The sequence below is a fragment of the Bradyrhizobium acaciae genome (genome assembly GCF_020889785.1).
Classification (GTDB): domain Bacteria; phylum Pseudomonadota; class Alphaproteobacteria; order Rhizobiales; family Xanthobacteraceae; genus Bradyrhizobium; species Bradyrhizobium acaciae.
In genome coordinates, this window is the sequence record NZ_JACMYK010000045.1 from 1 (window position 1) to 49,844 (window position 49,844).

Here is a 49,844-nt window from a genome sequence, read left to right on the forward strand (position 1 = left end):
CTGCTGGCCAAGGCCAAGGCGCCGGACGGCCGGCCGGGCTTCGTCTTCAGCCTGACGCCGGAAGGCGGCGTGCATGACCCGCTGCGCGACACCTACGGCCACGCCTTCGTACTGCTCGCGCTGGCGACCGTCTACAGCCTCGACCGGGACGCCCAAGTCCGCGCCGAGATCGACGCGCTGCTGTCGTTCCTCGACAGCCAGTTGCGTTCCCCCCATGGCGGCTTCCAGGAGGGCCTGCCGCCGTCGATGCCGCGCAGGCAGAACCCGCAAATGCATCTGTTCGAGGCGATGATCGCCTGCTTCGACGCGACCCACGATTTGTCGTTCCAGAACCGCGCCGGCGATTTCTTCGCGCTGTTCCTGGCCAATCTCTACGACAAGCAGACGCGAGTGCTCGGCGAATATTTCGAGGAGGACTGGTCGAGGATCCCGCCGGTCAGCGTCGAGCCTGGACACCTTGCGGAATGGGTCTGGCTGTTGAAGGGATTTGAGCGGATCACCGGCTGTCCCACCGGGCGCCCGCGCGGCGAGCTGCTGGCCTCCGCGCTGCGCTATCGCGACGCCACCGGCTGCCTGATCGACGAGGGCGATGCCGAGGGCAACATCCGCCGCCACTCCAGGCGGCTGTGGCCGCAGAGCGAGCTGGCGAAGGCCTGGATCGCGCAGGCCGAGTCGGGCGAAGCCGGTGCTGCGGACGAGGCGCGCGCGGCGCTGGTGCTGCTCGAACGGCACTATCTTAGCCATCCCGTGGCCGGCGGCTGGTACGACCAGTTCGACCGCGAGGGCAGGTCGCTGGTCGCCACGATCCCGGCGTCGTCGTTCTACCATGTGCTCTGCGCGGTCACCGAAGCCGAGCAGGTGCTCGCCTAGAACCGTCTGTATGGCTGGAAGCGCTTTCTGCACGCGAACTGGTCCTCAACTCCGCGCTAAATCGCGCCACGGCCTCACAGCCAGCGCTTGCGCCGCTTGAAGCTCTTCAAATTCTTGAAGCTCTTGCGCTGGTCGCCGGCGCCGCCGAGGTAGAATTCCTTGACGTCCTCGTTGTCGCGCAATTCGTCGGCGGAGCCGTCGAGAACCACCTTGCCCTGTTCCATAATGTAGCCGTGGCTCGCGACGGAAAGCGCGGCACGGGCGTTCTGCTCGACCAGCAGGATCGTGACGCCGAGATCGCGGTTGATCTCCTTGATGATCGCGAACACTTCCTTGACCAGCAGGGGCGACAACCCCATCGACGGCTCGTCCATCAGGATCATCTTCGGGCGCGCCATCAGCGCCCGGCCGATCGCGAGCATCTGCTGCTCGCCACCGGAGAGATAGCCGGCGAGGCCGGTGCGCTCCTTCAGGCGTGGGAAATACTTGTACACCATGTCGATATCGGCTGAGACCTCGCCGTCGCGCCGGGTGAAGGCGCCAAGCCGCAAATTCTCCAGCGACGTCATGTCGGCGACGATGCGGCGGCCCTCCATCACCTGGAAGATGCCGCGGCGGACGATCTTGTCCGGATCGATGCCGTTGATGCGCTGGCCCTCGAACAGGATCTCGCCGCGGGTGACTTCGCCGTCCTCGGTCTTGAGCAGGCCGGAGATCGCCTTCAGCGTCGTCGACTTGCCGGCGCCGTTGGCGCCGAGCAGCGCCACGATCGCGCCCTTCGGCACCTCGAGGCTGAGGCCGCGCAGCACCAGGATGACGTCGTCATAGACGACCTCGATGTTGTTGACGCTTAGCAGCGGCGGCGGCGGGACTGCCGTCGGCACCGGGCGGGTGGCTTCGAGGGTTTCGTTCATGGCTCTGGTTCACCCTTCGATGTCATTGCCGGGCCTGACCCGGCAATCCATCGATCGGAAGACGCTTGTCTTGATGGATGCGCGGGTCGAGCCCGCGCATGACGACTCGTGTGCGAGGTCTGTTACGACCTCACCAGCCAAACCATTCCGGCTTGCGCGGCAGTTCGACGGTCTTCACCTTCTCGAGCTTGATCGTGCCCTTGCCCATCAGGTCGTTGATGTCGCCATCGGTCGCACCGGAAACCTTGGCGCGATAGAGATCGACCTTCGTCGTCGGGCGATGATCCTTCTCGGTCCAGGACGAGGGATTGCAGACGCCCTCCATGCCTGCCGGCACCCAGTCCTTCTTCTGGTAGAAGCCCTTGGCGACGTTCTCGCCGGTGGCGCCGCCGTTCTTGGCGGCCCAGTCCAGCGCTTCCTTCATGTAGAGTGCGCTGCAGACCGCGGCGATGTAATGCACCGGGCGATAGACCTTGCCCGACGGATCGGACATCTTCGAAATCTCCATCACCGTCTTCATGCCGGGCGCGTTGCCGCCCCAGCCGACTGCCGTGCGCAGTGGGAAGATCACGCCGTCGGCGGCATCGCCCGCGGTCTTGGCGGCGTTCTCATCCATGCCCCAGACGTTGCTGAGGAACTGGACGTCGACGCCGGCGGTCTTGCAGGCCTTCATGACCGAGATGTTCGAGGCCGCAGTGTTGCCGAGATAGGCGTAGTTGGCGCCGGAACTCTTCAGGCTCAGGCACTGCGCCGAGTAGTCGCCGGGCGATAGCGCGAACACCAGCGGCGGCAGCACCTCGAAGCCGAGCTCGGTCGCGAGCGCTTCGCCGGCAGCCTTCGGCGCATTCGGATAGGGATGGTTGGCGCCCATGTGGACGAATTTGGGCTTGCCAGGCTTGCCCTTGGCCTTCCAGTCCTCGGCGGCCCAGGTCAGCTCCGCGCGCAGCGCGTCCGAGTAGCTCGGGCCGTAGAAGAAGTTGTACGGCGCGGGCTTGGCCTTGCCGCTGGTGCCTTCGGGATCGGTCAGCGCGGCAGCATACGAGCCCGACATGTCGGGGATCTTGTCCTGCGCGAGGAAGCCGGTCAGCGCCTCGGTGTCCGCGGTGCCCCAGCCCATGATCGCGGCGACCTTGGCGTCGGGCGCCGACCACTTCTTGTACAGCGCGATCGCGCGCGGCACCTGGTAGCCATAATCGTTGCTGTCGACGCTGAGCTGCTTGCCGCCGACGCCGCCGTTCTTGTTGACCCAGGCGAAGGTGTCGGCGACGCCCTGGCCATAGGGGGTGCCGACGTCCGAGGTGCCGCCCGAGAGGTCCTGCAGATGGCCGATGGCGATCTGCGCCTGCGCGGTGCCGGCGGCGCTGCTGATCAGCAGCGCGAGGGAGACCGAGCTCAAAAGGGATCTAATCGTCATTGTTGTTTCCTCCTGCTTATTCGTTGAACCGAATTTGAGTTGCGTTTCGTGCCCTGCGTCAATGCGAGAATGGATAGAGCTTCCAGTAGGCCTTGATCTGCCGCCAGCGATGCGCGAGGCCATCAGGCTCGAACATCAAAAAGCCGATGATGATCAGGCCGATCGCGATCTCGCGCAGGAAGGTGATGTTGTTGTTGAGCTGCAGCGCCTTGTCGATGGCGCCGCCCTTCAGCCAGGCGCTCAGCCATTCCATCGATTCCGGCAGCAGCACCACGAAGGCCGTACCCATCAGCGTGCCCATCACCGAGCCGGTGCCGCCGATGATGACCATCGCGAGGAACAGCACCGAGCGCTCGATGCCGAAGCCTTCCTGGGACACCACGAGCTGGTAATGCGCATAGAGCGCGCCCGCGATGCCTGCAAAGAAGGCAGCCAGTCCGAACGACAGCGTCCGGTACTTGGTCAGGTTGATGCCCATGATCTCGGCGGAGAGATAGTGGTCGCGGATCGCGACCAGCGCGCGGCCGTCGCGGGTGCGCATCAGGTTGGTGACGAGCAGATAGCTGATCACCATGTAGGCGAGCACGACGTAGAAATACTGCCGGTCGCCGCGCAGGGTGTAGCCGAAGATCGAGAACGGGTTGGCGCTGGCCGGCACCGAGCCGCCCGAGAACCATTCGGCGCGCGAGAAGAAATCGAGCAGGATGTACTGCGCGGCGAGCGTCGCGATGACGAGATAGAGCCCCTTCAGCCGCGCCGCCGGCACACCGAAGATCAGGCCGACCAGCGCCGTGATCACGCCGGCGAGAGGAATGGCGAAGAACACCGGGATCGGCGCGTTGTTGGAGATGTAGGCCGAGGTAAACGCGCCGAACAGGAAGAACGCGGCGTGGCCGATCGAGATCTGGCCGGTGAAGCCGACCAGGACGTTGAGGCCCAGCGCCGCGATCGCGAAGATGCCGATCTGGATCGCGATCGAGAGCAGGTAGTTGGACAGCAGCAGCGGCGCGCAGCAGGCGAGCGCGATGCCGAGAATCGCGAAATTGCGGCTGGTCGCGGTCGGGAAGATCGTGGTGTCGGCCGCGTAGCTGGTGCGGAAATCGCCGGAGGGAATGAGTGTGCTTGTCGCCATTGATCAGACCCGCTCAATGTCCTTGGTGCCGAACAGGCCGTACGGCTTGATCATCAGGATGATGATCAAGACGTAGAACGGCGCGATTTCGTAGAGATTGCCCCAGTGCAGGTACTCGCTGTCGACATACTGGGCGACGTTTTCCAGTAGCCCGATGATGATGCCGCCGAGCACGGCGCCGCCGACCGAGTCGAGGCCGCCGAGGATCGCGGCCGGGAACACCTTGATGCCGTAGGCAGAGAGGCCGGACGAGACGCCGTTGACGACCGCAACCACGACGCCGGCAACCGCCGAGACCGTGGCCGAGATCGCCCAGGCCATCGCGAACACGCTCTTCACGGAGATGCCGAGCGACTGCGCGACCTGCTGGTTGAAGGCGGTGGCGCGCATTGCGAGGCCGTATTTGGAAGCGCGGAAGAACCAGGCCATGCCGACCATCATGGCGAGCGAGACCACGAGGCTCATCACATAGACGGTCTGGATTTGCAGCCCGAACAGGCTGACCGCCTGGCTCTGGAACACGCGCGGGAACGGCTGCGGGTTGACGCCGAAGATCCACTTCAGTGCGGCCTGAAACACGGTCGAGAGGCCGATCGTCACCATGATCACCGAGATGATCGGTTCGCCGATCATCGGCCGCAGGATCACGACCTGGATCGCGATGCCGAAGATGAACATGAAGACCAGCGTGATCGGCATGCCGATCCAGAACGGCACCTGGTACTTCGTCAGCAGCGCCCAGCACACCCAGGCGCCGACCAGCAGCAATTCGCCCTGCGCGAAGTTCACGACCTGCGTCGCCTTGTAGATCAGCACGAACGACATCGCGACCACGCCATAGAGCGTGCCGACGACGAGGCCGTTGACGATCAGCTGGATCAGGAACTGGATGTTCATGTGTTATGCTGAGCTGTTCGCCTCGCCCCGCTTGCGGGGAGAGGCCGGCGCGCGCCGAGCGATGCGAAGCATCGTCCGAAGCGCGACGGGTGAGGGGGAGCCTCCGCATGCGCGGTGCTGATGAGTCCAAAATCAAACGGGCGAGAAATTTGCGAAGCGCCTCGACGGATGCTGAAGGAACGCTCTGGTATCGCCTTCGTGCTCGCAGGCTGAAAGGCTGCAAGTTCGTGAGGCAGGAGCCGATTGGGCCTTATACCGTCGATTTCATCTGTCGCGAGCAGCGTCTCGTGATCGAAGTGGACGGCGGGCAACACGTCGACAGTCAACGCGATGCTATTCGCGACAAATGGCTTGTCGACCACAATTACCGTGTTCTGCGGTTTTGGAACAACGAGGTCTCCGGCAATTTGGCGGGTGTTCTCGAGTCCATTCTCACCGCGCTCGCGGAGGCTCCCCCTCACCCGGATCGCTAACGCGATCCGACCTCTCCCCGCAAGCGGGGCGAGGTGAAGGTCAGTGCCCGTCAAGGAGAACGTCATTCCGCGGCCTCCGCGATCGCGGCGCGGCCGAGATCGACGACCTCGAGCGTGGTGCGGACGCGCTGCGTCGTGCCGTCCTGGAAGCGGATCACGGTGTCGACGGGGATGCTGGCCTTGCCGCGGTAGATCGCCTCGATGATATCGGCGTATTTCTCGTTGATGACGCTGCGACGGACCTTTCGGGTCCGCGTCAGCTCGCCGTCGTCGGCATCGAGTTCCTTGTAGAGCAGCAGGAAGCGCGAGATGCGCTGTGCCGGCGGCAAGGTGGCGTTGACCGTCTCGACCTCTTTCTTCAAGAGCGCATAGACCTCGGGACGCGAGGACAGGTCGGTATAGGTGGTGAACGAGATCCGGTTCTTCTCGGCCCATTTCGAGATGATCGAGTAGCGGATGCAGATCATCGCGGCCAGTGCGTCGCGGCCAGCACCGAGCACGACCGCCTCGGCGACATAGGGCGAGAATTTCAGCTTGTTCTCGATATATTGCGGCGAGAAGCGTTCGCCGCGCGAGGTCTCGGCGAGATCCTTGATGCGGTCGATCACCACGAGCTGGCGGTTATCGTTGTAGTAGCCGGCGTCGCCCGAATGCATCCAGCCGTCCTTGATATCGGCGACCGAGGCTTCCGGGTTCTTGTAGTAGCCGTGAAACATGTTGGGATGCCGCACCACGATCTCGCCGACACCGTTGACGTCGGCATTGTCGATGCGGATCTCGATGTTGTCGGCCATCGGCACGCCTGTCGTGTCGGGATCGACCTTGCCTTCGGGGTGCAGCGTGTAGGCGCCGAGCAGCTCGGTCTGGCCGTACAGTGTGCGCAGCGGGACGCCCATCGCCTGGAAGAACTTGAACGTATCCGGTCCGAGCGCCGCGCCGCCGGTCGCCGCCGAACGCAGCCGCGTGAAGCCCAGCCGGTCGCGTAGCGCGCGGAACAGGAGCTGGTCGGCCAAGACAGAGCGCTTGCCCTCGGCGAGCGCCGCAAGCCCGGTCTTCATGCCGAGATCGTAGAGCCGTTGCTTGAACGGCGAGGCGTCCATCACGCCGGCGCGGACGTCGGCCGCAATCGATTCCCAGACCCGTGGCGCGAACAGCACGAAGGTCGGTGCGATCTCGCGGAAGTCGTGCATCATCGTGTCGGGCTCTTCGACGAAGTTGACCTTCATCCGGGAGAGCAGCGCTTTGCCCAGCGCGTAGATTTGTTCCATGATCCAGGGCAGCGGCAGCACCGAGACGTATTCGTCGTCCGGTCCCTTCGGATCGAAGGTGAGATAGGTCGCGCAGTGCCGCAGCACGCGTCCGGCCGAGAGCATCGCGAGCTTCGGATTGGCCGTCGTGCCCGAGGTCGTGCAGAGGATCGCGACGTCTTCGCCGCGTGTGGCATCGACCAGCTGATCGTACAGGCCGGGCTCGCGCGCGGCACGGTCGCGCCCCAGTGCGACGAGCTTGCTCGCCTCCATCAGCCGCGGATCGTCGTATTTCCGCATGCCGCGTGGGTCGGAATAGACGACGTGCTTGAGATTGGGCACGCGATCGGCAAGGCCGAGCAGCTTGTCGACCTGTTCCTCGTCCTCGGCAAAGACCAGCCTGGCCTCACCGTAGGTCAGGAGATAGAAAGCCTCCTCGTCCAGCACGTCGCGGTAGAGGCCGAGGCTCATCGCGCCGATCGCGTGGCTGGCGATCTCGGCAGCGACCCAGTCCGGCCGGTTGTCGCCGATGATGCCGACCACGTCGCCGCGCCCGAGGCCGAGCTCGATCATGCCGAGCGCGAAATCATGGGTTCGGGCCTGGTAGTCGTTCCAGGTGAATTCGCGCCACAGCCCGAAATCCTTCTCGCGCAGCGCGATCTCCTTGCCGTGCTCCCTGGCGTTGAGGCGCAGTATCTTGGGAAAGGTGTCGGCCTGCGCGGCGCGACCGGCATAGTCGATCATGCCGCGCTCTCCCGCACCGCCGGCTTGTCGTCGGGATCGACCAGCACCTCGTCTTCTTCGCCGAGATAGGCTCGCTTGACGTGGGGATCGGCGAGCACGGTCGCCGGATCGCCCTCGGCGATCTTGCGGCCGAAGTCGAGCACCATGACGCGGTGCGAGATGTCCATCACGACGCCCATGTCGTGCTCGATCATCATGACCGTCATGCCGAACTCTTCGTTGAGATCGACGATATAGCGCGCCATGTCCTCCTTCTCTTCGAAGTTCATGCCGGCCATCGGCTCGTCGAGCAGGATCAGTTGCGGCTCCAGCGCCATCGCGCGGGCGAGCTCGACGCGCTTGCGCAGCCCGTAGGGCAGGGTGCCGGCGGTTGCCTTGCGCACCGACTGCAGATCGAGGAAGTCGATGATCTCCTCGACCTTGCGGCGGTGCTCCAGCTCCTCGCGGCGCGCGCCGGTTAGCCAGTACAGCGATCCCGTGATGAAGTTGTTCTTCAGGAGGTGATGGCGGCCGACCATGATGTTGTCGAGCACGCTCATATGGTGGAACAGCGCGAGGTTCTGGAAGGTGCGGCCGATGCCGAGGCGGGGCCGCGCGTTCGGGGTGAGCCCGGTGATGTCCTGGCCGCGATAGAACAGCTGGCCTTCGGTAGGCCGGTAGCGGCCGGAGATGCAGTTGACGATCGAGGTCTTGCCGGCGCCGTTAGGGCCGATGATGGAGAACAGCTCGCCCTCGTTGACGCCGAAGCTCACTTCGGTCAGCGCGCGGACGCCGCCAAAGCGCAATGAGACTCCGCGCACCTCGAGACTGTTAGCCACCCTGTTCCCTCCAGATATGGGCGCTTTGGCGCGCTCTTTATCTTCGCTTCGATCTTGTTTCGATCTTATACGGGCTGCCGAAGGGAGACCATCCGACTATTGGTGCCGACGTTCCGGAGCATCGCTCGCCCCCGATCGCCTGCATCATGCGCGGTAACGCCGCACCCCGTCTGCATGCCCGGCCTCGCGTCATCCGCCTCAGCGCTCCATGAAGGCGCAGCGCGGCGTTTCGCGAGGTGGCTCTGAATACGAGAAAGCGATAGGTTGAATTGTCATGTGCCCGACAATTGGTCAGGAATTTTCGCTGGCATTCCAGGAGGCGGGCTCCTGGCTTTGCGCACGGCATTGCTGCGGTGCAATATCGTGTCCGTGTCTTTGGGGTGGGATGCCGTCGCCAGAATGATCGCTGCTGATTACCTCAAGCGCATCGCGGCCTGGTCGCGCGAACTGAGCGAGCAAGAAATCGAAATCGCGCGCGCCGGCATTTCCGAGAAATCTTATCGCGCCAACGAATTCATCTTCATGCGCGGCGACAATTTCCAGTACTGGACCGGCATCGTCACCGGGCTGGCGCGGATGGGTATCGTGTCGCGCGGCGGCAAGGCGGCGAGCTTCGCGGGCCTCACTGCCGGCGCGTGGTTCGGCGAGGGGACCGTGCTCAAGAACGAACTGCGGCGTTACGACGTGGTCGCGCTGCGCGACACGCGGCTGGCGATGATGGATCGCCGGACGTTCGTGTGGCTGTTCGAGAACAGCGTCGGCTTCAACCGCTTCCTGGTGGGACAGCTCAACGAGCGGCTCGGCCAGTTCATCGCGCTGCTCGAATATGGCCGGACGCTGGATGCGACGGCGCGGCTGGCGCGCTCGATCGCCTCGCTGTTCAATCCGATTCTCTACCCCGAGCTCACCTTGCACCTTGAAATCACCCAGGAGGAGATCGGGGCGCTGTCGGGAATCTCCCGGCAGAACGCCAATCAATGCCTGAAGCGGCTCGAGCGCGAGGGGCTGCTGCGGCTCGAATATGGCGGGGTGACGATCATCGAGCTCGACCGGCTGCGCCACTACGGGGAGTAACCGGCCCCTGGGCTGGATTTGCCATTTTCGGACGCTCTAAAGTCCTGATTTCAAACGATTATGCCATTAGACTTGGGGGAGGCCGGATGCTACAGACCGGCCTCGTCGGGATCGCGCGGTCTCGCGCTCTCTGGAGATGATATGACGGTTCAGGACTCAAAGCGGCGCGTTGCGCTGATCACCGGCGTCACCGGGCAGGATGGCGCGTATCTCGCCGAATATCTGCTTGGGCTCGGCTATACCGTGCACGGGATCAAGCGCCGGTCGTCCTCGTTCAACACCGCGCGTGTCGACCATCTCTACCAGGACCCGCATGCCGGCAACGTGCCGTTCCTGATGCACTACGGAGACATGACGGATTCGACCAATCTGATCCGGCTGGTGCAGCAGATCCGGCCGACCGAGATCTACAATCTGGCCGCCCAGAGCCACGTCCAGGTCAGTTTCGAGAGCCCGGAATACACCGCCAATGCCGATGCCATCGGCGTGCTGCGCCTTCTGGAGGCGATCCGCATCCTCGGCATGGAAAAGGAGACCCGGTTCTACCAGGCCTCGACCTCGGAGCTGTACGGGCTCGTGCAGGAGGTGCCGCAGAAGGAGACGACGCCGTTCTATCCGCGCTCGCCCTACGGCGTCGCCAAGCTCTACGGCTACTGGATCACGGTGAACTACCGCGAAGCCTATGGCATGTTCGCCAGCAACGGCATCCTGTTCAACCATGAGAGCCCGATCCGCGGCGAGACCTTCGTCACGCGCAAGATCACGCGCGCCGTCGCCCGCATCGAGGCCGGCCTGGAGAACAAGCTCTATCTCGGCAATCTCGATGCCAAGCGCGACTGGGGCCACGCTCGCGACTATGTCGAGGGTATGTACAGGATACTGCAGGCGGACGAGCCTGGCGACTTCGTGCTCGCGACCGGCGAGACGCGGTCGGTCCGCGAATTCGTCGAGCTGGCATTTGCCGAGGTCGGCCGCAGCATCGAATGGCGCGGCAAGGGCGTCGAGGAGGTCGGCATCGACAAGACGTCCGGCAGCACCCTGGTGCAGATCGACCCGACCTATTTCCGGCCGACCGAGGTCGATCTTCTGATCGGTGATGCCAGCAAGGCACGCGCCAAGCTCGGCTGGGCGCCGAAGACGCCGTTCGCGCAACTGGTGAAGGAAATGGTCGCCAGCGATCTCGTCGAGGCCAGGCAGGATGCAGCCAATGGCAAGCACGGCGTTTGAACTGAAGGACAGGACGGTTTTCGTTGCCGGCCATCGCGGCATGGTCGGCTCGGCGCTGATGCGCCGGTTGGCGCGCGAACAGGCTAATCTGCTGACGGTGTCGCGCAGCGAGGTCGACCTGCGCGACCAGGCCGCGGTCAACGCCTGGTTTGCCGCGAAGCGGCCGCAGGCCGTGTTCCTCGCTGCGGCCAAGGTCGGCGGCATCATCGCCAACAACACGCTGCGGGCGGAATTCCTCTACGACAATCTGGCGATCTCGACCAATGTGATCCAGGCGGCGCACGCCAATGGTTGCGAGAAGCTGATGTTCTTCGGCTCGTCCTGCATCTATCCGCGCCTGGCGCCGCAGCCGCTGCGCGAGGATTCGATGCTGACCGGCCCGCTGGAGCCGACCAACGAGCCCTATGCCCTCGCCAAGATCGCCGGCATCAAGATGGCCGAGGCCTATCGCAGCCAGTACGGCGCCGATTTCATCAGCGTGATGCCGACCAATCTTTATGGTCCCGGCGACAATTATCACCCTGAGTACAGCCACGTCGTCGCCGCGTTGATCCGCCGCTTCCACGAGGCCAAGCTCTCGGGGGCAGGCAACGTGGTGGTGTGGGGCACCGGCACGCCGCGCCGCGAATTCCTCTATGTCGACGATCTCGCCGACGCCTGCATTCATCTGATGAAGACCTATTCGTCGTCCGAATTGGTCAACATCGGTACCGGTGAGGATATCACCATCGCCGAATTCGCCCGCGTCGTTGCGGCCACGGTCGGTTATCGCGGTGAGATCAGCTTCGACCCCTCGCGCCCGGACGGCACGCCGCGCAAGCTGCTCGACGTCGGCCGGCTGGCCAAGCTCGGCTGGCGCGCAACCACCTCGCTCGAGGATGGCATCAAGCTCGCATACCAAGCCTATCTGAGCGAGACCAAGCAGGCGGCAGAGTAGGGCGTAGCTCTTTCCATCGTCATTGCGAGCGAAGCGAAGCAATCCATCGCACCGCGTGTGGAGACGTGGATTGCTTCGTCGCTTTGCTCCTCGCAATGACGGCTATCGCGGCTACTTGGCCGCGCGCGGCGGCGCCTTCGACAGTGCTGTCGCCATCGCCGAGATCAGCGGCTTCATGAAGAACGCGTCATTCGCCGGATAAATGTCGGTGGGCAGGCCATAGGTTTTCAACTCGTCCGACACCACGGGCCCGACGGAAGCGATCGGCGTCTGCTTCAGGCCCTCGCGCAATTGCGCCTCGCACCGATGCGCCTGTGCCACCTCGAGCAGACGACGAACCTGACCCGAACTGGTGAGCGCGACCGCGTCGATGCGGCCTTGCGCCATCTCCTCGATCGCGGTGACGATGTTGGTGTCGGCGGCCTGCGCGTCATAGACATAGGGCAGCACCGTATCGACCTCGGCGCCCTGCGCCTCGATCGCGCCGATCAGCGCGGCGTGATCCTTGTCCGGATAGAGCTGCAGCCCGAGCCGATGGCCCTTCAGGTCGAGCTTCGACAGCATCTCGGCGACGCCTTCCGAGGTCGGCTTTTCGGTCGTCATTTGCGGCTCGAGGCCGATCTCGCGCAGCGCACGGCCGGGCTTGGGACCGCGGGCGAATTTACGCGCCTTGCCGACGCTGCCGACAAACTCCGCCTCGACCCCGATCCGCCGCGCCACCTTCATCAGCCGGCGCAGGCCTTCACCCGTCATCAGCACGAGGTCGTCGAGCGGCCGTTCGATGGCGCGGTGAATCCAGGCCTCGATCGGCGCCGGATCCGGCGCATCATGGATGGTGAACATCGGGCATTGCAGCACCTCGGCGCCCTGCTCGGCGAGCAGACGGGAAAACTGCGCTTCCTCGCGCGTTTCGAGGATCAGGATGCGATAGCCGTTCAACCGGTCAGCCATGGTGGTCCTTAATTCATATTGCCGTCATTTGTTCGATTTGAACCCTCCGGCGGGATTGGCGCAAGGCCGCCTGCGGTGTAGACGAGGGCCGAAAATGACAGTTCCACGCATCTGCTCAAGCTTTGGTCAATTGGCATGCCCGACCATCAATTCGTTCTGACCCTGTCCTGTCCCGATCGGCCGGGAATCGTCTCCGCCGTCTCGACCTTCCTCGCGCATAACGGCCAGAACATTCTGGACGCCCAGCAATTCAATGATGTCGAGACCGGCAAGTTCTTCATGCGCGTGGTGTTCACCGCGGCCGACCTCGCGGTCGGGCTGCCCGCGCTGCAGACCGGGTTTGCCGCGATCGCCGAGCGCTTCGGCATGGAATGGCAGATGCGCGATCGCGCCAGCCTCCGCCGGGTGATGCTGCTGGTGTCGAAGTCCGATCACTGCCTGGTCGACATCCTCTATCGCTGGCGCACCGGCGAGCTCGAGATGATCCCGACCGCGATCGTTTCCAACCATCCGCGCGAGACCTATAGCTCGCTCGATTTCGGTGACATCCCGTTCCATCATCTGCCGGTCACGAAGGAGACCAAGCGGCAGCAGGAAGACGCGGTGTGGAAGCTGGCACAGGACACAAAGACCGACCTCGTCGTGCTGGCCCGCTACATGCAGATCCTGTCGGACGAGATGTCGGTGCGGCTGTCCGGCCGCTGCATCAACATCCATCATTCCTTCCTGCCGGGCTTCAAGGGCGCCAAGCCCTATCACCAGGCGCACGAGCGCGGCGTCAAGCTGATCGGCGCCACCGCGCATTACGTCACCAGCGATCTCGATGAAGGACCGATCATCGACCAGGACGTCGAGCGCATCAGCCATCGCGATACGCCCGACGATCTCGTGCGCAAGGGCCGCGATATCGAGCGTCGCGTATTGGCGCGCGCGATCCGCTACCATCTCGCCGACCGTGTCATCCTCAACGGGCGCAAGACCGTGGTGTTCGTGGACTGATCCGCAGGTATTTGCGTCCGGCACAACACGACGCGAACTCTGCGCGCGGGTCCAACGCTCAGTGGGCAGCGTTCTGCGCCGGTGTCGCCGGCTTGCCGTCGTCACCACGCTCCGCCGCAGGCATCAAACGCTTGCGTTCCCGCTCCTGCATGAACTTGTCGTATTCGGGAGTACCCGCCCGCGGCGGCGCGTCTGCGGGCAGGCCGCCGGCCCAGGCTGGAATGGTGTCGGCCATCCCGGCCGAGAGCTTCTGGTTCACGGAACTGCATCCCCCGAGCGCGCAGGCTGCGAGCGCGAGGGCAGTCAGGACAGGGATGGGGCGCGGGAAGATCGGCATGGGAAACAGGATACAGCCCTGGTCTTTATGGATGATGATCGCGGGCGCGACCGTTCGGCTGCAATTGTGCTTGTTTGTTGACATCGCAGCTTCATTTGTACGGTCGTACAAATGAATCGAGCGCCGCCGAGGCCAGAGCGTACGGCTGGGGACGTTGAGTTTCGGGGGACAAATCTGGTATCGTGATACTGGTTGCCGTTGCAACGATCCGACGGCGGCGCGCGACACACGTCCATCGTCCGATTGACAGAGGGTTCGGGGAGACGCCTTGTCGCGTTGCGGCTTCGCCGAGACATGCTTGGGTTAAGGAAGGCAAGAGCCGGGGGACTCGGCTCGATGTAAAGGTTGGAAGGGGAGGGATGTCGATGTTCAATCGTCGCAAAATGTTGCTCTGGGGCGCCGCTTCGGCCGTGCTTCCGGGATTGTGCGCCAGCGTGCCGGCGCGGGCGGAAGACGCCGTCAAGATCGGCTTGATCCTGCCGATGACCGGCGGCCAGGCGTCGACCGGCAAGCAGATCGATAATGCCATCAAGCTCTATATGCAGCAGAAGGGCGACACCGTCGCCGGCAAGAAGATCGAGATCATCCTCAAGGACGACGCCGCGGTGCCCGACAACACCAAGCGGCTCGCGCAGGAACTGATCGTCAACGACAAGGTCAACTTCATCGCCGGATTCGGCGTGACGCCCGCAGCGCTTGCCGCGGCGCCGCTGGCAACCCAGGCCAAGATCCCGGAAGTCGTGATGGCGGCCGGCACCTCGATCATCACCGAGCGCTCGCCCTATATCGTGCGCACCAGCTTCACGCTGGCGCAGTCCTCGACCATCATCGGCGATTGGGCGGTCAAGAACGGCATCAAGAAGGTCGCGACGCTGACCTCGGACTACGCGCCGGGCAACGATGCGCTGACCTTCTTCAAGCAGCACTTCACCGCCGGCGGCGGCGAGATCGTCGAAGAGGTCAAGGTCCCGCTCGCCAATCCCGACTTCGCGCCGTTCCTGCAGCGCATGAAGGATGCCAAGCCCGATGCAATGTTCGTGTTCGTGCCGGCGGGGCAGGGCGGTAACTTCATGAAGCAGTATGCCGAGCGCGGGCTCGACAAGAGCGGCATCAAGGTGATCGGGCCCGGCGACGTGATGGACGACGATCTGCTCAACAACATGGGCGATGCCGCGCTCGGCGCGGTGACGGCACATCTCTATTCGGCGGCGCATCCGTCACAGATGAACAAGGATTTCGTCGCCGCCTACAAGAAGGCGTTCGGCAACCGCCCCGGCTTCATGGCGGTCAGCGGCTATGACGGCATCCATCTGATCTACGAGGCGCTGAAGAAGACGGGCGGCGCGACCGATGGCGACAAGCTGATCGAGGCGATGAAGGGCATGAAGTGGGAGAGCCCGCGCGGCCCGATCTCGATCGATCCGGAAACCCGTGACATCGTCCAGAACATCTACATCCGCAAGGTCGAGAAGGTCGATGGCGAGCTCTACAATGTCGAGTTCGCGACCTTCGAGGCCGTCAAGGATTCCGGCAAGACCAAGAAGTGACGCGCAAAAGCGCGTCGTCCCGGGGCGTGCGCTCCGGCCTCACCACGTCATGCCCGGCCTTGTGCCGGGCATCCACGTCTTTATTTCCGGCGAGCAGGAAGACGTGGATGGCCGGGACAAGCCCGGCCATGACGATGAATTGATCGAGATGTAGTTCTTGTTGCGTCCTCAAGGCTGAGCTGACCCGATGGCCTCTATCCTCACCAACCTGTTCGACGGCGTCGCCTACGGCATGCTGCTGTTCGTGCTCGCCTGCGGGCTTGCGGTGACGCTCGGGCTGATGAACTTCGTCAATCTCGCGCACGGCGCCTTCGCGATGGCCGGCGGCTATATCTGCGCCGTGCTGGTCAACAACTCCGGCTGGCCGTTCTTCGCCGCGCTGCCGCTCGCCTTTGTCGGCAGCGCCCTGATCGGTATTGCGCTGGAGCGCACGCTGTATCGCCACCTCTATAGCCGCAGCCATCTCGATCAGGTGCTGTTCTCGATAGGGTTGGTGTTCATGTCGGTGGCGGCGGTCGACTACATCATGGGATCGTCTCGGGTCTTCATCAAGCTGCCGGCAGCGCTGGAGGGGCAGATCGACCTGTTCGGCGTCGGCATCGGGCGTTACCGGCTGATGATCGTCGTGATCTGCGGCCTGCTGACGCTGGCGCTGCAACTGATCCTGGCGAAGACGCGGTTCGGCAGCCGCCTGCGCGCCGCCGTGGACGATCCGCGCGCGGCGAGCGGGCTCGGCATCAACGTGCCGCAGGTGTTCGCCTTCACCTTTGCCTTCGGCTGCGGTCTCGCCGGTCTCGGCGGTGCGCTGAGTGCAGAGATCCTCGGGCTCGATCCGTATTTTCCGCTGAAGTTCATGATCTACTTCCTGATCGTGGTCACCGTCGGCGGCTCGTCCTCGATCACCGGCCCGTTCCTCGCATCGCTGCTGCTCGGCATCGCCGACGTCGCCGGTAAATATTACGTACCGAAGGTCGGCCCCTTCGTGATCTACACAGTCATGATCGTGATCCTGCTCTGGCGCCCGAACGGCCTGTTCGGCCGCACCGCGGCACGGTGAGGCCGCTATGACCGCGCCGTCCGACGTCTCCTCGCATGCGATGGCCAGCGCGCGCTGGCGGATCAGCGAGGTCGCGTTCTGGGTGCTGGCGCTCGGCTGCGCCTTCCTGTTCCCGTCGCGCTATCTGATCATGACCGACATCGTGCGGCTCGGTCTGTTCGCGCTGTCGCTCGACCTGATCCTCGGCTATGCCGGCATCGTCTCGCTCGGACACGCGGCGTTCTTCGGCGTCGGCGCCTATGCGGCCGGCTTGCTGGCGCTGCACGGCATCATCAACGAGCCCGTCATCGCGCTGGTCGCGGCCGGTCTCGTCGCGGCCGTGCTCGGCTTCCTGACCAGCTTCCTGGTCATCCGCGGCGTCGACCTGACGCGGCTGATGGTGACGCTCGGCATCGCGCTGCTGCTGGAAGCGCTCGCCGAACGTTTCTCGGACATCACCGGCGGCACCGACGGCCTGCAGGGCATCGAGATGCAGCCGATCCTCGGGCTGTTCGCCTTCGACATGTTCGGCAGGACCGGGTTGTTTTACTCGCTGGTCGTGCTGTTCATTCTGTTTCTGCTTGCGCGACGCGTGGTGCATTCGCCGTTCGGCCTGTCGCTGCGCGCAATCAAGAACAATCCGCTGCGCGCGGCCGCGATCGGCGTGCCGGTCAACCGCCGGCTGATCGCGATCTATACGCTTGCTGCATTCTATGCCGGGATCGCCGGCGCGCTGTTCACCCAGACCACGGCACTGGCCTCGCTCGACGTGTTCTCATTCGAGCGCTCCGCCGACCTGATGCTGGTGCTCGTGATCGGCGGTACCGGCTATCTCTATGGCGGCCTGATCGGCGCGGTCGTGTTCAAGATGCTGCAGGAGCTGTTTCAGAGCATCACCCCGCAATACTGGCTGTTCTGGATCGGCCTCGTGCTGGTCGTGATCGTGATGGTCGGCCGTGCGCGCATCCATCGCTTTGTGTTGTTCGTGCCGAACCTGATCATCCGCCAGCTCGCCGGCCGCAAGGCTGCTGTCGCCGTACCGGAGAGCGACGCGTCATGACGATTGCGCTGGAAACCCGCAATCTCGAAAAATCCTTCGGCGGCCTTCGCGTCACCCGCGATCTCTCGCTGAAGGTGATGCAGGGCGCCCGCCATGCGCTGATCGGACCGAACGGCGCGGGCAAGACCACCGTCATCAACCAGCTCACCGGCGTGCTGACGCCGAACAGCGGGCGCATCCTGCTCGAGGACCACGACATCACCGGCCTCTCCGTGCACAGACGTGTGCTGCGCGGGCTGTCGCGTACTTTCCAGATCAACCAGCTCTATGCCGATTTGACCCCGCTCGAAACCATCGGGCTTGCGGTCTCCGAACGGATGGGGCGCGGCGGTGATTGGTGGCGGCGGATGGGAACGCGTGCTGACGTCAATGCCGAGATCGCCGAGCTGCTGTCGCGTTTCCATCTGCTCGACGTGATGACAGAGCTGACCTCGACACTGCCCTACGGCAAGCAGCGGCTGCTCGAGATCGCGGTGGCGATCGCCGCCAAGCCGCGCGTGCTGTTGCTCGACGAGCCCGCCGCCGGCGTACCCGAGAGCGAGCGCCACGATATCCTGGCGGCGGTCGCGGCATTGCCGCGCGACGTCACCGTGCTCTTGATCGAGCACGACATGGACCTCGTGTTCTCGTTTGCCGACCGCATCTCGGTGCTCGTCAATGGCGGCCTGCTAACCGAGGGCGCGCCCGACGAGGTCGCGCGCGATCCGCAGGTGAGGGCGGTCTATCTTGGCGAGGCAGCCGATGCCTGATCTCCTCTCCATCAAGGGTCTGCGGGCGGGCTACGGTGAGGCGGTGGTGCTGCCGGATATGTCGCTGGCGCTTGCCGAGGGCCAGGTGCTCGCGCTGCTCGGCCGCAACGGCACCGGCAAGACCACGCTGATCAACTCGATCGTCGGCATCGTCAGATGGTTCGGCGGCAGCGTCGCACTCGCCGGCCGCGACATCACGGCGATGCGGCCGGATCAGCGCGCCCGCGCCGGGATCGGCTGGGTGCCGCAGGAGCGCAACATCTTCCGCTCGTTGACCGTGGAGGAGAACATGACCGCGGTGGCGCAGCCCGGGCCGTGGACGGTCGAGCGGGTATACGAGATGTTTCCGCGGCTGAAGGAGCGGCGCGGCAATTTCGGCAACCAGCTGTCCGGCGGCGAGCAGCAGATGCTGGCGATCGGCCGCGCGCTGACCTTGAACCCGAAAGTGCTGCTGCTCGACGAGCCGACCGAAGGCCTCGCGCCGATCATCGTTGAGGAATTGTTAAAGGCGATCGGAACCATCACGCGCTCGGGCGGCATCTGCTCGATCATCGTTGAGCAGAATGCACAAAAGATTCTCGGGCTCGCCGACCGCGTTGTGATATTGGAACGCGGTACGATCGTGCACGATGCCGCGAGCAGCGCGTTGAAGGCCGATCCCTCCGTCCTCGAGCGCCATCTCGGCGTCTCCGGGGCCAAAGCACATTAGAAACGTTCGGGAGTTGACCATGCAGCGAACCAAGCCTCCGTTCCGCGCCGACGAGGTCGGCAGCCTGTTGCGGCCGCCGAAGATCAAGGAGGCGCGCGCCAGGCTGGAGAAGGGCGAGATCTCGGCCGACGAGCTGCGCAAGGTCGAGGACATGGAGATCGAGAAGGTCGTGCACAAGCAGGCCTCGGTCGGCCTGAAGCTTGCGACCGATGGTGAGTTCCGCCGCTCCTGGTGGCACTTCGATTTCCTCAGCCATCTGACCGGCTGCGAGCTGTTCCACCCCGACATGGGCATCCAGTTCGCGGGCGTGCAGACCCGGCACGACGCCATCAGGGTGATCGGCAAGCTCGACTTCTCCGATCAGCACCCGATGCTCGATCACTTCAGGTTCCTGAAGAAATATGCCGACCAGGCCCATGTCACGCCGAAGATGACGATTCCGTCGCCGGCCGTGCTGCATTTCCGTGGCGGCCGCAAGCTGATCTCGAAGGAGGTCTATCCCGACCTCGAGGAGTTCTTCCAGGATCTCGGCAAGACCTATCGCAAGGCGGTGAAGGCGTTCTACGACGCCGGCTGCCGCTATTTGCAATTCGACGACACGGTGTGGGCCTATCTGTGCTCGCAGGAGGAGTTGCAGAAAGCGCGCGAGCGCGGCGACAACCCCGATGGCCTGCAGGAGATCTATGCCCGCGTCATCAATTACGCGATCGCCGATCGTCCGGCCGACATGGTGATCACGACGCATGTCTGCCGGGGCAATTTCCGCTCGACCTGGATTTCCTCGGGCGGTTACGAGCCGGTCGCCGAGACCATGCTGGCCGGCACGAATTACGACGGCTACTTCCTCGAATATGATTCCGACCGCGCCGGCGGCTTCGAGCCGCTGCGCTTCCTGCCCAAGGGCAACAAGGTCGTGGTGGTCGGCGTCATCACCTCGAAGTTCGGCGAGCTCGAGAAGAAGGACGACATCAAGCGGCGGTTGGAGGAAGCATCCAAGTTCGCCCCGATCGAGCAGCTTGCCGTGTCCCCGCAATGCGGCTTTGCATCCACCGAGGAGGGCAACATCCTCTCCGAGGAAGAGCAGTGGGCCAAGCTGCGGCTCGCCGTCGAAGTCGCGAACGAGGTGTGGGGGAAGTAAGACCGCCTCCGTCGTCATTGCGAGCGAGAGCGAAGCAATCCATCTGCCCAGAGGGACAGAATGGATTGCTTCGTCGCTTCGCTCCTCGCAATGACGTATGTCTTATCACTGCTCCGCGAGATAGACCTCGCCGAGCAGCGAGGAATTCGACCACGGCACCTGCTTGCCCTTGGTCGTGGCAACGACCTCGGCGCGGACCCGCGTCAGCATCTGCTGCACCTCTAGCCCGGGCGTACCGACATGACGCGACAGTGCCGCGGAGAACGGGCTGTTGGCGCCTTCGCCATCGAGCGCGACTTGGCCCGGCGCGGTCGCAAACGCGATCAGCGTGCCGGCGCCGAGCGTCGAGCCTGATCCGAGCGAGGTGGGCGCGGCGAGGCCGGAGCCCGCTTCGATGCCGCGGCTCGGGCCTGCGGAGGCCACCTGCGGCGCCATCGGATTGTTGCGGCAGGCATCGAGGATGAGGATGTTGGTGCGGATCTGGTCGTCGAGGCCGGCCATGATCGTATCCATATCGACCATCGCGTCGGTCATGCGCTCGCCCGCCTTGAACTCGATATCAACAGGCACGAGGTAGTTGCGGCCGTCGATCTGCACGCCATGGCCGGCGTAATAGACCACCGCAATCTGCGACCGCGCCGCCTCGCGCAGGAAATCGTGAATGGTCGTCTGCATCGCGCCGCGATCGAGATCGAGACCCTCCGAGACGGTGAAGCCGATGTCGCGCAGGCTCCTGGCGATGGCGCGGGCGTCGTTCGGCGGATTGGGCAGCGCCTTCACATGCGCATAGGCGCCGTTGCCGATTACCAGCGCGACGCGCCGGCCGGTTGCTGCGGCCTGCACGCGTGCCGCGGGGGCGGCCGGTGTTGCTGCGGCGGGCGCCGGTGGTGCAGGAGCAGGGCTGCTCTCGGCAGCGGGCGCCGCCGCGGTTTTGCGCGGTGTGGCGTCGGCCTCCTCGAGCAGCGCGAGCCGCACCCTCGCGGTAGCCTGGTTGGCCTTGCTGCCGGCGTCGGAGGCGACGCCCTCGAGCACCGAGGCGTAATCTTCCTTGGCGTGCGCAGCATCGCCTTTCGCTTCATAGGCGAGGCCGCGCTGGGTATAGGCCGAGATCAGCACGCTGCCCGGCGGCGTCATGATGTTGGCGGGCGCTTTCGCCTTCGCGAGCCGGATCGCTTCCGTCGTGTCCGCGATCGCGCGCGCGATGTCGCCCTTGGCGCGCCAGATCACGGCGCGGCTGATCAGCGGCTGCGGCAGCGACGGGTCGATCCTGACGACCTCGTTGATGTCGGCGAGCGCGCCGTCGAGATCGCCGAGCGCCTGCTTCGACGCACCGCGGTTCTGATAGGAGAAGGCCGACTTCGGACCGGCCTTGATCGCGGCGTCGTAATCGGAGATCGCCTTGGCGTAGTCGCCCTTGCCGCGATAGGCGTTGCCGCGGTTGTGAAAGATGATGCCGCTCGGCGGCCCCATGCGCAGCGCGTCGTTGAAGTCGGCGATCGCGATGTCGTACTCGCCTTTGTCGTAATAGGCCGAGCCGCGCAAATTGTAGACGGCGGTGCTGGGCTTCAGACGCAGCGCCTCGGTGGCGTCAGCGATCACCTGCGCGTAGTTGCCTTTCTTGTTCCAGCCGACCGCGCGCCAGAAATGGATCGTCGCGAGCTTCTCGCCGGAAAACACCTTCAGCGCGATGATCTTGGTGCAGGCGTCGATCATCTGATCGGCGGGTGTGGTGTCGGTCGTGCAGAGCGGGCCGAGCTGCGAACGCGTCTGGGCGAGGCAGGGCGCCGACCACAGGATGGCGGCAAGCAGGCAGGGGATCAGGAGCAGGCGGCGCATCGGTCATCCAGGGGGTGCGGGGCGGTCCAAGAGCGGGGCCAGGGGGAAATCCATGACTGTTTGGTGATCGGGCCGCAGAGGGGGTTCAACCGGTGGGAAAATGATGGTAAGACGCCGCTGCACACAACTTCTGCCCACTTTTGTCCCACTCGCCGCCGCCCACCTTGGCACCATGAAGAACGACGAAATCCTCAGCCAGATCACGGATTTCTGCCGCCGCTCCGACATGGCGGAGACGACGTTCGGCCGCCGGGCCGTCAACGACGGCAAGCTGGTGCACCGGCTGCGTGAAGGCAAGCGCATCACCATCGACACGCTCGATCGTATCAACGGCTTCATCGCGACCTCGACGCCAGGCGGGGTGGCGCCGCCCCGCGGCCTTGTGGTTCCGCCGGAAAAGCGCGATCCGAGGGGTAATTTCCGCTTTTTCGAGAATCGCCAGCGCTATCTGCTGTTCGTGCACACCTGCAGCGAGAAGCGGGTGATTGCCGACCGGGTGGCGCTGGAACTGGCCGCCATCCACCCGCGGCCGCCGGCGCTGCGGGTGTTCGATGCCGGGATGGGCGACGGCACCGTGCTGGCGCGGGTCCTGCGCGCAATGCATGGCCGCTTCCCACATATGCCGTTCTACGTCGCCGGCAAGGAACTGAGCCTGGAGGACGTCCGCCTCACCCTCGACAAGGTCCCCGACCGCCTGTTCGAGCACCCAGCCAGCGTCTTCGTGTTCACCAACATGTATTACGCCGAGGCGCCCTGGCTGACGCCGAAGAACTCCGCGGCGGCTGCCAGCATGATCTGGCATGAAGTGGCGCTGCGCGGAGCCTCCTCGGGTGACTTCGAGGCCCAGATCGCCGAGCTCGGTCCATTCCTGGAGCAGAACTGGCGAGCGAACCTCAGCCCCGGCAATGCGATGCCGATCTATGAGCGGCCGGTGGCGCTGGTGCTCTACCGCGACGATCACCGCTTCCTGCTCGATTCCATCATTCCGCGGGCGGGCCGGACGGAAGCCAATTTCGATCTCGTGATCGCCTCGCAGCCTTACCGCGCCAAATCCTCGGTGAACTTCCGCGCCAAGCGGATCATCGCGCCGCTGGCCCGCGCGCTGCGCGGCGGTGGACGGCTGATAGGAATCCACTCCCACGGAAGCGATCCCGGGCTTGAAATCATTCAAGCCGTCTGGCCTGGAGAAAATCCTTTCGCCGTCAGCCGTCATGAGATACTGCGCGCGGTGAAATACGAGTTGGGGTCGGCCGGGCGTGAGTTGAACTTCAACGCCTACGCCGATAACCGCTCGATCTTCCGATATGATATGGAAGCGCTGCCCAATGAGGTGACCGGTGCGATCGGAACCTCGACGGCCTTTGCAGCGTGGAATGCGGCGGTGTATGTCGCGCAGATCGAAGATGAGCGGTTGATCGAAACGACCGAAAACGGACGAGCTCTCGAGGCCACGCGCGAAGTTCTCCGCAAACACAACGGGCTGTGGTTCTACGACGAATCCTACGTCATCTCGCGGCGACGAGACTGACATTCCGGGGACATATTCACCAACCAACGTCGGAATTCGACGAAACAAGGGGTTTGCTTGATGCGCGCGTCTTATCTCTTCACCAGCGAGTCGGTCTCGGAAGGCCATCCGGACAAGGTCTGCGACCGTATCTCGGATGAGATCGTCGATCTGTTCTACCGCGAGGGACCGAAAGCGGGCATCGACCCGTGGCAGATCCGTGCGGCGTGCGAAACGCTCGCGACCACCAACAAGGTGGTGATCGCCGGCGAAACGCGCGGGCCCAGCTCGGTCACCAACGACCAAATCGAGAGCGTGGTTCGCGGTGCGATCAAGGACATCGGCTACGAGCAGGACGGCTTCCACTGGAAGACCTGCGACATCGAGATCCTGCTGCATCCGCAGTCGGCCGACATCGCGCAGGGCGTCGATGCGCTGCAGCCGGGCGAGGTCAAGGAAGAGGGGGCCGGCGACCAGGGCATCATGTTCGGTTACGCCACCAACGAGACGCCGGACCTGATGCCGGCGCCGATCTTCTACGCCCACAAGATCCTGCGGCTGATCTCCGAGGCGCGCCACTCCGGCAAGGAAAAGGTGCTCGGTCCGGACTCCAAGAGCCAGGTCACCGTGCAGTATGAGAACGGCAAGCCGGTCGGCGTCCGCGAGATCGTGGTGTCGCACCAGCACCTGGTCGAGGACCTCACCTCGAGCCAGATCCGCGACATCGTCGAGCCCTATGTGCGCGAGGCGCTGCCGAAGGAATGGATCAACGGCAAGACGATCTGGCACATCAATCCGACCGGCAAGTTCTTCATCGGCGGTCCCGATGGTGACTCCGGCCTGACCGGCCGCAAGATCATCGTCGACACATACGGTGGTGCGGCTCCGCATGGCGGCGGCGCATTCTCCGGCAAGGATCCGACCAAGGTCGACCGCTCGGCGGCCTATGCCGCGCGCTACGTCGCCAAGAACATCGTCGCGGCCGGTCTCGCCGATCGCTGCACGCTGCAGCTCGCCTACGCGATCGGCGTGGCGCGTCCGCTGTCGATCTATATCGACACCCACGGCACCGGTAAGGTGTCGGAGGATCAGCTCGAGAAGGCGGCAGCGAAGGCGATGGATCTGACGCCGCGCGGCATCCGCACCCATCTCGATCTCAACCGCCCGATCTACGCGCGCACCTCGGCCTACGGTCATTTCGGCCGCACGCCCGACAATGAGGGCGGCTTCTCCTGGGAGAAGACCGATCTCGTCGAGCAGCTCAAGCGCGCGCTCTGACACTTGCGTCATTCCGGGGCGCTCGCCTGAGCGAGCGAACCCGGAATCTCCTTCCATCAATTCCAGATTCCGGGTTCGCCTCTTCGAGGCGCCCGGAATGACCAGTTCAACAACAGGACGCTCAAATGAACGCCCCCACGAAGCCCGGCTTCACCGACTACATCGTCAAGGACATTGCGCTCGCCGATTTCGGCCGCAAGGAAATCTCGCTCGCCGAGACCGAGATGCCGGGCCTGATGGCCACCCGCGAGGAGTATGGCCCCAAGCAGCCGTTGAAGGGCGCACGCATCGCGGGCTCCCTGCACATGACGATCCAGACCGCGGTGCTGATCGAGACGCTGGCTGCGCTCGGCGCCGACATCCGCTGGGTCTCCTGCAACATCTACTCGACGCAGGATCACGCCGCCGCCGCGATCGCCGCCGCCGGCATTCCGGTGTTCGCCGTGAAGGGCGAGACGCTGACCGAGTACTGGGACTACACCGCAAAGCTGTTCGACTGGCACGGCGGCGGCACGCCGAACATGATCCTCGATGACGGCGGCGACGCCACCATGCTGGTGCATGCTGGCTATCGCGCCGAGCAGGGCGACACCGCGTTCCTCGACAAGCCGGGGTCCGAGGAAGAGGAGATCTTCTACGCGCTGGTCAAGCGCCTCCTGAAGGAGAAGCCGAAGGGCTGGTTCGCCGAGATCGCCAAGAACATCAGGGGCGTCTCGGAAGAGACCACCACGGGCGTGCATCGCCTGTACGAGATGGCCAACAAGGGCACGCTGCTGTTCCCGGCGATCAACGTCAACGACAGCGTCACCAAGTCGAAGTTCGACAACCTCTATGGCTGCCGCGAGTCGCTGGTCGACGGCATCCGCCGCGGCACCGACGTGATGCTGTCGGGCAAGGTCGCGATGGTCGCGGGCTTCGGCGACGTCGGCAAGGGCTCGGCCGCTTCGCTGCGCCAGGCCGGCTGCCGCGTCATGGTCTCCGAGGTCGATCCGATCTGCGCGTTGCAGGCGGCGATGGAAGGCTATGAGGTCGTGACGATGGAAGACGCGGCGCCGCGCGCCGACATCTTCGTCACCGCCACCGGCAACAAGGACATCATCACCATCGAGCACATGCGCGCGATGAAGGATCGCGCCATCGTCTGCAACATCGGCCACTTCGACAACGAGATCCAGATCGCGAGCCTCCGCAATCTGAAGTGGACCAACATCAAGCCGCAGGTCGACGAGATCGAATTTCCCGACAAGCACCGCATCATCATGCTGTCGGAAGGCCGCCTCGTGAACCTCGGCAACGCGATGGGCCACCCGTCCTTCGTGATGTCGGCCTCGTTCACCAACCAGACGCTGGCGCAGATCGAGTTGTTCGCCAACAACAAGGACGGCAAGTACGCCAAGAAGGTCTACGTGCTGCCGAAGACGCTCGACGAGAAGGTCGCCCGCTTGCACCTCGCCAAGATCGGCGTCAAGCTGACCGAGCTGCGCAAGGACCAGGCCGATTACATCGGCGTGAAGCAGGAAGGTCCGTACAAGTCGGATCACTACCGCTACTGATCCGCGGTCTCTGCGCTCGATCAAGCGAGAAGCCCCGGCATTGTCCGGGGCTTTTTGCTGTAGCGTCGCACCGCGGATTCACCGCTCCCTGCCGGCTTCCTTCGCGGCCTGCAGCACCGGCGATAGCAGGTATTCGATCACGCGGCGGTCGCCGGTCTTGATCTCGGCCGAGACGCGCATGCCGGAGCGGATTGCTTCGTGGTGGCCGTCGACCAGGATCCAGTCCCGCAGCAGCGTCACCCGGGCGGGATAGGCAAGCTCGGCCGGCTGGGCGCCTGCGATCCCGGCCATCGGATTCTGCGCTGCCGCCGCGGTGCTGGCGCCGGCATTGGATGCGGTGGCGGCGTCACGGCCGAGTTTGCGCACCCGGCCGGGTACCAGACCATAGCGTGAGAAGGGGAAGGCTTCGAGCTTGATCTCGACATCCTGTCCCTCGCTGACAAAGCCGATATCCTTGTTCAGCACCAGGCAATCGATCTCAATGCCGGCACCGTCGGGAACGATGGTCATCAACGTATCCGCGGTGGTGACCACCGCACCTGACGTGTGGATCTTCAGCCCCTGGACGGTGCCGTCGACCGGTGCCACCAAATGCCGATAGCTCTCCTTCTGCCGCGCCTTGGTGATGTCCTGGTCGAATTGCGAAATCTTCGTCAGGGCCTTGGTAAGGCGGTCGGTGCTGTCGGCCATGTAGCCGGCTTCGCTCTCGGCGAGCTTGGCCTGGATTGAGCTGCGTTCGGCCCGAATCTGATCGATGTTGCGTTCGGCAATCTTGAGATCGGCGTGCTTCTCGACGATCTGCTGCTCGCTGTCGAGCACCGGCGGCCGGGTGCCGTTGCCCTTTTCGTAGAGAGCCTTCGCTGTCTTGTTCTTTTCCTCCAGCAACGGAAGGATCAGCTTGGCACGCTCGATCTGCGCGTCGTTGGATTCAAGCGCCACGTCCTTCTGCGCGATCTCAGCCGTGAAACCTGCAACGATCGCGCGATGCTTTTCGATTTCCCGCCGGGCCTGGCTGTGGCTCTGCTCAACCAGCGCGGGGGCGGCGCCAGCGGGGCCGTGAAACGATCCTTCGGGATCGCGACCGAGCAGCGCGCGTGCCACTTCGGCATCGAGCTCCGCTTGGGTGCGATTGTAGATCAGCGCTTCCAGATCTGCATGCACCTCGGTCGGATCCAGATCGACCAGCGCCTGGCCGGCTTTGACATGATCGCCCTCATCGACGTGAATGGCGCGGATCATCGCGGTTTCGAGCGGCTGCACCACCTTGACCTGTCCAAGCGGCACGACCTTGCCGTCGGCCACCGCAACCATGTCGATGCGTGCCAGCGCGGCCCAGATCAACGCTGCGGCGAGCAGGCCGCACAGCGCCGTCGCCGTGAAGCGCAGCGTCGGCGACAACGGCGTTTCGATCAGCTCGATCGTGGCGGGAAGAAACTGACGCTCCACGGCATTGAGCCGCGGGGCGGCCGGGACCAGGCGCGGCGGCGCCGGACGAGGCGGCGTCGGCTTCGGCGAGGCATCGACGGGACGAAGCGGCATCGGCTGTACCATGACGTTCACCCCGCTGCCTGACGGACGAGATTGGCGTAAAGGCCGTTGTGATGCACCAGCACATCGTGGGTGCCTGCTTCGGCGAGTTGCCCGCGCTCTATCACCAGGATGCGGTCAGCCGCGCGCACGGTGGAAAGCCGGTGCGCCACGATCAGCACGGTGCGGCCCCGGCAGATCGCACGCATGTTGTTCTGGATGATCCGCTCGCTCTCATAATCGAGCGCCGAGGTGGCCTCGTCGAGAATCAGGATGCGTGGATTGGTGACCAGCGCGCGGGCGATCGCAATGCGCTGGCGCTGGCCGCCGGAGAGATTGGCGCCGCGCTCTTCGACGATGGTGTCGTAGCCGTGCGGCAGTTCGCAAATGAACTCGTGCGCGCCCGCCAGCAGCGCAGCTTGCATGACACGCTCAAGCGGCATCGAGGGCTCGACGAGCGCGATATTGTCGCGGATCGAACGGTTGAACAGCACGTTCTCCTGCAACACCACGCCGATCTGGCGTCGCAGCCAGGCCGGATCGAGCAGCGCGGTGTCGAAGCCGTCGACGATGACGCGGCCGCGCTCGGGCGTGTAGAGCCGCTGCAGCAGTTTCGTCAGTGTCGACTTGCCGGATCCGGAGCGGCCGACAATGCCGACCACCTCGCCAGCGCCGATCTCGAACGAGAGGTCGCGCAGCACCTCCGGGTTGTCCGCCTGATAGCGGAACGCGATGTTCTCGAACCGCAAATGTCCCTTGATGGCCGGCAGGTTCTGCCTGGAGCTGACGTTCGGCTCGGTCGGCGTATCGATGATGTCGGCGAGCCGTTCGATCGACAGACGGAACTGTTGGAAGTCCTGCCACAGCTGCGCGAGCCGCAACACCGGCGCGCTGATCTGGCCTGCCAGCATGTTGAAGGCGACGAACTCGCCGATGGTGAGCTGATTGCCGATCACGGCCTGAGCGCCGAACCACAGGATCGCGGCGCTCGTCACCTTGTTCACAAGGCCGACCAGCTGCGAGCCGGCAGCGCCCATCGTCACCACCCGGAGCGAGGATCCGATGTAGGCGGCAAGCTGCTCGTCCCATCGCCGCCGCATTTGCGGTTCGACTGCGCAGGCCTTCAGCGTCTGAATGCCGGCGAGGCTCTCAACCAGCAGCGACTGATTTGCGGCGCCGCGCTGGAATTTCTCCTGCACCCGTGCCTTCAGAACCGGCGTGATGACCAGCGATATCAAGACGTAGAACGGGATCGATGTCACGACCACGAGCGTCAGGGAGACGCTGTACCAGAACATCACCGCCAGAAACAGCAGGCTGAACGCGACGTCGACCACCAGGGTGAGCGCGGAGGAGGTGACGAACTGCCGGACGTTCTCCAGTTCCCGCACCCGCGCCACGGTCTGGCCGGTGGCTCTGCTTTCGAAATAACTGATCGGCAGCGCAACGAGATGGCGGAACAGCTGCGAGCCGAGAATGGCATCCATGCGGCTCGTGGTGTGGGCAAAGGCGTAGGTGCGCAGCCAGTTCAACAGCGCGTCGGCGACGTTGATGACCAGCAGGCCGATGATCAGCACGTTGAGCGTGGTGAGTCCACGGTGCACCAGGACCTTGTCGATCACGACCTGGAAGAACAGCGGCGAGGCCAGCGCGACGAGCTGGATGAACACCGAAATCACCAGCACCTCGGTGAGAATCCTGGAAAAGCGTTTGATCACCGGAATGAACCAGCGCAGCCCAAAGCGCGTGACTTCGCCGGGAAGCTGGTCGCGTTTGGCGAACAGCACGATCTCGCCGGTCCATTTCTGCTCCAGTTCGTCCATGGTCCAGCGGACAGGCGGCCCGCCACCTAGCCCGACCATGATGTCGGCCTCGGCCCATCGTCCGATCACAAAGAAGGTGCCGTCCTGGCAACGTGCGATCACCGGCAGCGACAGCGCCTTGAGGCGCTCGACGGAAGCGGGGACGGCCTGCGCCTTCAGCCCGACGCCGCGCGCGATACGCACGAGATCGTCACACTCAGCGGTACGGCCATCGGATATGTACTCACGCCGCGCCCGATCGATGTCGAACGCTTCGCCCAACATGGCCAGCACCAGCCCAAGACTGCCGAGACCTGTATCAGCCGGCGTCGCTGGCACGGCTGCAATTTGCTGGCTACCGATCATGTGGGTGCCCTCTGCAATAATTGTCGCGGCTCAATATTTCGGCCGCATAACTTCCATGGATGTCCGCTGCGATCGCGGTCGCGCCGGACTTCAATATTGAAATATTCAATTGGTACGCAGGTTTCGCGCGAGGTTCAACGGAACCGTGCAGGTAACGAGAAATTCCAGAGTATGATCATCATATTCTGCCGAAGCGACAGCGTTCCAGCGCTTGAAGGCGTCTGGCGGCGCCGTGCCTTTTCCGCATCTACGCTACTGCTTTGCTACGCCAACTTATGTGATCGAGAACACAATTGCGGCCTCGACTGCGTTGCTCTCAAAACACGGACCGATGCGGTGGATTGCAGCCGGACGGCGTCCGGCTGCAATCCGCTCCGTTCAAATGGCTCGAACTCGTGCCGCAAAACCTACGACACGGGGAACACGTGCCCACTCTCGATCGAGCCGCCTTCGACGACGCTCCAGCCGGCGTAGCTGCCGGTGAGCATATTGCTGGCATAGAGCACGCCGGCGTTGGCCGTATCGGGCGTGCCGACATCCCAGTAGAGCAGGTCGATCTGCCCGCCCGCCGTCATCGCCGTTGCTTCCAAACCTTGCGGATTGCCGGTGCCGTTCTGGTAGTTGTACCCCGTACTTGCGGAGTCCGAATTGACGTCTCCGATCGCCGGACTACCAACGCCGCCAGCGGCCAGGAAGCTCGTCTGGACGTTGAGGCCGCCAATGAAGGTACCGCCCAACCCGATAACATCGAGCTGGCCGCTCGCCGTTTGGGTATCGATGACGTCGGCATTCAGGCCAGGGCTGCTGATTCCAGCCCATGCCGGCGTGTTCAGATTCCAGGTTGAAATACCGACGGCGGTCGGCAGTCCAGCGCTTCCGGCGACCAGGCTGCTGCCCGTCAGGGCTCCGGTCGTGGTATCGAACTTCAACATGTCGATCTCGCCGTCGGCGAGCTGCGAGCCAAACTCGCCGGTGTCCGACGAATAGCCGAAGAGGCGCGGCAGGGCTGTCGTGCTCATCGCGGAGGACATCAGCGCGCCGTTGGCTCCGATCCCGAGAAAGTCGACGAAGCCCGTCTTGTCGTTTTGTATGACCAGCGTGCTCGTGTTGTTGGCGACGACCTTCCAATCCGCGCCGATTCCGTAGTCCTGCGCAACGGACGCCACCAGCGTCGAGCCTTCGTATTTCAGGTAATCGACGACACCGGTGGTGTTGTTCTGGATGACAACATTGTTTTGCAAAGGTGTTGGCATAAATGGCATCACACTTCTCCTTGTTGGCCCGAAAAGGACCATTTCGAAAACGAACAATGATTGTTGCGGCCGGGCCCGATCACAATGACCAAGCTTCAACGAAAAATACGTCACGAGATTCGACCGTAAGGTTCATTCATTGAGATCGGGAACTCGCGGGGCCATATGGAACCTGTGCGAATGCGTCATCGACAATCGTTACATCTGGCGCCGGCTTTGCGAACTACGTCACATATCGCGGATCTCGTTCTTCGACCATTGTCGCGCGGACACCATGTTGCCAAGGCAGATGGCGGCGCGAATGCGCTGGATGCAATTGTCAGTTTGCGATGGGGATGCGCGCCAGCGATCTCGCGACGCGGACTGTCCGAGCTCTGCGCTTCGTTCCGCCCTCTCACTTCATAGAGGGAGCAGGGAAAGCCGGGTGCCGATCGCACCCATGGGCCCCGTGCAAAGGTAGAAAGCACGGGGGTAGGACCACAGGTGTAACCGGAGCAATCCGGCTTTCCCTGCGCAATGGGTTACGGCTTATACATGCTCTCCCCGGCGAGACTTGGCTTTGTTGTCACCGCCTTCGCAAAAACGCTTACTCGTTTTGCGAGAGGACACCTGCCACTAGGGCGTCAGGCCTGCACGATTTCGCCGTCCGCGTCACGCGCATTCGTCGACTGCGCGTTTCGCGTCCACCGCATCTCACGCCGCGTTCGTGACGATCGCGAAGCGCCCCTCGATCGGGTGAGACGGATTATTTATACACCGAGCTATAGTTCTGATAAAGCGAAATATCTTTGTCGCGGGGGCTTGCGCCGTCGGGCAACTCAGATGTAAGGGCCGGCGCGTTTCCATCCTTCGTCATTCCCCGCTGAGCAATTGCGCACCGGGGAATGACGGAGAGAAAACACATCACTCCGCCTTCCGCGCCGTCCCGTGCCCAAGCTGCCGTGAGATGTCGTTCGCACAATCGCGCAGCGCGTCCGCGATGGCGCTGTCCCAGCCGGCGTCGAAAGTGCCCTCCGGTCCCATCGCGGTGATGACCAGAGCGACATGACCGGCGTGATCGAACACCGGCGCGGCGAAGGCGTTGACGCCGGGCAGGGGATCGCCGATCGCCCGTGCGAGCCCGTGGCTGCGCACCTCGGCCAGCATCTCGGTGGTCTTCGAATTGATTGCCTCACGCTTGGGATTGTAGCCGACGCCGAGGCGATCGAGGCCGCTGTCGAGCGCGGTCTTGACGGCGTTCGGCGGCATGAAGGCGGCGAAGGCGCGACCGGTCGCAGTCTCGAGCAGCGCCACCACCGATCCGACGCGCATCGCGATATGCACGGGATGGCTCGGCTCCTCGAGCCGCACCACGGTCGCGCCGTGGGTGCCCCAGACCGACAGCGACACCGCGTGATTGATGCTGTCGGCGAGCGTAGCGATCCGCGGCGTCGCGATCCGCACGGCAGAGAGCCGGCGCAGGCTGATCAGGCCGAGCTCGAGCGCCAGCGCGCCGATCTCGTAGCGGCCGGTGGTCTCGTCCTGCTCGATGAGGCCGATGCGGGAAAAGCTGACGAGATAGGGATGCGCCTTGGCCGGCGGCATGCCGGCTTCGCGCGCGAGATCGCGCAGCATCATCGGTTCGCCGCTGCGGGCGAGCGCGCGGAGCAATTCACCGCCGACCTCGATCGACTGTATGCCGCGGCTTTCTCTCGTCATCTGCTCGCCATGTGATCTTGCCAGCTCTTTCGACAACGTCCTTATACGGCGAGAAAGCCTCCGTCGACGGGCATGGTCACGCCGTTCACATAAGACGCCAGCTCCGACGCCAGGAACACCACCGGACCGACCAGCTCCTCCGGCTGCCCGACGCGGCCGAGCGGCGTGCGGCCCAGAAATCCGGCGAGCCGGGCAGGGTCGTTGCGGGTCTCCTCGGTCATCGCCGTTTCGATTACGCCGGGCGCGATTGCATTGACGCGAATGCCGTCGGCGGCAAGCTCGCGGGCAAGCGCCTGGGTGAAGAGCTTCACGCCGCCCTTGGACGGCGCATAGCCGAGCGTATCGGCGACGCCGAGAAAGGAGGCGATCGAGCCGAGATTGATGATCGCGCCGCGGGTCTCGCGCAGCGCCGGCAGGAAAGCGTGGGTGACGTTGAACGTCCCGGTCAAATTGACATCGAGCACCCGCCGCCAATTGTCGTGGGCGCGCGGCGAAGTGATGCCTTCACGGATGATGATGCCGGCATTGTTGACCAGGATCGCGATCGGCCCGACCTCGCGCGCCATCTGTTGCGCCAGCGCGGAGCATGCCTCCGCATCGGTGACGTCGAGTGCGAACGGCCAGGCGGCGCGCCCGCGCAGGCGAATGTCGGCCGCGGTCTGCTCGGCGCCGGCGAGATCGATGTCTGCGACCGCGACATCGGCGCCATGTGCCGCGAGGCCGAGCGCGATGGCGCGTCCGTTGCCATGTGCGGCGCCGGTGACGAGCGCGCGCTTGCCCGCAAGCAGGTGCGCCGTTGTGCTCATGCCGCGCTTCTCTCGGCCGCGGCGCCGGCGATGTGCTTGCCCGCGATATAGCCGAAGGTCAGCGCGGGGCCGAGCGTGATGCCGGCGCCGGGATAGTTGCCGCCCATGATGCTCGTCATGTCGTTGCCGGCGGCGTAGAGGCCGGCAATCGGCTGGCCGTCGGCATCGAGCGCGCGGGCGTTGGCATCGGTCCGGATGCCGGCATAGGTGCCGAGATCGCCGATCACCATCTTGATGGCGTAGAACGGCCCGTGCTGGATCGGTGCGATGCAGGGGTTGGGCCCGTGCAGCGCGTCGCCCTGGTAGCGGTTGTAGGCGCGCGAGCCCTTCCCAAAGGCAGGATCGCGTCCCTCGGCCGCGGTCGTGTTGAACGCCGCGACAGTTGCCTCGAGCGCTCCGGCGTCGATGCCGGCCTGGGCGGCAAGCTCCGACAGTGTCGCGCCGCGCTTGAGATAGCCGGTCTTCAGATGATGGCCGAGCGGCATCGGACGCGGCGGCACGCAGCCGAGGCCGTATTTGCGCAGCGTCTCGTGATCGCAGACGAGGTGCGCCGCGATCTCTTCGCCGGGCTTCGCCGCCTTGATCATCGCCTGCACGAAGTCGTGGTAGGAATTGCCTTCATTGGCGAAACGCTTGCCGTCGCGCATGACAGCGATCACGCCGGGTTTGGCGCGATCGATGAAGTGCGGCATCACGCCCTTTGAGCCGTCCTTGCGCGTGGTGACGGAGACCGGCACCCAGGCCGCCGCATTCGGCAGCGAGTCGTCGACGCGGCCGCCGGCGGATTCCGCAAGCCGCAGGCCGTCACCGGTGTTGCCCGTCGGGCCCGGCGAGTAATGCTCTTTTCCAGTGGGCGCATGCGGAAACATCTTCTGCCGCCGCGCGACGTCATGCGGAAAGCCGCCGCAGGCGAGCACTACGCCGCGTTTGGCGTTGACCCGGATAGTACGGCCCTCGCGCATCACGATTGCGCCGCGCACCACGCCGTTCTCGACGATCAATTCGCGCACCGGCGAATTGAGCCAGAGCGGGATCTTGAGGTCGAAGGCGGATTTCGCCAGCCGTCCGGCCAGCGCATTGCCGTTGGTCAGCGTCATGCCGCGGCCGTTGCGCATCACGTCTAGCGCGTGTTTCGACAGCCGCTTGGCGACATAGGCCGCCGACGCCAGCGACCGCGTCGCGCGCATGAAATGCACGATCTCCTTGCCGGAACCGAGCATCATTCCGAACACGGTGAGTTCGGGCAGGGGGCTGCCGAGATCCTTGAGGGCATCGCCGAGCTCATGGGCGTCGAACGGCCGCGTCACCATCGAACGGCCGCCTTGCGCGCCGCCGGGCGCTTCCGCGTGGTAGTCCGGGAAGGTCAGCGGCATGTCGAAACGAACAGCGGTGCTGGTCGTGAAGAAGTCGACCGCCTTTGGCCCTTCGGTCAGGAACGCATCGACGCGGGCCGCGTCGAAGCTGTTGCCGGCTTCATGGCGCAGATAGGTTTTTGCCTGATCAGGACTCTCCTCGATGCCCCAGGCCTTGGCCAGCGAGGTACCGGGAATCCACAGCCAGCCACCGGAGCGCGCGGTGGTGCCGCCGAAGCGCGGCTCCTTCTCGACCACCAGGACCTTCAGGCCGTGATGGCCGGCGGTGACCGCTGCCGACAGCCCGGCGCAGCCGGAGCCGACGACAAGCGCATCGCATTCATACGTTTCTTGGTTGGCCACGCGATCGATCCTATTTCTTGAGCAGCGGGCACTTCGACTCGGAGACCGGACGATAGGCGTCCTCGCCCTTCACCGTCTTGATGATGTCGAGATAGTCCCACGGCTCCTTGGATTCCGAGGGCTTCTTCACCTTCGCCAGATACATGTCGCGGATGACGCGGCCGTCCTCGCGCAGTTTGCCGCCATGCACGAAGGTGTCCTCGATGGGCAGCTCGCGCATCTTGGCCATCACCGCCTTGGGATCGTCGGTGCCGGCGGCCTTGATCGCCTTCAGATAATGCAGCACCGAGCCGTAGACGCCGGTCTGGATCATGGTCGGCATCACGTTGGTGCGGGCGAAGAACTTCTTCGACCAGGCGCGCGTCTTGTCGTCCATATTCCAGTACGACGCCGTGGTCATGTAGGTGCCCTGCGCGGCATTGAGGCCGATCGCATGCACGTCGGTGTCGAACATCAACAGGCCGACCAGCTTCTGGCCGCCCTGCACGAGGCCGAACTCACCGGACTGTTTGATCGAATTGTCGGTGTCCTGGCCGGCATTGGCGAACGCCACCACGTCGGCCTTCGAGCTTTGCGCCTGCAGTGCAAAGGACGAGAAGTCGGCGGTGTTGGTCGGATGCTTGACGCCGCCGAGCACCTTGCCGCCCATCTCGTTGATGAAGCGCGTCGCGTCCTTCTCGAGCTGCTGGCCGAAGGCGTAATCCGCGGTGATGAAGTACCAGGACTTGCCGCCTTCCGCGATCACCGCCGACGCCGTGACCTTCGACAGTGCGTAGGTGTCGTAGGTGAAGTGCACGGTGTTGGGGCTGCACAGCTCGTCGGTCAGCGAGCTTGCGCCGGGGCCGGACAGCAGCGCGATCTTGTTGCGCTCGCGCACCATGTTGTGCACGGCGATCGCGATGCCGGAGTTGGGAATGTCGACGACGGCGTCGACCTTGTTGTTGTCGAACCAGCCCCGCACGATCTGCACGCCGACATCGGTCTTCATCTGGTGGTCGGCTGAAATGATCTCGATCGGTTTGCCGAGCACGGTGGGGCCGAATTCCTCAACCGCCATCTTGGCCGCCTCGACCGAGCCCGGGCCGGAATTGTCGCGGCCCCAGCTCGACAGGTCTGTCAGCACCCCGATGCGCACGACGTCATCGGAAATCTGGGCGTGCGCGGCCGTCGTCATTGCCGCGAGAATGGCTGCCGCCAAGAAATGTCTCATCGTTCCTCCTCCTGGATGTCCGCATTCTTCGGCGGGTTATCTTATGATTAGGAATTATCTAATCAGTTTGTCAATGGCGAATTAAGTGTGTGAATGATGTCACAAAGCTGGCCATCGAATGGCCCACTGCTTCACATTTGGTGAGTAGGCGCTTACATGGCTCATCCGGGACGGCGCCGCGGCGATCTCGCGGCAGTGCCAGGTTGCTATGAAACAGGGGAGTTTCGCGGACGGCGACGCACTTCGCCGCCCGGGCTGAGCCACCCGTCTCGGGTATTGGCTCCTGCGGGGCGGTGCATCAAGAGCGTCGGCGGGCTGCGATCATAGACGGATCATGTTGAGACAGCTCTTCGCGCCGCAGCTCGTCATTCTCTACGTGCTGGCGGCTTCTACACTTTACGTGCACTTCCGCGGCAAGCAGCGGCTGCGCTTCGCCCGCCAGCTCGGCGATCATTCGACCTACCTCGCGCCTTACAACGTGCTGATGTATGCGGGCTCCGCGGTATCAAACACGCCGGTGATCCCGCTCGAGCAATTCCCCGAGCTGAAGAAGCTTTCCGACAATTGGGAGATGATCCGCGACGAAGCCACGAGGCTGTTCGACGAGGGCTTCATCCGCGCCGCGGCCAAGAACAATGATTGGGGCTTCTACTCGTTCTTCAAGAGCGGCTGGAAGCGGTTCTATCTGAAATGGTACGACGATTTCCTGCCGTCGGCGCGCACGCTGTGCCCGAAGACGGTGGAGCTGTTGAATTCGATTCCCAGCGTGCATGGCGCGATGTTCGCGATGCTGCCGCCCGGCGGCAAGCTCGGTGCCCATCGCGATCCCTTCGCCGGCTCGCTGCGCTATCACCTCGGCCTCGTGACGCCGAATTCGAATGAGTGCCGCATTCTCGTCGACGGCGTCGAATGCGTCTGGCGCGACGGCGAGGCCTTCATGTTCGACGAGACCTTCATCCACAGCGCCGAGAACAAGACCGACGTCAACCGCATCATCCTGTTCTGCGACGTCGAGCGCCCGATGAAGTACGGCTTCATGACGGCGATGAACCGCTGGGTCAGCCACAACATCGTCAAGGCGTCGGCGACCCAGAACGTCGACGGCGAGCATGTCGGCGCGCTGAACAAGGTGTTCGGCAAGCTCTACGAGGTCCATCTCGCCAGCCGCAAGGTCAAGGAGTGGAATCGGAACGTGTATTACACGCTCAAATATTCCGCGACCGCGCTGCTTCTCGGCCTGATCGTGATGTCGGCGCTGCGCTAAGCGCGCGCGGTCTTGCCGCGCTGAAAGCAGAAGCCCCGGAGCGCGTTCCGGGGCTTTTTTTGGAGGCGTGAGCGGTGAGCCGTCACGGCGTCAGTCGCGCTCGAAAACCCTGGCGCCCGGGTAGACCCGCCTGGCGTACGCGACGACCCACTCCCGGTTCTGGCTCTCCAGGAATGGAGTTCGGATCTTGCACGACCCGACGATGAGGTGCCACAGGCCATCCAGCTTCTGAATGTTGACGATCATTTGAGTGTTCCTCGAAGAACCCGGGTTCCAGTAGCCATTGGTCTCGTGACAGTCTTGCGATTCACGCCTCGGAGCAGTGATCCTGATCACAGATTTCGGAACGCGGCTCGCGCCCGAGAGTTGCTATGGTTGGCCGTGCTCCGCAGAGAGATTGTGGCCGTGCACCCGTCGGAATAGCCGCGAGTTTAGAAATCTCCGTCCATCGCTCAACCGTGCGAGCGTAAGCACAGGGCATCACAAGGAATGAGAGAAGCATACCAAGGTATGTTGATTCTTGTCCGGCGGCGTAGCGGGACTGCGTTGTCGGGACGATCGCTCATGGCCCCTTAGCCGGAATTCCGCCGGCCGGCCCACTCTTCCACGAGAGGCATCTCGCCGGCCGCAACGTCGGGCGCCGTTCAACTTTGCGCGGCGCGGTAGCTTCGCGCTCCGATCCGTTACACGGGCGTGATAAAGTCCCCTCAGGCATTTCGCGTTGAAGGGGACCTTGTCATGTCGGAGATTACCGGAGCTTTCGCGACCACGGCGTTGAGCGGCTACGAGCTATTGGCCGATCCGCAGTTGAACAAGGGCACCGCGTTCTCCGAGGCCGAGCGCGAGGCGTTCGACCTGCATGGCCTGCTGCCGCCCAATATCCTGACGCTGGACGAGCAGGTCTCGCGCCGTCTGGAGGCGCTGCGCGGCTACGAGACCGACATCGAGCGCTATGCCTTCCTGCGCGAATTGCAGGACACCAACGAGACGCTGTTCTACGCGCTGCTGGTCGGCAACCTGGAAGAGCTGCTGCCGATCGTCTACACGCCGACCGTCGGCGAGGGTTGCCAAAAATTCAGTCGGCTGTTTCGCAAGCCGCGCGGGCTGTTCCTCAGCATTCCGCACCAGCACCGGATCGACCGCATTTTTGCCCATCCGCGCTTCGATCACGTCGAGGCGATCGTCGTGACCGACGGCGAGCGCATCCTCGGCCTCGGCGACCAGGGCGCCGGCGGCATGGGCATCCCGATCGGCAAGCTCGCACTCTATACCGGCTGCGGCGGCCTGCATCCGGCGACGACGCTGCCGATCATGCTCGACGTCGGCACCGACAATCCGGACTGCCTGGCCGATCCGCTCTATATCGGCTGGCGCAACGAGCGCGTCCGCGGTCAGCAATATGACGACTTCATCGAGGCTTTCGTCTCCGCGGTGGTGAAGCGCTGGCCGCGCGTCCTGCTGCAGTGGGAGGATTTTGCCAAGAACAACGCGACGCGGATGCTCGAGCGCTATCGCGACCGGCTCCTGACCTTCAACGACGACATTCAGGGTACCGCGGCGGTCGCAACCGGCGCCTTGCTCTCGGCGATCAACGTCACCGGCGTGCCGCTCACCGAACAGCGTGTCGCCGTGTTCGGGGCAGGCTCCGCCGGCTGCGGCATCGCGAGCCTGATCCGCGCTGCAATGGTCGATGCCGGCGTGTCGGAGAGCGAGGCGGCGAAACGCTTCTTCATGGTCGACCGCGACGGGCTGCTGCTCGAGGGCATGAGCGGGCTCGCCCCGTTCCAGCTTCCGTTCGTGCAGAGCAAGCAGGCAATCGCGGGCTGGCAGCTCAACCATCCCGACAAGATCGCGCTGCTCGACGTCGTGCGCAACGCCGAGCCGACCGTGCTGATCGGCGTCTCTGGCCAAGCAGGCGCATTCTCCGAGCCGATCGTCCGCGCGATGGCCGAGTGCAACAAGCGGCCGGTGATCTTCCCGCTGTCCAACCCGACCTCGCGCGAAGAGGCGACGCCCGGCGATATCGAGGCGTGGACCGAAGGGCGGGCGCTGATCGGCGTCGGCAGCCCGTTCCCGCCGATCACGCGCGACGGCGCGCGCTTCAAGGTGGACCAGACCAACAACTCCTACATCTTCCCGGGCGTCGGCGTCGGCGCGCTCGCGGTGGGCGCGAGCCGCGTCAGCGACGGGATGTTCATGGCCGCCGCCAAGGCGCTGGCCAGCGTCTCGCCGGCGCGCAACAACCCGAAGCACAATCTGCTGCCGCCGGTCAGCGCGCTGCGCGACGTCGCGCTGACGGTTGCGCTGGCGGTGGCGCTCCAGGCGCACAAGGAAGGATTGGCCAAGGATATTCCGATCGACCAGGTCGAGACGCGTATCCAGGCCAAGATCTGGACCCCGAGCTACGTGCCGTATCGGCGCAGCGACCGGCCCTAGAGCCGGACGCCTGCGTCCTGTCGAGTCCGTGCGCCTTGGCCTGACGTGATCCGGCCAAGGATGATCGCGCCAACGCCGAAGCAAACACAGAGCGCGCAGACCGACGCCCATCCGCCGAGCGCCCAGGCGACGCCGGCAAGCGCGGATCCTGCGGCTCCGCCGATGAAGAATAATCCCGTATAGAGCCCGTTGAGGCGGCCGCGGATGTCGGGGCGCAAGGAATTGACGGCGTGCCGCCCCAACGTCTGATCGCCGATCACACCGAGGTCGATGACGATCGCGGCCAGAACCAGCAGTAGCAAGGCGATGCCGCGGTGCGTTGCCGGATCGAAACCCAGTCGATCCGCACCGAAAACGAGCGCAAGACCGGATCCGGCGACCACGCAGCCATGTGCAAGGCGCGTCGCCGTTTCGTCGAGACCACGGTCGGCGGCCCATCCGGCAACTGGCGCCACCAGCACCCCACCGATACCCGCAAGGGCAAACGCGCCGATTCCGACCTGTCCCAGTCCGAATGGAGGCGCCGCAAGCAGAAGCGGGACGCCGGTCCAGAACGCACCGAAACTGCCCATGCATAACGCCTGGCACGCAGCACGCCGTTGCAGCGCCGGCTCGCTGCGGAAGACCTTCCATAGCGACGAGAGCAGCCCGGGAAAGCTCAAACGGCTGGCTTGCGAACCGGCCGGCACGATCATCGCACTGCCGATGCAGACGACCGCAAGCGCGGCGGCGTCGACGAGATAGGCCCCACGCCAGCCGAAGAGGCTGGCCGACAGATTGGCGCTCGGTCGCGACAGCAGAACGCCGATCATCAGCCCGCTCATGATCCTGCCGATCACGCGGCCGCGCGCCGATTGCTCGGCCAGACTGGCCGCCAGGGGAACCACCATTTGCGTGGCGCTTGTGGTCAGTCCCACGGCAAAGATGCTGAGCAGGAAGAGCGTCGCCGAGGGCGACCAGGCCGCGGCCGCCAGCGCGATGGTCCCGGTCAGGAGCGTCGTCAACATGACGGAGCGCATCGGGAAGATATCGATCAGGGGGACGAGCAGCACCAGTCCGGCGGTGTAGCCGAGCATCGGCATCATGGCGATCAGGCCGGCGGCGCCTGCCGTCAGCTCGAATGACGCGGCGATTGGAGCCGAGAGCGATTGCGCGGCGAACAGCGGCAGCACGATCACCGCGATCGCCGCGCTCAGTGCTGCTGTGAGAGCACTCTGCATGGTCGAGGAGTCCAAAGCGCTCAATGTCTATAGCGGCTTCATGAGATCTGCGGAGGTCGCATCTCGTGGCGCGATATAGATCGCGAGCAGGGTCGCCGGCTCGGTCGAACTCGGGTTGCGCGAGACGCGATGAATGGCTCCGGCCGGCTCCCACCAGGCTTCGCCGGCGCTGTAGGTGCGTTCGGGACCATCGCCGACCTGCGAGGCCACCAGGCCCGAGACGACGTAGGCCATCACTCCGTTGGCATGGACATGCGCCGGCGATCCCGTTCCCGGAGGGTAGGTCACCTCCACGAGCGTGATGACGCGCGCGGGATTGCCCGGCAGGTCCTGCTTGATCACGTCACGTCTGGAGGACTGCCTGGTCCCCGATGCGGCATGTTGCTGCTGCGCATCGGCGTTAGAACTTCGCCCGGCGGCAACGACCGCAAGCAGCGCTGCGATCGAGGCGCGATTGAAGTCCCGTCGAGGCATGGTGGATTTCATATCGAAAGCTCCTGATGTTGTTCGAGGCCACCGATCTAGCGATGGAATGGTCTATCCATAAGGGCCAAGAAGCTGCATATTGACTGGGCCATGACCAAGCGACTGAACAGACCGGCGACCGATCTGGTGCGAAGCGGCGGCACCCCGCTTTCGCGCCAGCTTTACGAGCGCTTCCGCAGCGCGATCGCGACCGGGCAGCTTCGGCCGGGCGACCGGCTGCCTTCCATTCGCGGTCTTGCCGACGAGCTAGCAATGGCGCGCGGCACGGTCGACGCCGCCTATGCCATGCTGGCCGGCGAGGGCTACATCGTCACACGCGGTCAGGCCGGCACGATCGTCTCGCCGGAGTTGCGCGACGCCGTGACGCTCGATGACGTCGCGAAATTTCCCGCCCGGTCCACCGGCCGGCCGGGCGCGCGCGGCGAACCTCTGCTGCTGCAGATGGGATTGCCAGCCGTCGATCTTTTTCCGCGCAAGCTTTGGACGCACCTGATTGCGCGAGAGGCTCGCCGGAGTTCCGCGGCAGACATGATGTATCCCGATCCGGCCGGCTACGAGCCGTTGCGGCAGGCGATCGCGGCCTATCTCGGCTCTTCCCGCGGTATCGCCTGCGATTGGCGCCAGGTGCTGGTGACGAACGGGTTTCAAGGCGGCCTCGATCTGTCGCTGCGTATCCTGCTTCGGCGCGGCGATCGCGTGTGGATTGAAGATCCCTGCTTTCCGCCGGTGCGATCCGCGCTCGAGATGGCTCGCGCGAAGCTGGTCGCCGTGCCTGTCGATGCCGAGGGAATGCGCGTCACCGAAGGAGTGAAGCAGGCGCGGCGAGCAAGAATCGCGGTCGTAACGCCCTCGCATCAAAGCCCATTGGGAGTGTCGCTTTCATTGCCGCGCCGCATGGCGTTACTCCGGTGGGCGGACCACGCGGACGCCTATGTCATCGAGGATGACTACGACAGCGAGTTCCGGTTCGTTGGTCGACCGCTGCCGGCGTTGAAGAGTCTCGATCGCGGACAGCGCGTGATCTATTCGGGCACGTTCAGCAAGACGCTCTTTCCTGGATTGCGGCTCGGCTATCTGGTCTTGCCGGACCGGCTGCTCGACACCTTCATTGCGATGGGTGCCGGCCAAAGCAGTGGCCTCAGCACGTTCTCGCAGCGGGTCGCTGCGGGCTTCATGGCGGACGGCCACTTCGCGCGACATCTGAAGCGAATGCGGAAGCTGTATGCCGCGCGCCGCGCTGCCCTGGCGGCCGCGCTGAATACCGAATTCGGCGGGCGCATCAGGGTTGAGCTGCAGCCGGGCGGTATGCATTTGTTGCTTCGGTTTGTAGGCCGCGTGCGCGATGTGCGGCTCGCGCAGCTTGCCCGGGCCGATGGATTTGGCGCCGAGCCGCTGTCCAACCGCAGCGTTCATCATGACTGCGGGCAGGGTCTGCTGGTTGGTTTCACCAATGTGGCCGAGGCAGACGCGCCTGCGATCGCGAAGCGGCTCAGGCGTGCGATCGAGCCCGTGACCGCGCGGCGAGCGCGGACCGACTAAAGTTACCGACTAAAGTTCTAGGCTTCGCGTTCCATTCTGTTGGAACCTTCGGCGCCGCGATGTCGTTCGTACTCAAACGACCCGAACAGTCAAAATCCATCCGGGGGCTTCAAGGGAGACGCTCCCATGACGACACTCGGTCCAACGCTTGGTCTAACCTCCGGCCTCGACGCCGACCAACTCACCCCAGCCGAGCATCAGCTCCAGCTGCGCCGCGCAGTCATCGCCTCCACGGTCGGGACCGCGATCGAATGGTATGACTTCTTCCTGTACAGCACCGTCACGGGCCTGGTTTTCGCAAAGCTGTTCTTCCCGCATTCCGACCCCTGGGTCGGCACGCTGGAAGCCTTCGCCATCTATGCGGTCGGCTTCATCGCGCGGCCGATCGGCGCGGCGATCTTCGGGCACTATGGCGACCGCATCGGTCGCAAGTCGACGCTGATCGCGACCCTGCTTCTGATGGGCCTCGCGACCGCGGCGGTCGCATTGGTGCCGACCTATTCCAGCATCGGGATCTGAGGCGCGGTGATCCTCACCGTGCTGCGCTTCATCCAGGGTGTCGGCGTCGGCGGCGAATGGGGCGGCTCGGTGCTGATGTCGATGGAATGGGCCCGCAACGATCGCTCGCGCGGGTTGATCGCGTCATGGCCGCAATTCGGCGTGCCCTGCGGGCTGTTCCTCGCCAATTTTGCGGTGCTGGCCTTCAGCCAGATGTCGGGCGACCAATTCCTGGCATGGGGCTGGCGCGTCCCGTTCGCGCTCAGCATCATCCTGGTCGGCGTCGGCCTCTACATCCGGCTCGGCATTCTGGAAACGCCGGTGTTCACCAGGCTGATGGCCGAGCGTCGGCTCGATCCCACGCCGATGCTGACCGTGATCCGCGACCATCCGAAGGAGATCCTGCTGTCCGCCTTCGCGCGGATGTCCGAGCAGGCGCCGTTCTACATCTTCACCGCCTTCGTGTTCTCCTACGGCGTCGGTACGCTGCAGATGTCGCGCGACTTCCTGTTGACCGCGGTGCTCGCGGCCTCGGTGCTGTCGTTCGTCTCGATCCCGCTGTGCGGGCATATCTCCGATCAGATCGGACGCAAGAACATGTACATGATCGGCGCTGCCGTGACCGGCGTGTTCGGCTTCATCTACTTCGCGATGCTCAACACCGGATCGGAAGCGATCATCTTCCTCGCGATCTTCCTGTCGCTGATTCCGCACGACATGCAGTACGGCCCGCAGGCGGCCCTGATCGCCGAAAGCTTCACCGGACGGCTGCGCTACAGCGGGGCCTCGCTCGGCTACCAGCTCGCATCTGTCATCGCCGGCGGTCCTGCACCGCTGATCGCAGCGTGGCTGTTCGGGACCTATCATTCGTCGACCGCGATCGCGGTCTATATCGCGCTCTGCGCCGTCATCACGCTGGTCGCAACCGCGCTGATGACCGACTACACCGGCAAGGACATCAATGCTGCGGCTGCGCATCAGCGATGAGAGAAAGCAAGGGAGGAAACGATGGTGAAATGGCGAAAGGAATCCGCACTTGATCTCTACAGCCTCGCCGCAGCGATCTTCCTGGTTGCCGCGCCGTGGCTGTTCGCGCATGCCAACCCGGCGGCGGCGATCGATCTGAGGATCAGCGGCGCAGCGATCGCGATCATGTCGCTCGCGGCGATCGTTGCGTTTTCGATCTGGGAGGAATGGATCAATCTGCTCATCGGATGCTGGCTGATCGTCTCACCATGGCTGCTCGGCTTCACGCACACCCGCGCGATGCATTTCAGCATCGCCGCGGGTGCCGTGGTCGCATTCATGGCGCTGCTCGAGCTATGGCTCGAGTACGAGAAGGCGCATCTCGGGCAGGCTGCATCGCAGGCAGCCGAAAGGCATTAGGACCTGCCCACCGCGAGGAGGATGCTAGCAGCCGCGGCAGATGCCCCTGATCTTGCGATCGACGATCGCATCTTCCTGATCGATGATCTGTTGCGACGTCGATGTCGCGGCGGGAATGTCGGCGGCGCGCGGTTGGCGATGGCCGACCGGCGCCAGCCACGGCCGCGTCGCGGTTTCGTTTGATGCATAGGCGTTGGGCTCCTGGACTGTCGGCTGTGCGAAGCAAGAGCTCGCCGTTGCCGCCGACAGGATTGCAGCCAGGCTCAGTCCTTTGCCGAGTCGTCGCCTCATTCGTCGAAGATCGATCATGAGAATCTCCATGCCGTCATCGCCGCGTTTGCACGCGGCCTTGATGAAATGGAGTGCCTCGGTCGTCCCGGTATTCCCCGATCCAGCTGATGTGATGCGGCGCTCGCGGTTCGGTGATCGTGCGTGATGAAATAATTTTGCAGCGTTGACGCTCCTTGATCACAGGAGCCGAGATTGGTCGGCTTCACCCATCGTGCGGAGAAATCCTATGACCAAATTGACCTTCGCTGCGCTCGCGCTGGTTGCGGCAGCTGCGTATTCGGCTCAGGCGTCTGCCGCCGGCAGCAATGCTGCGGCGCGGCGCGCTCATGCTTCGATGACGACGACGACACCGGTCAGCAGCAAGACGACCGATTGCGTGCGCGCGCCGAACGTCGGATCGTTCGCAACCGCACCCTTCACCGAACCGCCCTGCATGCCCGGCACGATGCGCTGACCATCCGCAGCGGAAAGCCCCGGGCCCTGGGGGCCGGGGTTTCCCGGGCATGTGGGTCGTCGGGATGCGACCGGAATTGAGCGTGACCTACCTCACAGGCAGGCAGCTGCGATCATGCGAAGGGTGCGGCGTCGGAGCCGGCGCATGGTGCCCGGCCCGAGTTCAAGGAGACGTCGCATGACACGCAAATCGCTTGTTGCTTTCGCTGCCGTTGTCGCGTTCGGCGTGACCGCACTGGGCTCCGCACAGGCGGGCGGACTTCACATGGCGCCGCCGAAGAATGTCGGCGCGAAACTGCCCCCGGGCGGTTCGGGCGGCCCGCATCGCCAGCCGGTCGATCCGCCGCCCTATCTCGGAACTGACTACAGTGGTGACAGTGCGGGCGGCAGCGGCGGCGGCGGGTATTTGGGCGACCCCAATCATCCCGGCCACGAGCAATTCTGAAAAAGCAAACGGCCCCGAACCAGGTTCGGGGCCGCGGTCTGCTGATGGATCGGATCCGGAGACTACTCCGGCTTGCCGATCGTCACCGCGAGCTTGCCGACGCCGTCGACACCGCATTCGATCTTGTCGCCAGGCTGCAGCTGCGAGACGCCGGCGGGCGTGCCGGTCATGATGATGTCGCCGGCGGCGAGCTTCACCTGCTGCGACAGCTGCCAGATGATTTCGGGCACGTTCCAGATCAGCTCGGTGAGGTCGCCCTTCTGCGCTTCCTTGCCGTTGACGGTGAGCCAGATCTTGCCTGCGGTCGGGTGACCGATCTTCGAGGCCGGCTGGATCGCGGAGCAGGGCGCGGAATAGTCGAACGACTTGCCGACCTCCCAGGGCCGCTCCTTCTTGCGCGAGGCGATCTGCAGGTCGCGGCGGGTCAGGTCGATGCCGACGGCATAGCCGTAGACATGTTCCAGCGCCTTGTCGGCGGGAATGTTGAGCCCGCCGCTCTTCATCGCCACCACCAGCTCGACCTCGTGATGCAGGTCCTTGGTCAGCGGCGGATAGGGGATCGTCGCACCGTCGGGCACCAGCATGTCGGCATGCTTGCCGAAGAAGAACGGCGGCGCGCGCTCGTCATTGCCCATCTCCCTGATATGCTCGAGATAGTTGCGGCCGACGCACCAGATGCGGCGGACCGGATAGGTGCCGGATTCGCCGATGACGGGAAGCGAGGGCTGCGGGGGAAGCGGAATGACGGTGGAGGCGGCGTTCATATGGGTCTCGCTGCTCTTGGGGTGAATCGGATCTAGCCGGTGGCGCTGATCGGCGCCAGTGCCAGCGGTGACGGGTCGTGGTGATGCTGCAGCCGGAAGAACGAGGCGTAGCGGCCGCCGCGGCGCAGCAGCTCCTCGTGACGCCCGCGCTCGACGATGGCGCCGCCCTCGACCACCAGGATCGCATCGGCATGCATGATGGTGTGCAGGCGGTGCGCGATCACGATCGTGGTGCGGCCCTGGCAGAGATGCTCGATCGCTTCCTGCACCTGCTTCTCGGACTCCGAGTCGAGCGCGGCAGTGGCCTCGTCGAGCAGGATGATCGGCGCGTTCTTGATCAGCGCGCGGGCCACCGCGATGCGCTGCCGCTGCCCGCCGGACAGTTGCGTGCCGTGCTCGCCGACCGGCGTGTCATAGCCGAGCGGGAAGCTCATGATGAAGTCGTGCGCGCAGGCAGCCTTGGCGGCGTCGATGATCTCGGCCTCGGTGGCGCCCGGCTTGCCGAAGGCGATGTTGGCGCGGATGGTATCGCGGAACAGATAGACGTCCTGGCCGACATAGGCGGTCTGCCGGCGCAGCGACTTGCGCGACACCTGGGAGATCGACTGTCCGTCGATCAGGATCTCGCCCTCGCGCGTCTCGTAGAAGCGCAGCAGCAGCGCGAGCACGGTCGATTTGCCGCCGCCGGAGGGGCCGACCAGCGCGGTGACCTTGCCTGGCTCGGCTGTGAAGCTCATGCGGTTCAGCACCGGCTCGCCGGGCCGATAGCCGAAGCTGACGTCGCGCAGTTCGATCCGCGCGTCGGTGAGCTTGAGTGCCGGCTTGTCGTCGTCGGCCTGTTCGCTCGCCGGGCTGTCGACGACCTCGAGCAGCATCCGCGCGCCGACCAGCTGGCTGTTGAGGTCGATGTTGAGCCGCGCCAGGCGCTTGGCCGGCTCGGTCGCCATCAGGAAGGCGGTCAGGAACGTGAAGAACTGGCCCGGCGTGGAACCGAGCGCCACCACGCTGTAGCCGCCATAGAGCAGGCAGCCGGCGACCGCGAAGCCGCCGAGCATCTCCATCAGCGGGTTGGAGCGGTTGGCGACATGCGCCATCTTGTTGGCGTTGCGCTCGACGATCGCGATGTTCTCGTCGATCCGCTGCTGCATGGTATCTTCCAGCGTGAACGCCTTCACGGTGCGGATGCCCTGCAGCGATTCCTGCATCGTCTCCATGATGTCGGCGGTGCCGGTGAACTGGTTGTAGGCGAGGCCCTTGATCCGCTTCACCAGCTTGCGCAGCACCAGCATCGCCGGCGGCACCGCCACGAGCCCGATGAACGACATCAGCGGGTCCTGCCAGACCATCACGGCGACCATGCTGATCAGCATCAGGAAGTCGCGGCCGATCGCATTGACCAGCATGTTGAGCACGTCGGTGATCGACTTGGCGCCGGCCGTGAGCCGCGCCAGGAATTCCGATGAGTGCCGCTGCGAGAAGAAGCCGATGCTTTCACTCATCAGCTTGGCGAACAATTGCCGCTGGTTCCGCGCCAGGATGGCGTTGCTGATCTTCGACAGGATCACCATGTGGCCGTAGGTCGCCACGCCCTTGATGAACAGCAGCAGGACCGTGATCCCGGCGAACATCGCGATGCCGGGGATGTTCTTGTCGACATAGGCCTGGTTGATCACCTGGCCGAGCACGTAGGTGGCGCTGGCCGTCGAGCCGGCCGCAACGGCCATCAGGGCGAACGCCGTCAGATAGCGCCGCCAGTAGGTGATCCCCTGTTCCGTGACCAGGCGGCGAATCAGGATCGCCGCGCCATAGGGATCGTCGGTAATTTTCTTTGGAAACTGAGCCATCCGCGTTCCATTGACGGCGGGCAGCGCCGGCCATCAGGGTTGCGGACCTCCTTGCCCGCTTGGCGGGGCTTTTTCAAGTATAATAACAGCGTGATAACGGCTTGATTTTTAGGCCGATTCTGCCTGTCGCGCCGGAGTCTCGCGCTCCCTGAACAGCTTCTCCTCCCAGGCCAGCGCGTGGCTCGCGATGGTCTCGAGATCATCGTAACGCGGGGTCCAGTCGAGCAGCGAGCGGATCCGTCTGGTATCGGCCACCATGGTCATGATGTCGCCGGGCCGGCGCGCGGCGTAGGCGACCGCGAAATTGCGCATCGAGACCCGGCGGACCGCTTCGATGGTCTCGAGCACGGAATAGCCGCGGCCGTAACCGCAATTCATCGTCACCGACTGCCCA

43 protein-coding genes and 2 pseudogenes are annotated in these 49,844 nt (G+C 64.3%); 22 read left to right on the forward strand and 23 right to left on the reverse strand.

Annotation, left to right across the window (positions count from 1 at the left end; translation table 11 throughout):
• A partial coding sequence (locus H8A92_RS18830) for an AGE family epimerase/isomerase (protein WP_229197149.1) occupies positions 1-870 on the forward strand: 870 nt, incomplete at its 5' end.
• Positions 871-944: 74 nt separating this feature from the next.
• On the opposite strand, the gene H8A92_RS18835 is transcribed toward H8A92_RS18830, so the two are convergent.
• The 4 genes from H8A92_RS18835 to H8A92_RS18850 form a co-directional block, all read right to left on the reverse strand.
• On the reverse strand, positions 945-1,784 hold the full coding sequence (locus H8A92_RS18835) for an ABC transporter ATP-binding protein (protein ID WP_229187800.1): 840 nt from the start codon (positions 1,782-1,784) through the stop codon (positions 945-947).
• 130 nt (positions 1,785-1,914) lie between these two features.
• The gene (locus tag H8A92_RS18840) at positions 1,915-3,198 is read right to left on the reverse strand and encodes an ABC transporter substrate-binding protein (protein ID WP_229197150.1); all 1,284 of its coding nucleotides are present in this window, start codon (positions 3,196-3,198) and stop codon (positions 1,915-1,917) included.
• Positions 3,199-3,256: 58 nt separating this feature from the next.
• Entirely contained in the window at positions 3,257-4,330 is a 1,074-nt protein-coding gene (locus tag H8A92_RS18845; protein ID WP_229197151.1) for a branched-chain amino acid ABC transporter permease, read from the reverse strand.
• A gap of 3 nt (positions 4,331-4,333) precedes the next feature.
• Positions 4,334-5,227 carry a branched-chain amino acid ABC transporter permease gene (locus tag H8A92_RS18850; RefSeq protein ID WP_163161766.1) on the reverse strand — a complete coding sequence of 298 codons (894 nt, stop codon included), beginning with the start codon at positions 5,225-5,227 and terminating at the stop codon, positions 4,334-4,336.
• Positions 5,228-5,334: 107 nt separating this feature from the next.
• Here H8A92_RS18850 and H8A92_RS18855 point away from each other — a divergent pair, with 107 nt between their 5' ends.
• Complete coding sequence (locus tag H8A92_RS18855; protein ID WP_229197152.1) at positions 5,335-5,700, forward strand: endonuclease domain-containing protein; 366 nt, start codon at positions 5,335-5,337, stop codon at positions 5,698-5,700.
• A gap of 62 nt (positions 5,701-5,762) precedes the next feature.
• On the opposite strand, the gene H8A92_RS18860 is transcribed toward H8A92_RS18855, so the two are convergent.
• Entirely contained in the window at positions 5,763-7,691 is a 1,929-nt protein-coding gene (locus H8A92_RS18860; RefSeq protein ID WP_229197153.1) for a long-chain fatty acid--CoA ligase, read from the reverse strand.
• The gene (locus H8A92_RS18865) at positions 7,688-8,509 is read right to left on the reverse strand and encodes an ABC transporter ATP-binding protein (RefSeq protein ID WP_050423145.1); all 822 of its coding nucleotides are present in this window, start codon (positions 8,507-8,509) and stop codon (positions 7,688-7,690) included. Before H8A92_RS18865 ends, H8A92_RS18860 begins: the two co-directional genes overlap by 4 nt.
• Before the next feature lie 399 nt (positions 8,510-8,908).
• Here H8A92_RS18865 and H8A92_RS18870 point away from each other — a divergent pair, with 399 nt between their 5' ends.
• The 3 genes from H8A92_RS18870 (at position 8,909) to fcl (ending at position 11,747) form a co-directional block, all read left to right on the forward strand.
• Positions 8,909-9,583 (forward strand): Crp/Fnr family transcriptional regulator, encoded by a 675-nt coding sequence (locus tag H8A92_RS18870; protein WP_092115508.1) that lies wholly within the window; start codon positions 8,909-8,911, stop codon positions 9,581-9,583.
• Between the two features lie 141 nt (positions 9,584-9,724).
• Entirely contained in the window at positions 9,725-10,810 is a 1,086-nt protein-coding gene (gene gmd / locus H8A92_RS18875) for a GDP-mannose 4,6-dehydratase (RefSeq protein WP_229197154.1), read from the forward strand.
• Positions 10,791-11,747, forward strand: coding sequence for a GDP-L-fucose synthase (gene fcl / locus H8A92_RS18880; RefSeq protein WP_274613405.1), 957 nt, complete (start codon positions 10,791-10,793; stop codon positions 11,745-11,747). The genes gmd and fcl overlap by 20 nt, the downstream gene beginning before the upstream one ends.
• 111 nt (positions 11,748-11,858) lie before the next feature.
• On the opposite strand, the gene H8A92_RS18885 is transcribed toward fcl, so the two are convergent.
• A complete protein-coding gene (locus H8A92_RS18885; RefSeq protein ID WP_229197155.1) occupies positions 11,859-12,698 on the reverse strand; it encodes a uroporphyrinogen-III synthase in 840 nt (279 codons plus the stop codon).
• Positions 12,699-12,833: 135 nt separating this feature from the next.
• On the opposite strand from H8A92_RS18885, the gene purU reads away from it, so the two are divergent.
• Complete coding sequence (purU, locus tag H8A92_RS18890; protein WP_229197156.1) at positions 12,834-13,697, forward strand: formyltetrahydrofolate deformylase; 864 nt, start codon at positions 12,834-12,836, stop codon at positions 13,695-13,697.
• A gap of 58 nt (positions 13,698-13,755) precedes the next feature.
• Here the strand turns inward: purU and H8A92_RS18895 are convergent, their stop codons facing one another.
• The gene (locus H8A92_RS18895) at positions 13,756-14,145 is read right to left on the reverse strand and encodes a hypothetical protein (RefSeq protein WP_420831340.1); all 390 of its coding nucleotides are present in this window, start codon (positions 14,143-14,145) and stop codon (positions 13,756-13,758) included.
• Positions 14,146-14,399: 254 nt separating this feature from the next.
• Here H8A92_RS18895 and H8A92_RS18900 point away from each other — a divergent pair, with 254 nt between their 5' ends.
• The 6 genes from H8A92_RS18900 (at position 14,400) to H8A92_RS18930 (ending at position 20,273) form a co-directional block, all read left to right on the forward strand.
• Entirely contained in the window at positions 14,400-15,581 is a 1,182-nt protein-coding gene (locus tag H8A92_RS18900) for an ABC transporter substrate-binding protein (RefSeq protein WP_229197157.1), read from the forward strand.
• Between the two features lie 187 nt (positions 15,582-15,768).
• Positions 15,769-16,638: a branched-chain amino acid ABC transporter permease gene (locus H8A92_RS18910; RefSeq protein WP_229197159.1), complete on the forward strand. Its 870-nt coding sequence runs from the start codon at positions 15,769-15,771 to the stop codon at positions 16,636-16,638.
• A 7-nt stretch (positions 16,639-16,645) separates the two neighbouring features.
• On the forward strand, positions 16,646-17,677 hold the full coding sequence (locus H8A92_RS18915; protein ID WP_229197160.1) for a branched-chain amino acid ABC transporter permease: 1,032 nt from the start codon (positions 16,646-16,648) through the stop codon (positions 17,675-17,677).
• Complete coding sequence (locus H8A92_RS18920; protein WP_229197161.1) at positions 17,674-18,426, forward strand: ABC transporter ATP-binding protein; 753 nt, start codon at positions 17,674-17,676, stop codon at positions 18,424-18,426. The genes H8A92_RS18915 and H8A92_RS18920 overlap by 4 nt, the downstream gene beginning before the upstream one ends.
• Positions 18,419-19,135, forward strand: a complete 717-nt coding sequence (locus H8A92_RS18925) for an ABC transporter ATP-binding protein (RefSeq protein ID WP_229197162.1) — start codon at positions 18,419-18,421, stop codon at positions 19,133-19,135. The genes H8A92_RS18920 and H8A92_RS18925 overlap by 8 nt, the downstream gene beginning before the upstream one ends.
• Before the next feature lie 19 nt (positions 19,136-19,154).
• Positions 19,155-20,273 carry a cobalamin-independent methionine synthase II family protein gene (locus tag H8A92_RS18930; RefSeq protein ID WP_229197163.1) on the forward strand — a complete coding sequence of 373 codons (1,119 nt, stop codon included), beginning with the start codon at positions 19,155-19,157 and terminating at the stop codon, positions 20,271-20,273.
• Between the two features lie 105 nt (positions 20,274-20,378).
• Here H8A92_RS18930 and H8A92_RS18935 read toward each other — a convergent pair whose 3' ends face one another.
• Positions 20,379-22,109: a caspase family protein gene (locus H8A92_RS18935; protein ID WP_229197164.1), complete on the reverse strand. Its 1,731-nt coding sequence runs from the start codon at positions 22,107-22,109 to the stop codon at positions 20,379-20,381.
• 172 nt (positions 22,110-22,281) lie between these two features.
• On the opposite strand from H8A92_RS18935, the gene H8A92_RS18940 reads away from it, so the two are divergent.
• From H8A92_RS18940 to ahcY, 3 genes are all read left to right on the forward strand, one after another.
• Positions 22,282-23,637 carry a hypothetical protein gene (locus H8A92_RS18940; RefSeq protein WP_229197165.1) on the forward strand — a complete coding sequence of 452 codons (1,356 nt, stop codon included), beginning with the start codon at positions 22,282-22,284 and terminating at the stop codon, positions 23,635-23,637.
• 60 nt (positions 23,638-23,697) lie between these two features.
• The gene (gene metK / locus H8A92_RS18945; RefSeq protein WP_229184325.1) at positions 23,698-24,894 is read left to right on the forward strand and encodes a methionine adenosyltransferase; all 1,197 of its coding nucleotides are present in this window, start codon (positions 23,698-23,700) and stop codon (positions 24,892-24,894) included.
• A gap of 125 nt (positions 24,895-25,019) precedes the next feature.
• Positions 25,020-26,447, forward strand: a complete 1,428-nt coding sequence (gene ahcY / locus H8A92_RS18950) for an adenosylhomocysteinase (protein ID WP_229197166.1) — start codon at positions 25,020-25,022, stop codon at positions 26,445-26,447.
• Positions 26,448-26,525: 78 nt separating this feature from the next.
• Here ahcY and H8A92_RS18955 read toward each other — a convergent pair whose 3' ends face one another.
• The 7 genes from H8A92_RS18955 to H8A92_RS18985 form a co-directional block, all read right to left on the reverse strand.
• Positions 26,526-27,986 (reverse strand): HlyD family type I secretion periplasmic adaptor subunit, encoded by a 1,461-nt coding sequence (locus tag H8A92_RS18955; protein ID WP_229197167.1) that lies wholly within the window; start codon positions 27,984-27,986, stop codon positions 26,526-26,528.
• 17 nt (positions 27,987-28,003) lie between these two features.
• Positions 28,004-30,142, reverse strand: a complete 2,139-nt coding sequence (locus H8A92_RS18960) for a type I secretion system permease/ATPase (protein ID WP_274613406.1) — start codon at positions 30,140-30,142, stop codon at positions 28,004-28,006.
• 407 nt (positions 30,143-30,549) lie between these two features.
• Entirely contained in the window at positions 30,550-31,509 is a 960-nt protein-coding gene (locus H8A92_RS18965; RefSeq protein WP_229197169.1) for a hypothetical protein, read from the reverse strand.
• Positions 31,510-32,298: 789 nt separating this feature from the next.
• Positions 32,299-33,093 carry an IclR family transcriptional regulator gene (locus tag H8A92_RS18970; protein WP_229197170.1) on the reverse strand — a complete coding sequence of 265 codons (795 nt, stop codon included), beginning with the start codon at positions 33,091-33,093 and terminating at the stop codon, positions 32,299-32,301.
• Between the two features lie 41 nt (positions 33,094-33,134).
• On the reverse strand, positions 33,135-33,899 hold the full coding sequence (locus H8A92_RS18975; protein ID WP_229197171.1) for an SDR family NAD(P)-dependent oxidoreductase: 765 nt from the start codon (positions 33,897-33,899) through the stop codon (positions 33,135-33,137).
• Positions 33,896-35,614 (reverse strand): FAD-dependent oxidoreductase, encoded by a 1,719-nt coding sequence (locus tag H8A92_RS18980; protein ID WP_229197172.1) that lies wholly within the window; start codon positions 35,612-35,614, stop codon positions 33,896-33,898. The genes H8A92_RS18975 and H8A92_RS18980 overlap by 4 nt, the downstream gene beginning before the upstream one ends.
• Before the next feature lie 10 nt (positions 35,615-35,624).
• Entirely contained in the window at positions 35,625-36,824 is a 1,200-nt protein-coding gene (locus tag H8A92_RS18985) for an ABC transporter substrate-binding protein (RefSeq protein WP_163160319.1), read from the reverse strand.
• A gap of 334 nt (positions 36,825-37,158) precedes the next feature.
• Between H8A92_RS18985 and H8A92_RS18990 the strand changes: the two genes are divergently transcribed.
• Positions 37,159-38,088 (forward strand): aspartyl/asparaginyl beta-hydroxylase domain-containing protein, encoded by a 930-nt coding sequence (locus H8A92_RS18990; protein WP_229197173.1) that lies wholly within the window; start codon positions 37,159-37,161, stop codon positions 38,086-38,088.
• A 90-nt stretch (positions 38,089-38,178) separates the two neighbouring features.
• Here the strand turns inward: H8A92_RS18990 and H8A92_RS18995 are convergent, their stop codons facing one another.
• Positions 38,179-38,334, reverse strand: coding sequence for a hypothetical protein (locus H8A92_RS18995; protein WP_229184314.1), 156 nt, complete (start codon positions 38,332-38,334; stop codon positions 38,179-38,181).
• A gap of 492 nt (positions 38,335-38,826) precedes the next feature.
• Between H8A92_RS18995 and H8A92_RS19000 the strand changes: the two genes are divergently transcribed.
• A complete protein-coding gene (locus tag H8A92_RS19000; RefSeq protein WP_229197174.1) occupies positions 38,827-40,524 on the forward strand; it encodes an NAD-dependent malic enzyme in 1,698 nt (565 codons plus the stop codon).
• Here H8A92_RS19000 and H8A92_RS19005 read toward each other — a convergent pair.
• Both H8A92_RS19005 and H8A92_RS19010 read right to left on the reverse strand, forming a co-directional pair.
• Complete coding sequence (locus H8A92_RS19005) at positions 40,521-41,744, reverse strand: MFS transporter (RefSeq protein ID WP_229197175.1); 1,224 nt, start codon at positions 41,742-41,744, stop codon at positions 40,521-40,523. The genes H8A92_RS19000 and H8A92_RS19005 overlap by 4 nt on opposite strands.
• A 27-nt stretch (positions 41,745-41,771) precedes the next feature.
• The gene (locus H8A92_RS19010) at positions 41,772-42,230 is read right to left on the reverse strand and encodes a cupin domain-containing protein (protein ID WP_229197176.1); all 459 of its coding nucleotides are present in this window, start codon (positions 42,228-42,230) and stop codon (positions 41,772-41,774) included.
• A 126-nt stretch (positions 42,231-42,356) separates the two neighbouring features.
• Here H8A92_RS19010 and pdxR point away from each other — a divergent pair, with 126 nt between their 5' ends.
• The 3 genes and pseudogenes from pdxR to H8A92_RS19025 all read left to right on the forward strand — a co-directional run bounded on the left by pdxR (position 42,357) and on the right by H8A92_RS19025 (position 45,653).
• Positions 42,357-43,769 carry a MocR-like pyridoxine biosynthesis transcription factor PdxR gene (pdxR, locus tag H8A92_RS19015; RefSeq protein ID WP_229197177.1) on the forward strand — a complete coding sequence of 471 codons (1,413 nt, stop codon included), beginning with the start codon at positions 42,357-42,359 and terminating at the stop codon, positions 43,767-43,769.
• Positions 43,770-43,895: 126 nt separating this feature from the next.
• A pseudogene (locus tag H8A92_RS19020) lies at positions 43,896-45,254 on the forward strand (MFS transporter).
• Positions 45,255-45,275: 21 nt separating this feature from the next.
• Positions 45,276-45,653 (forward strand): SPW repeat protein, encoded by a 378-nt coding sequence (locus H8A92_RS19025; protein ID WP_229197178.1) that lies wholly within the window; start codon positions 45,276-45,278, stop codon positions 45,651-45,653.
• A gap of 24 nt (positions 45,654-45,677) precedes the next feature.
• On the opposite strand, the gene H8A92_RS19030 is transcribed toward H8A92_RS19025, so the two are convergent.
• Complete coding sequence (locus H8A92_RS19030; RefSeq protein WP_229197179.1) at positions 45,678-45,962, reverse strand: hypothetical protein; 285 nt, start codon at positions 45,960-45,962, stop codon at positions 45,678-45,680.
• 208 nt (positions 45,963-46,170) lie between these two features.
• Here H8A92_RS19030 and H8A92_RS19035 point away from each other — a divergent pair, with 208 nt between their 5' ends.
• Together H8A92_RS19035 and H8A92_RS19040 are read left to right on the forward strand one after the other, a co-directional pair.
• Complete coding sequence (locus tag H8A92_RS19035) at positions 46,171-46,398, forward strand: hypothetical protein (RefSeq protein ID WP_229197180.1); 228 nt, start codon at positions 46,171-46,173, stop codon at positions 46,396-46,398.
• Positions 46,399-46,575: 177 nt separating this feature from the next.
• Positions 46,576-46,842 carry a hypothetical protein gene (locus H8A92_RS19040; RefSeq protein ID WP_229197181.1) on the forward strand — a complete coding sequence of 89 codons (267 nt, stop codon included), beginning with the start codon at positions 46,576-46,578 and terminating at the stop codon, positions 46,840-46,842.
• 62 nt (positions 46,843-46,904) lie between these two features.
• Here the strand turns inward: H8A92_RS19040 and H8A92_RS19045 are convergent, their stop codons facing one another.
• From H8A92_RS19045 to H8A92_RS19055, 3 genes and pseudogenes are all read right to left on the reverse strand, one after another.
• Positions 46,905-47,606: a fumarylacetoacetate hydrolase family protein gene (locus H8A92_RS19045; protein WP_229197182.1), complete on the reverse strand. Its 702-nt coding sequence runs from the start codon at positions 47,604-47,606 to the stop codon at positions 46,905-46,907.
• A 32-nt stretch (positions 47,607-47,638) separates the two neighbouring features.
• Positions 47,639-49,450 carry an ABC transporter ATP-binding protein gene (locus H8A92_RS19050; RefSeq protein WP_229197183.1) on the reverse strand — a complete coding sequence of 604 codons (1,812 nt, stop codon included), beginning with the start codon at positions 49,448-49,450 and terminating at the stop codon, positions 47,639-47,641.
• Between the two features lie 108 nt (positions 49,451-49,558).
• Positions 49,559-49,844, reverse strand: a pseudogene (locus H8A92_RS19055) (UDP-glucose 4-epimerase GalE); the annotation flags it as partial.

What these genes read in the sequence shown, in the direction of transcription:
- H8A92_RS18835 (WP_229187800.1), bottom strand. Translation starts at nt 1,784, where the DNA reads ATGAACGAAACCCTCGAAGCCACCCGCCCGGTGCCGACGGCAGTCCCG.
- H8A92_RS18840 (WP_229197150.1), bottom strand. Translation starts at nt 3,198, where the DNA reads ATGACGATTAGATCCCTTTTGAGCTCGGTCTCCCTCGCGCTGCTGATC.
- H8A92_RS18845 (WP_229197151.1), bottom strand. Translation starts at nt 4,330, where the DNA reads ATGGCGACAAGCACACTCATTCCCTCCGGCGATTTCCGCACCAGCTAC.
- H8A92_RS18850 (WP_163161766.1), bottom strand. Translation starts at nt 5,227, where the DNA reads ATGAACATCCAGTTCCTGATCCAGCTGATCGTCAACGGCCTCGTCGTC.
- H8A92_RS18855 (WP_229197152.1), top strand. Translation starts at nt 5,335, where the DNA reads ATGCGCGGTGCTGATGAGTCCAAAATCAAACGGGCGAGAAATTTGCGA.
- H8A92_RS18860 (WP_229197153.1), bottom strand. Translation starts at nt 7,691, where the DNA reads ATGATCGACTATGCCGGTCGCGCCGCGCAGGCCGACACCTTTCCCAAG.
- H8A92_RS18870 (WP_092115508.1), top strand. Translation starts at nt 8,909, where the DNA reads ATGATCGCTGCTGATTACCTCAAGCGCATCGCGGCCTGGTCGCGCGAA.
- gmd (WP_229197154.1), top strand. Translation starts at nt 9,725, where the DNA reads ATGACGGTTCAGGACTCAAAGCGGCGCGTTGCGCTGATCACCGGCGTC.
- fcl (WP_274613405.1), top strand. Translation starts at nt 10,791, where the DNA reads ATGGCAAGCACGGCGTTTGAACTGAAGGACAGGACGGTTTTCGTTGCC.
- H8A92_RS18885 (WP_229197155.1), bottom strand. Translation starts at nt 12,698, where the DNA reads ATGGCTGACCGGTTGAACGGCTATCGCATCCTGATCCTCGAAACGCGC.
- purU (WP_229197156.1), top strand. Translation starts at nt 12,834, where the DNA reads ATGCCCGACCATCAATTCGTTCTGACCCTGTCCTGTCCCGATCGGCCG.
- H8A92_RS18900 (WP_229197157.1), top strand. Translation starts at nt 14,400, where the DNA reads ATGTTCAATCGTCGCAAAATGTTGCTCTGGGGCGCCGCTTCGGCCGTG.
- H8A92_RS18910 (WP_229197159.1), top strand. Translation starts at nt 15,769, where the DNA reads ATGGCCTCTATCCTCACCAACCTGTTCGACGGCGTCGCCTACGGCATG.
- H8A92_RS18915 (WP_229197160.1), top strand. Translation starts at nt 16,646, where the DNA reads ATGACCGCGCCGTCCGACGTCTCCTCGCATGCGATGGCCAGCGCGCGC.
- H8A92_RS18920 (WP_229197161.1), top strand. Translation starts at nt 17,674, where the DNA reads ATGACGATTGCGCTGGAAACCCGCAATCTCGAAAAATCCTTCGGCGGC.
- H8A92_RS18925 (WP_229197162.1), top strand. Translation starts at nt 18,419, where the DNA reads ATGCCTGATCTCCTCTCCATCAAGGGTCTGCGGGCGGGCTACGGTGAG.
- H8A92_RS18930 (WP_229197163.1), top strand. Translation starts at nt 19,155, where the DNA reads ATGCAGCGAACCAAGCCTCCGTTCCGCGCCGACGAGGTCGGCAGCCTG.
- H8A92_RS18935 (WP_229197164.1), bottom strand. Translation starts at nt 22,109, where the DNA reads ATGCGCCGCCTGCTCCTGATCCCCTGCCTGCTTGCCGCCATCCTGTGG.
- H8A92_RS18940 (WP_229197165.1), top strand. Translation starts at nt 22,282, where the DNA reads ATGAAGAACGACGAAATCCTCAGCCAGATCACGGATTTCTGCCGCCGC.
- metK (WP_229184325.1), top strand. Translation starts at nt 23,698, where the DNA reads ATGCGCGCGTCTTATCTCTTCACCAGCGAGTCGGTCTCGGAAGGCCAT.
- ahcY (WP_229197166.1), top strand. Translation starts at nt 25,020, where the DNA reads ATGAACGCCCCCACGAAGCCCGGCTTCACCGACTACATCGTCAAGGAC.
- H8A92_RS18955 (WP_229197167.1), bottom strand. Translation starts at nt 27,986, where the DNA reads ATGCCGCTTCGTCCCGTCGATGCCTCGCCGAAGCCGACGCCGCCTCGT.
- H8A92_RS18960 (WP_274613406.1), bottom strand. Translation starts at nt 30,142, where the DNA reads ATGATCGGTAGCCAGCAAATTGCAGCCGTGCCAGCGACGCCGGCTGAT.
- H8A92_RS18970 (WP_229197170.1), bottom strand. Translation starts at nt 33,093, where the DNA reads ATGACGAGAGAAAGCCGCGGCATACAGTCGATCGAGGTCGGCGGTGAA.
- H8A92_RS18975 (WP_229197171.1), bottom strand. Translation starts at nt 33,899, where the DNA reads ATGAGCACAACGGCGCACCTGCTTGCGGGCAAGCGCGCGCTCGTCACC.
- H8A92_RS18985 (WP_163160319.1), bottom strand. Translation starts at nt 36,824, where the DNA reads ATGAGACATTTCTTGGCGGCAGCCATTCTCGCGGCAATGACGACGGCC.
- H8A92_RS18990 (WP_229197173.1), top strand. Translation starts at nt 37,159, where the DNA reads ATGTTGAGACAGCTCTTCGCGCCGCAGCTCGTCATTCTCTACGTGCTG.
- H8A92_RS18995 (WP_229184314.1), bottom strand. Translation starts at nt 38,334, where the DNA reads ATGATCGTCAACATTCAGAAGCTGGATGGCCTGTGGCACCTCATCGTC.
- H8A92_RS19000 (WP_229197174.1), top strand. Translation starts at nt 38,827, where the DNA reads ATGTCGGAGATTACCGGAGCTTTCGCGACCACGGCGTTGAGCGGCTAC.
- H8A92_RS19005 (WP_229197175.1), bottom strand. Translation starts at nt 41,744, where the DNA reads ATGCAGAGTGCTCTCACAGCAGCACTGAGCGCGGCGATCGCGGTGATC.
- H8A92_RS19010 (WP_229197176.1), bottom strand. Translation starts at nt 42,230, where the DNA reads ATGAAATCCACCATGCCTCGACGGGACTTCAATCGCGCCTCGATCGCA.
- H8A92_RS19025 (WP_229197178.1), top strand. Translation starts at nt 45,276, where the DNA reads ATGGTGAAATGGCGAAAGGAATCCGCACTTGATCTCTACAGCCTCGCC.
- H8A92_RS19030 (WP_229197179.1), bottom strand. Translation starts at nt 45,962, where the DNA reads ATGATCGATCTTCGACGAATGAGGCGACGACTCGGCAAAGGACTGAGC.
- H8A92_RS19035 (WP_229197180.1), top strand. Translation starts at nt 46,171, where the DNA reads ATGACCAAATTGACCTTCGCTGCGCTCGCGCTGGTTGCGGCAGCTGCG.
- H8A92_RS19040 (WP_229197181.1), top strand. Translation starts at nt 46,576, where the DNA reads ATGACACGCAAATCGCTTGTTGCTTTCGCTGCCGTTGTCGCGTTCGGC.
- H8A92_RS19045 (WP_229197182.1), bottom strand. Translation starts at nt 47,606, where the DNA reads ATGAACGCCGCCTCCACCGTCATTCCGCTTCCCCCGCAGCCCTCGCTT.
- H8A92_RS19050 (WP_229197183.1), bottom strand. Translation starts at nt 49,450, where the DNA reads ATGGCTCAGTTTCCAAAGAAAATTACCGACGATCCCTATGGCGCGGCG.